Source organism: Streptomyces sp. NPDC048290 (genome assembly GCF_040652095.1).
Taxonomy (GTDB): domain Bacteria; phylum Actinomycetota; class Actinomycetes; order Streptomycetales; family Streptomycetaceae; genus Streptomyces.
Window position 1 is genome coordinate 576,250 of the sequence record NZ_JBEZLM010000001.1, and the last position, 43,378, is coordinate 619,627.

Annotated in this window: 32 protein-coding genes, 1 tRNA gene and 1 rRNA gene (1 of these 34 cut by a window edge); 14 read left to right on the plus strand and 20 right to left on the minus strand. The window is 71.2% G+C overall.

Annotated elements, in window-relative coordinates:
• The 8 genes from AB0D49_RS02065 to AB0D49_RS02100 form a co-directional block, all read left to right on the plus strand.
• Window positions 1–754, plus strand: the 3' portion of a protein-coding gene (locus AB0D49_RS02065) for an amino acid ABC transporter ATP-binding protein (protein ID WP_362749173.1). Its footprint begins 23 nt before the window's first position; 754 of the gene's 777 nt are visible here — the last part of the coding sequence; the start codon falls outside the window, past its left edge; the stop codon is at window positions 752–754.
• A 148-nt stretch (window positions 755–902) separates the two neighbouring features.
• On the plus strand, window positions 903–1,757 hold the full coding sequence (locus tag AB0D49_RS02070) for a glutamate ABC transporter substrate-binding protein (RefSeq protein ID WP_362749175.1): 855 nt from the start codon (window positions 903–905) through the stop codon (window positions 1,755–1,757).
• Between the two features lie 353 nt (window positions 1,758–2,110).
• Window positions 2,111–2,788, plus strand: a complete 678-nt coding sequence (locus AB0D49_RS02075) for an amino acid ABC transporter permease (RefSeq protein WP_362749176.1) — start codon at window positions 2,111–2,113, stop codon at window positions 2,786–2,788.
• Entirely contained in the window at window positions 2,785–3,696 is a 912-nt protein-coding gene (locus AB0D49_RS02080; RefSeq protein WP_362749178.1) for an amino acid ABC transporter permease, read from the plus strand. The genes AB0D49_RS02075 and AB0D49_RS02080 overlap by 4 nt, the downstream gene beginning before the upstream one ends.
• Before the next feature lie 284 nt (window positions 3,697–3,980).
• A complete protein-coding gene (locus tag AB0D49_RS02085; RefSeq protein WP_362749181.1) occupies window positions 3,981–6,209 on the plus strand; it encodes an FAD-dependent monooxygenase in 2,229 nt (742 codons plus the stop codon).
• Between the two features lie 262 nt (window positions 6,210–6,471).
• Window positions 6,472–6,543, plus strand: coding sequence for a putative leader peptide (locus AB0D49_RS02090; RefSeq protein WP_318653148.1), 72 nt, complete (start codon window positions 6,472–6,474; stop codon window positions 6,541–6,543).
• A 139-nt stretch (window positions 6,544–6,682) separates the two neighbouring features.
• Entirely contained in the window at window positions 6,683–7,180 is a 498-nt protein-coding gene (locus AB0D49_RS02095) for a cysteine dioxygenase (protein ID WP_362749184.1), read from the plus strand.
• Between the two features lie 31 nt (window positions 7,181–7,211).
• On the plus strand, window positions 7,212–7,625 hold the full coding sequence (locus AB0D49_RS02100) for a rhodanese-like domain-containing protein (protein ID WP_362749187.1): 414 nt from the start codon (window positions 7,212–7,214) through the stop codon (window positions 7,623–7,625).
• 437 nt (window positions 7,626–8,062) lie between these two features.
• On the opposite strand, the gene recX is transcribed toward AB0D49_RS02100, so the two are convergent.
• On the minus strand, window positions 8,063–8,986 hold the full coding sequence (gene recX, locus AB0D49_RS02105) for a recombination regulator RecX (RefSeq protein WP_362749190.1): 924 nt from the start codon (window positions 8,984–8,986) through the stop codon (window positions 8,063–8,065).
• Between the two features lie 4 nt (window positions 8,987–8,990).
• The gene (gene recA / locus AB0D49_RS02110; RefSeq protein ID WP_362749193.1) at window positions 8,991–10,118 is read right to left on the minus strand and encodes a recombinase RecA; all 1,128 of its coding nucleotides are present in this window, start codon (window positions 10,116–10,118) and stop codon (window positions 8,991–8,993) included.
• Window positions 10,119–10,394: 276 nt separating this feature from the next.
• Between recA and AB0D49_RS02115 the strand changes: the two genes are divergently transcribed.
• Window positions 10,395–11,153 carry a VOC family protein gene (locus AB0D49_RS02115; protein WP_362749196.1) on the plus strand — a complete coding sequence of 253 codons (759 nt, stop codon included), beginning with the start codon at window positions 10,395–10,397 and terminating at the stop codon, window positions 11,151–11,153.
• A 188-nt stretch (window positions 11,154–11,341) separates the two neighbouring features.
• Here AB0D49_RS02115 and AB0D49_RS02120 read toward each other — a convergent pair whose 3' ends face one another.
• Together AB0D49_RS02120 and AB0D49_RS02125 are read right to left on the minus strand one after the other, a co-directional pair.
• Window positions 11,342–12,673, minus strand: a complete 1,332-nt coding sequence (locus tag AB0D49_RS02120) for an AI-2E family transporter (protein ID WP_362749199.1) — start codon at window positions 12,671–12,673, stop codon at window positions 11,342–11,344.
• A 60-nt stretch (window positions 12,674–12,733) separates the two neighbouring features.
• Window positions 12,734–12,928: a DUF3046 domain-containing protein gene (locus tag AB0D49_RS02125; protein ID WP_362749202.1), complete on the minus strand. Its 195-nt coding sequence runs from the start codon at window positions 12,926–12,928 to the stop codon at window positions 12,734–12,736.
• A gap of 80 nt (window positions 12,929–13,008) precedes the next feature.
• Between AB0D49_RS02125 and AB0D49_RS02130 the strand changes: the two genes are divergently transcribed.
• Window positions 13,009–13,953: a hypothetical protein gene (locus AB0D49_RS02130; protein ID WP_362749205.1), complete on the plus strand. Its 945-nt coding sequence runs from the start codon at window positions 13,009–13,011 to the stop codon at window positions 13,951–13,953.
• A gap of 12 nt (window positions 13,954–13,965) precedes the next feature.
• On the opposite strand, the gene AB0D49_RS02135 is transcribed toward AB0D49_RS02130, so the two are convergent.
• The 3 genes from AB0D49_RS02135 to AB0D49_RS02145 are packed head-to-tail and all read right to left on the minus strand — an operon-like array spanning window position 13,966 to window position 16,039.
• The gene (locus AB0D49_RS02135) at window positions 13,966–14,274 is read right to left on the minus strand and encodes an AzlD domain-containing protein (RefSeq protein WP_362749208.1); all 309 of its coding nucleotides are present in this window, start codon (window positions 14,272–14,274) and stop codon (window positions 13,966–13,968) included.
• Window positions 14,271–15,137: an AzlC family ABC transporter permease gene (locus AB0D49_RS02140; protein WP_362749328.1), complete on the minus strand. Its 867-nt coding sequence runs from the start codon at window positions 15,135–15,137 to the stop codon at window positions 14,271–14,273. Before AB0D49_RS02140 ends, AB0D49_RS02135 begins: the two co-directional genes overlap by 4 nt.
• Complete coding sequence (locus tag AB0D49_RS02145; RefSeq protein ID WP_362749211.1) at window positions 15,065–16,039, minus strand: AraC family transcriptional regulator; 975 nt, start codon at window positions 16,037–16,039, stop codon at window positions 15,065–15,067. Before AB0D49_RS02145 ends, AB0D49_RS02140 begins: the two co-directional genes overlap by 73 nt.
• Before the next feature lie 322 nt (window positions 16,040–16,361).
• Between AB0D49_RS02145 and AB0D49_RS02150 the strand changes: the two genes are divergently transcribed.
• From AB0D49_RS02150 to AB0D49_RS02160, 3 genes are read left to right on the plus strand one after another with little or no spacing between them, the layout of a single operon-like run.
• Entirely contained in the window at window positions 16,362–21,338 is a 4,977-nt protein-coding gene (locus AB0D49_RS02150; RefSeq protein ID WP_362749214.1) for an ATP-dependent helicase, read from the plus strand.
• 46 nt (window positions 21,339–21,384) lie between these two features.
• Complete coding sequence (locus AB0D49_RS02155; protein ID WP_362749217.1) at window positions 21,385–22,251, plus strand: DNA-formamidopyrimidine glycosylase family protein; 867 nt, start codon at window positions 21,385–21,387, stop codon at window positions 22,249–22,251.
• A gap of 32 nt (window positions 22,252–22,283) precedes the next feature.
• Complete coding sequence (locus AB0D49_RS02160) at window positions 22,284–23,165, plus strand: SDR family NAD(P)-dependent oxidoreductase (protein ID WP_362749220.1); 882 nt, start codon at window positions 22,284–22,286, stop codon at window positions 23,163–23,165.
• Between the two features lie 93 nt (window positions 23,166–23,258).
• On the opposite strand, the gene AB0D49_RS02165 is transcribed toward AB0D49_RS02160, so the two are convergent.
• From AB0D49_RS02165 to AB0D49_RS02210, 10 genes are all read right to left on the minus strand, one after another.
• Complete coding sequence (locus AB0D49_RS02165) at window positions 23,259–23,504, minus strand: hypothetical protein (RefSeq protein ID WP_362749223.1); 246 nt, start codon at window positions 23,502–23,504, stop codon at window positions 23,259–23,261.
• Between the two features lie 206 nt (window positions 23,505–23,710).
• Entirely contained in the window at window positions 23,711–24,181 is a 471-nt protein-coding gene (locus tag AB0D49_RS02170) for a DNA starvation/stationary phase protection protein (RefSeq protein WP_362749226.1), read from the minus strand.
• A 472-nt stretch (window positions 24,182–24,653) separates the two neighbouring features.
• Window positions 24,654–25,028, minus strand: coding sequence for a helix-turn-helix transcriptional regulator (locus AB0D49_RS02175; protein WP_362749229.1), 375 nt, complete (start codon window positions 25,026–25,028; stop codon window positions 24,654–24,656).
• Between the two features lie 109 nt (window positions 25,029–25,137).
• Window positions 25,138–25,695 (minus strand): CinA family protein, encoded by a 558-nt coding sequence (locus AB0D49_RS02180; RefSeq protein WP_362749232.1) that lies wholly within the window; start codon window positions 25,693–25,695, stop codon window positions 25,138–25,140.
• Window positions 25,692–26,477 (minus strand): CDP-diacylglycerol--glycerol-3-phosphate 3-phosphatidyltransferase, encoded by a 786-nt coding sequence (gene pgsA, locus AB0D49_RS02185; RefSeq protein ID WP_362749235.1) that lies wholly within the window; start codon window positions 26,475–26,477, stop codon window positions 25,692–25,694. Before pgsA ends, AB0D49_RS02180 begins: the two co-directional genes overlap by 4 nt.
• A complete protein-coding gene (gene rimO, locus AB0D49_RS02190) occupies window positions 26,474–27,973 on the minus strand; it encodes a 30S ribosomal protein S12 methylthiotransferase RimO (protein ID WP_362749238.1) in 1,500 nt (499 codons plus the stop codon). The genes pgsA and rimO overlap by 4 nt, the downstream gene beginning before the upstream one ends.
• 208 nt (window positions 27,974–28,181) lie before the next feature.
• Entirely contained in the window at window positions 28,182–29,021 is an 840-nt protein-coding gene (locus AB0D49_RS02195) for a RodZ domain-containing protein (RefSeq protein WP_362749241.1), read from the minus strand.
• 336 nt (window positions 29,022–29,357) lie between these two features.
• The gene (locus tag AB0D49_RS02200) at window positions 29,358–32,096 is read right to left on the minus strand and encodes a DNA translocase FtsK (RefSeq protein ID WP_362749244.1); all 2,739 of its coding nucleotides are present in this window, start codon (window positions 32,094–32,096) and stop codon (window positions 29,358–29,360) included.
• Window positions 32,097–32,491: 395 nt separating this feature from the next.
• Window positions 32,492–33,172 carry a response regulator gene (locus AB0D49_RS02205; RefSeq protein WP_362749247.1) on the minus strand — a complete coding sequence of 227 codons (681 nt, stop codon included), beginning with the start codon at window positions 33,170–33,172 and terminating at the stop codon, window positions 32,492–32,494.
• Between the two features lie 317 nt (window positions 33,173–33,489).
• Window positions 33,490–38,952 carry a HAMP domain-containing protein gene (locus tag AB0D49_RS02210; RefSeq protein ID WP_362749249.1) on the minus strand — a complete coding sequence of 1,821 codons (5,463 nt, stop codon included), beginning with the start codon at window positions 38,950–38,952 and terminating at the stop codon, window positions 33,490–33,492.
• A 409-nt stretch (window positions 38,953–39,361) separates the two neighbouring features.
• Between AB0D49_RS02210 and AB0D49_RS02215 the strand changes: the two genes are divergently transcribed.
• Entirely contained in the window at window positions 39,362–42,109 is a 2,748-nt protein-coding gene (locus AB0D49_RS02215; protein ID WP_362749252.1) for a SpoIIE family protein phosphatase, read from the plus strand.
• 59 nt (window positions 42,110–42,168) lie between these two features.
• On the opposite strand, the gene AB0D49_RS02220 is transcribed toward AB0D49_RS02215, so the two are convergent.
• From AB0D49_RS02220 to rrf, 3 genes are all read right to left on the minus strand, one after another.
• Window positions 42,169–42,241 (minus strand) — tRNA-Thr (locus AB0D49_RS02220).
• A gap of 76 nt (window positions 42,242–42,317) precedes the next feature.
• Window positions 42,318–42,983, minus strand: a complete 666-nt coding sequence (locus tag AB0D49_RS02225; protein ID WP_362749331.1) for a DegT/DnrJ/EryC1/StrS family aminotransferase — start codon at window positions 42,981–42,983, stop codon at window positions 42,318–42,320.
• A 111-nt stretch (window positions 42,984–43,094) separates the two neighbouring features.
• Window positions 43,095–43,211: ribosomal RNA gene (gene rrf, locus AB0D49_RS02230) — 5S ribosomal RNA — on the minus strand.
• Between the last annotated feature and the right edge of the window lie 167 nt (window positions 43,212–43,378).

A 43,378-nucleotide genomic window follows, 5' to 3' on the forward strand; every position in this document is an offset into this window, starting at 1 on the left:
GAACGATGTGGCCGCGACCGGCGAGCTGGTCGTTCTGAGGAATGTGAACAAGCACTTCGGCGCGTTGCACGTGCTCCAGGACATCGAACTGACGATCGCCCGCGGTGAGGTCGTCGTGGTCATCGGGCCCTCCGGGTCCGGAAAGTCCACCCTGTGCCGCACGATCAACCGCCTGGAGACCATCGACTCGGGCGTCATCACGATCGACGGCAAGCCGCTGCCCCAGGAGGGCAGGGAGCTGGCCCGGTTGCGTGCCGACGTCGGCATGGTCTTCCAGTCGTTCAATCTCTTCGCGCACAAGACCGTGCTGGAGAACGTGATGCTCGGCCAGATCAAGGTGCGCAAGGCCGACAAGCGGGCGGCTGAGGAGAAGGCGCGGGCGCTGCTGGACCGGGTGGGCGTGGCCAGCCAGGCCGACAAGTACCCCGCCCAGCTCTCCGGCGGCCAGCAGCAGCGTGTCGCCATCGCGCGGGCGCTGGCCATGGGTCCCAAGGTGATGCTCTTCGACGAGCCCACCTCTGCGCTCGACCCGGAGATGATCAACGAGGTCCTGGAGGTCATGCAGCAGCTCGCCCGCGACGGCATGACCATGATCGTCGTCACCCATGAGATGGGCTTCGCCCGTTCGGCCGCCAACCGTGTGGTGTTCATGGCGGACGGCCGGATCGTGGAGGAGGCGACACCCGAGCAGTTCTTCAGCAATCCGCGCAGCGACCGCGCCAAGGACTTCCTGTCGAAGATCCTGCACCACTGAGCGGTACGGCCGTCCTCGGCCGCCCGCCGGTCGGCGCGACCGCCCCCGCGAGGGACGAACACCCCCGCGAGGGGAGCGACACCCGCGACGACGACGCCACCCCCCACCCCACGGATGCCATCTCCTCACCACACGAAGGATGTTCACCATGAAGCTCCGCAAGGTCACCGCAGCGGCAGCGACCGCGCTCGTCCTCGCCCTGACCGCGACGGCGTGTGGCGGCGACGACAGCAGCAGCGACGAAGGCGCCGGCTCGGGCTCCAGCGGGGGCGGCGACACGATCAAGATCGGCATCAAGTACGACCAGCCCGGTCTGGGCCTGAAGGAGCCGAACGGCGACTTCTCCGGTTTCGACGTGGCCGTGGCGACGTACGTGGCCGGTGAACTGGGCTACCAGCCCGACAAGATCGAGTGGGTCGAGACCAAGAGCGCCGACCGTGAGAACGCGCTCGCCCGCGGGGACGTCAAGTTCATCGCCGCGACATACTCGATCACCGACGAGCGCAAGCAGAAGGTCGACTTCGCCGGTCCGTACCTCCTCGCCCACCAGGATCTGCTGGTCAAGGCGGACTCGGACATCGCCGAGGGCACCGACCTGAACGGCAAGAAGCTGTGTTCGGTCACCGGTTCGACCTCCGCGCAGAACGTGAAGGACGAGATCGCGCCGGACGCCCAGCTCAAGCAGGTCGGCACGTACTCGGAGTGCCTCGCCGGTCTCCAGAGCGGTGCCGTCGACGCGCTGACCACCGACGACTCGATCCTGGCCGGTTTCGCCGCGCAGGACCAGTACCAGGGCAAGTTCAAGCTCACCGGTCTGAAGCTGAGCAACGAGAACTACGGGATCGGCGTCAAGAAGGGTGACACCGCGACCGTGGACAGCATCAATGACGCGCTGGAGAAGATGGTCAGCGACGGCGCCTGGGACAAGGCCGTCGAGGACAACTTCGGTCCGGCCGAGTACAAGAACGAGCCCGCCCCGAAGATCGGCGACATCGTCGCGTAGGGCCGGGCACCGCCCGGGATCCCGGGTCGCCCGCTCCACTCCGGTCCGCCCGGGTCCGCTCCGGTTCTCCTGGGCGGACCCGGCGACCCGGGACCGGCACGGGCCTCCCCGGTCTCCGCAGGCCCGCCTGGGACGCCGAGGTGGCCCCGGAAACCCGGGGAGTCTCCGGGCGGGTCCATGGCCTGACGAACCGACGGATCGGCGGGGCGCCGGGCACCACCCCCGCCCCTCCCGTCACTGAGCGGGAGCCCACGCCCCACACGCACCGGACCCGGTCGGCCACCGCTCCCACCAGGCGGCCGACCACCCCGCTCCGCCCCCGATAAAGTCACCCACCCGGATTGCGGGAGACCGTGTTTGACTTTCTTTCCCACTACGACGACCCCACCCTGCTGGGCGCCTTCTGGATGACGGTGCAGCTCACCTTCTTCTCGGCCATCGGCTCCCTGGTCTGGGGCACGCTGCTGGCCGGTATGCGGGTCAGCCCCGTACCGCTCATGCGCGGTTTCGGCACCGCCTATGTGAACATCGTCCGGAACATCCCCCTGACGGTGATCATCGTCTTCACCTCGCTCGGGCTCGCCGACATCTTCGGCGTGACGATGGGCGCCCCGGACGACTTCGCCCTCCAGGGCTTCCGGCTCGCGGTCCTCGGCCTCGCCGCCTACACCGCCGCCTTCGTCTGCGAGGCGCTGCGCTCCGGCATCAACACGGTGCCGGTGGGACAGGCCGAGTCGGCGCGCGCGCTCGGGCTGAGCTTCATCCAGGTGCTGACCCTCATCGTGCTGCCGCAGGCGTTCCGCGCGGTCATCGGCCCGCTGGCCAACGTACTGATCGCGCTCACCAAGAACACCACCGTGGCCGCCGCCATCGGGGTCGCCGAGGCCGCGCTGCTGATGAAGGAAATGATCGAGAACGAGGCACAGACCCTGCTGATCGGCGCGGTCTTCGCCTTCGGATTCGTGGTTCTGACCCTGCCCACCGGTCTTTTCCTGGGCTGGCTGAGCAAGCGACTGGCGGTGAAGCGATGACCTCCGTCCTCTACGACGCCCCCGGCCCCCGGGCCAAGCTGCGCAACATCATCCTCTCGGTGGTGTTCGTCGTCCTGATGGCGGTGACGGTGTGGTGGGTGTGGCGCACCATGGACGACAAGGGCCAGCTGGAGTGGGCGCTGTGGAAGCCGTTCACCCAGGGTGAGGCGTGGACCACGTATCTGCTGCCCGGCCTGGCGAACACGCTCAAGGCAGCGGCCCTGGCCATGGTCATCGCCCTGCCCCTGGGCGCGGTCTTCGGCATAGCACGCATGTCCGACCACAAGTGGGTACGGGTCCCGGCGGGCGCGGTCGTGGAGTTCTTCCGCGCGATCCCGGTGCTGCTGCTGATGCTGTTCGCCAACGAGGTCTATGTCGGCTTCTCGGGGATCAGCAGTGACGACCGGCCGCTGTACGCGGTCGTCACCGGCCTGGTCCTCTACAACGCCTCGGTCCTCGCCGAGGTCGTCCGGGCGGGCATCCTCGCGCTGCCCAAGGGGCAGACGGAGGCGGCGCAGGCGATCGGGCTGCGCAAGGGCCAGACGATGACGTTCATCCTGCTGCCCCAGGCCGTCACCGCGATGCTCCCGGCGATCGTCAGCCAGCTCGTCGTGATCGTGAAGGACACCGCGCTGGGCGGGGTGCTGCTGAACTTCACCGAGCTGCTGAACTCCCGCGGCACCCTCGCCGCGAACTACGCCAACGTCATCCCCAGCTTCATCGTCGTCGCCATCATCTTCATCGTCCTGAACTTCATCCTGACCAGCTTCGCGAGCTGGCTGGAGCAGCGGCTGCGGCGCAGCAAGCGCAGCACGGGGGCGGTGCTCGGGGCGGAGCAGATGGAGGAGCTGAACGCGGCGGAGGTCGGGGGCAGCTTCGGGACCGGCGCCGAGGGCAACCCCCACTGAGCGGGGTCCGCCCTCGCAAGGCCCCGACGAGGTGGGCGGGGCGGGGTCCTGGCCGGGAACGCGCTCCGCGCGGGGCCCGTTCCGCCGGATGGCCGGTGACGGACTGATGATCCGTCAATAGCCTGCTGTGACACCGGGGGCAGTGGCAAGATCGCCACTGCCCCCGGTCACTTGACGCAAGCACTGGCAATGGGTTGCATACGTTCTGTGATCGTGCACCCTGCTCCCACCTTCTGTTCACATATGTCCTTCCGGACACCTTCACGCGCAGGGGGCCCCGCGTCGTGGACCCGGTGATCATCGTCGGAGCGGGGCCCGTCGGGCTCACGCTCGCCCTGGCACTGGCCCGCCAGGAAGTCCCCTGTGTCGTCCTGGACGAGTCCCAGGGCGCCGACGAACCACGGCTCGCCCGCACGGCCGTGCTCCGCGAGGACACCGTCGCCCTGCTGACCCGCCTCACCGGCATGCCCCTCGACCGGGCCGGCGCCCACTGGGCCGGATGGCGGTCCCTGCGGCGCAGACAGGTGATGCGCGAGGTCGTGTTCGACGACGTGTACGGGGAGCCGGAGGACCACGCCGGTGACACATGGGACGCCGGTGACATGAGGGAGGACGGCCAGGGGGACGCCTGGCGGGGCGACCGGGACGGCGCGGACGGCTGGAGCGGCGGCCACGCGAGCGCGGGCGGCGGCCGGAACGGCAACCGCCCGACGGGCGGGGACGGCGAGACCGAGGGACCCGGCAGCGCGGGCCCGTCGCCGCTGCACATCGCCCAGCACATCCTGACCGGGGCCCTGCGCGCCGCCCTGGCCCGCGAACCGCTGGTGCGGATCGCCACCGACAGCCGTCTGGACACCATCGAGCAGGAACCGTCCGGCGTCACCGCCCACACCCGTGGCGCCCACCCCACCTGGTGGCGCGGCAGCTACCTGGTCGGCTGCGACGGCCCCCGCTCCACGGTCCGCAAACTCCAGGACATCCGCTTCCCCGGCCGTACGGCGGTGGAACGGCACGCCGTGGCCGCGCTGCGCACCGAACTCCCCTGGCCGGAGCAGGCGTTGCTGCACCGGATGCCGCCCTGGCGGACCTCGTGGCCCTCGGGCGGCGAGGTCACCGCGCGCCCCCTGCCGGACGGCGTCTGGCGGGTGGACTGGCTGCTGCCCCCCGGCAAGGACCTGGTCACCCCCGAACTGCTGGTGACCCTGGTCCGGGAGACCCTGGCGGGCTGGACGGACGGCGGCTCGACACCGCCGTACGACCTGCTGGACACCGGTGTGCACACGGTCCACCACCGGCTGGCCCGGCGCTGGCGGGTCGGGCGGGTCTTCCTCGCGGGCGACGCGGCGCATCTGCTCGGCGCCTTCGGCACGCAGGGGCTGGACGAGAACCTGCGGGACGCCGACAACCTCGCCTGGAAGCTCGCCCTGGCCTGGCACCACGGGCCGCACGAGGCGCTGCTCGACAGCTACCAGGCCGAGCGGCGCGCGGCCATCGCCGCCCGGCTGCGCGCCGCCGACCAGGCGCTGCCGCTGCTGCGCGGCAGCGGTGGCCTGCGCGCCTACGTCCCCGGCGCGACCCGTGGCAACGATCTCCTGCTCGCCGACGCCCACCTGGGCCGGGGCCCCCTCGGCGCGCCCGGGGTGTACACGGACTCGCCGCTCGCGCCCCGGCACATCCAGGCGGAGGTCCCGGTGGACACGCCTCCCGGCGCGCCCGTGGTCGATGTCCGGGTCACCGCCGAGGACGGCTCCTTCGTCCAGCTGCGCGACCGGCTGGGCCGCGGCACTCTGCTGGTCGTACTGATCGCCCCCGGTACGGGGGTCTGGGAGCGCCGCCACTGGGTCACCGCCGGGATCATGCCCCGTCTGGCGGCGGCCGTGACGGCCCTGCCTCACCCGGCCGAACTGCTCGTCGCCGAGAACTATCCGGGGGCCGGGGCCCACACCGTCCTGCTGATCCGCCCCGACGGACACCTCGTGACCGCCCTGGGCGGCGTCCGCCCGGCCGACCTGTACGCGGCGGCGGAGGCGACGGTGCGGGGGGCTCGGGCGGGGGATCCCGAGGGGGCTGGGGAAGCTGGGGGAGATGGGGCGTCCGAGGGGGCCGGGGGAGCTGGGGCCTCCGACGGGGCCGGGGGAGCTGAGACGGCGGGGAAGTCGGGGACGGCGGGGCAGGCTGGGAAGGCTGGGAAGACGGAGCGGGTCGGGAGATCCGGGAAGGCCGGAAGGGCTGGAGCGCCGGGGGACATCAGCCGGTCCGGGAAGTCCGGCGGGCGGTCCGGGAAGTCCGATGGGCCTGGGGAGTCCGGTGGACCCGGAAGGTCCGGTGGGCCGGGAGGCACCGGGCAGCCCGGAGAGTCCGAGGACTCCGGGAATCCCAAGAGGTCCGGTGACTCGGAGGGCGCCGGGGGCGCGAAGGCGCCCGAGGGGACGGCCGCCGGTTCCCGTTCCGCACCCGGCCCCGGTGCCAGCTCCACGGTGGACACGGAAGACGCCGAGGCGGGCGTGCGCTGAGGCGACGGCGGGCCGTGACCACCACGGCCCGCCCCCGACGCACCCCCAGTACACGGACCACACCCGCGACACCCACTCCACCACCCACCGCACAACCACACTCACGCTCCGCATCGAAGCCGCCCTCCCCCGTCCCACCTGCTCCTCAGACCTCCGAACGGCAACACCGGCACCCCCACCCCACCGCATCGTCCGCATACTGACTGCCAGTTGACCGGTGAGAAACCGGCGTGGTGTACTCCGGATCGTGATCGACACCTGTGTGCACCTCTGGCGGAGGGTCCATATGGACCTGGTCCGCTACGCGGGTTGCGTGTGTCGCACGTCCTGCTGAACTCGCTCCTCCTCCCTCTCGCGCCTGCCGCCCAAGGCCGCGGCGCGATCCCGCGAACGCTCATCAGGACGGTGCTCCCTTGTCTTTCTCGCCCACCCCCGCTGTCTCGTCACCAGGCGCCCCCACCGACGCCCCGAGCGTGTCCACTCCGACCCAGGCCGACCTCCTCGACTTCGTACGCCGCACCGCCGCCGACACCGACCTGATCGACTCCCTTCCGCTCGACCCGGAGGGCCGGACCTGGGTACGCCTGGAAGGTCCCGGCGGCAGCGAGGCATGGCTGATCGGCTGGCCCCCCGGCAGCGGCACCGGCTGGCACGACCACGCCGACTCGGTCGGCGCCTTCCTCACCGCGCGGGGCGAGCTGACGGAGAACTCACTCGCCGCCCGCCTCCCCACCGACGGCTGGCGGACCCTGGAGTTGTCCGAGGACGTCGACCGCGAGCGCCAGCTGCCCGCGGGCAAGGGCCGCGCCTTCGGTCACCACCACGTCCACGAGGTCCTCAACGAGTCCACCGAGGACCACGCCATCTCGGTCCACGCCTACTACCCCCCGCTCCCCCGCATCCGCCGCTACAGCCGTACCGGCCCGGTGCTGCGCCTGGAGCAGGTGGAACGCCCCGAGGACTGGCAGTGACCACCCGCACCGACCCGGCGGAGGCAGCCCGATGACCACCACCGACGACGGCACCGACCACCCCGTCGGCATCGACGAACTCCTCGCGCGCGTCCGCACCGGCTACCAGCGCATCGCCCCTCAGGAGGCGTTCGAGGCGGCCCGTACCGGCGCCCTCCTCGTGGACATCCGCTATGCCGCCCTGCGCGACCGGGACGGCCTGGTCCCCGGCGCCGTGATCGTCGAGCGCAACGAACTGGAGTGGCGCCTCGATCCCCACGGCAGTCACCGCCTCCCCGAGGCCACCGGCCATGACCTGCGTGTCGTGGTGTTCTGCAACGAGGGGTACGCCTCCAGCCTGGCCGCCGAGTCCCTCCACCGTCTGGGCCTCTACCGGGCCACCGACCTGATCGGCGGCTTCCAGGCGTGGAGATCGGCGGGGTTGCCGGTCACGACGACCGGCTGATCCGCAGCGATGGGGTCGGCGCGGGAAGGGTGCGCGTCGGCCTCACTCCCCGACGGACCCGCCCTCACCTTGACAGGCGCCCCACGGTCACGGGCGGGACTCTCCCCGTCTGCGACGAGCCGCCTTGGACTCGCCGGGCAAGGGCATCGGCCTCCGTTCCGGCTCGCGTGGAAGTCGCTGCTTCCGCTGAAGCCCTGCTCGCGCCGACAACCTCGCCCCATGACCTCCCACGACCGCCGAGCGGCTCTGCCCCCGCGTCGGCCCTGAACGCGATCGACGCCCCCGCGCGCCCACCGTGCTCAGGGCCTCGCAGGCCCCGTCACCCCCGTTGCCCCCGTCGCCCCGCCTCCGACAACCACCCGGGCCGCCAGGCCCAGGGGGACGCCGAAGACGGACCGCCCGCCCCCTCCTTCAGCAGCGCCCTCCCCGCCGCCCCCTCAGTACCCGTCCCCCTCAAGAAACTCTGTCTCCTCCCCCTCGTCCTCCAACGCCTGCCGGACCACCCTCAGGGCCAACCCCTCTGAGTAGCCCTTGCGCGCGAGCATCCCCGCCAGCCGACGCAGCCGCTTGTCCCGGTCGAGCCCTCTGGTCGCGCGGAGCTTGCGGGCGACCAGCTCCCGCGCGGTCTCCTCCTCCTGATCGGCGTCGAGCTGACCCACCGCCGCGTCGATCACCTCGGAGTCGACCCCCTTGGTCCGCAGTTCCCGGGCGAGCGCGCGGCGGGCCAGCCCCCGGCTGTGGTGCCGGGACTCCACCCAGGCGTCCGCGAACGCTCCGTCGTCGATCAGTCCGACCTCCTCGAACCGCGACAGCACCTCGTCCGCCGCCTCGTCCGGGATCTCCCGCTTGCGCAGGGCGTCGGCGAGTTGCTTGCGGGTGCGCGGGGTCCCGGTGAGCAGGCGCAGACAGATCGCCCGCGCCCGCTCGACCGGGTCCCCTGAAGGCTCCCCCTTCTCGGCCCTCGACGAGGAGGGCGAGCCTTCGTCCGTGCCGGACGGCTCCGCGGAGCCCCGCCGACGTCCACGCCCACCGCGTGTCCCGCCGTCGCCGCGCGCTCTCCGGCCGCCCCCGGGGCGACCGCCGCCCGTGTCACCACCGGCAGGGCCGTCGGCCCGCTCGGCACCGTCCGGCGAGGCGCCGCCTCCCGGACGGTGACCGCCGCGCTCCAGGTGGCCACCGCGCTCTCCGTACCCCGCGTCCGCCTGGTGGCCGTAGCCGCCCCAACCGCCGTCGTCCTCCGCTCCCGGCTCCCACGATCCCTCGTACGAGCCGGGGTGCGGCGGGCGCGACCGCTCTGAGCTGCCGGAGTGACCTGAGCGGGCGGGTTCGGCGTACTCGGCCCAGTCGGTTCGCCGTGTCACCGGATCAGCTCTTGGCGGCCGGGGCCTTGGTCTTGGCGGCCTTGCTCGCCGGCGCGGGCACCGTCTTGGCGTCGTCGCCCGGGGTGGCGGTGACCGCGGCGTCCGCGCTCGGCTCGGCGGCGGGCTCCGCGGCGGGACGTACGCCGACGCCCAGCTTCTCCTTGATCTTCCTCTCGATCTCGTTGGCCAGGTCGGGGTTGTCCTTCAGGAAGTTACGCGCGTTCTCCTTGCCCTGGCCGAGCTGGTCGCCCTCGTACGTGTACCAGGCACCGGCCTTGCGGACGAAGCCGTGCTCCACGCCCATGTCGATCAGACCGCCCTCACGGCTGATGCCCTGGCCGTAGAGGATGTCGAACTCGGCCTGCTTGAAGGGCGGCGCCACCTTGTTCTTGACGACCTTGCAGCGGGTGCGGTTGCCGACCGCCTCCGTGCCGTCCTTCAGGGTCTCGATACGACGGATGTCGATCCGCACCGAGGCGTAGAACTTCAGCGCCCGGCCACCGGTCGTGGTCTCCGGCGAGCCGAACATCACGCCGATCTTCTCGCGCAGCTGGTTGATGAAGATCGCGGTGGTCTTCGACTGGTTGAGCGCGCTGGTGATCTTCCGCAGGGCCTGGCTCATCAGCCGGGCCTGGAGACCGACGTGGCTGTCGCCCATCTCGCCCTCGATCTCCGCGCGCGGGACGAGCGCGGCGACGGAGTCGATGACGATCAGGTCGAGCGCGCCGGAGCGGACCAGCATGTCCACGATCTCCAGCGCCTGCTCGCCGTTGTCCGGCTGGGACAGGATCAGGTTGTCGATGTCGACGCCGAGCTTCTTCGCGTACTCGGGGTCGAGGGCGTGCTCCGCGTCCACGAACGCGACCTGGCCGCCCGCCTTCTGCGCGTTCGCCACCGCGTGCAGGGTCAGGGTCGTCTTACCGGAGGACTCCGGTCCATAGATCTCGACGACCCGGCCGCGCGGCAGTCCACCGACGCCCAGGGCCACGTCGAGCGCGGTCGATCCGGTCGGGATGACCTCGATGGGCTCCATCGACCGCTCGCCCATGCGCATGACCGCGCCCTTGCCGAATTGTCGTTCAATCTGTGCGAGTGCGGCATCCAAGGCCTTCTCGCGGTCGGTTCCTGCCATGGGTTCCACCCGATTTGCTTGAGTCGATCGCTTCACGTCAAAAACGCTATCGCCTGCCACTGACAATCCGCCGCGACGCGGGTCCGGCCTGTGGATAACTCGGGTCCTTCTCCACCCAAACCATGTCGAAACACCCACAGGAAGCCTCGCCCGGAGCCTCCATAAGAATGGATGTTCGATTTTCATGTCAAGCGCACCACGCCGCACGAGCACCCTCCGCCACCCCCTCAATAGTCAAGTTTGACTAGCTTGGCCGGGCTGTCTACCGTCAGCGCCATGCCCGAGAAGACGATCCCGATCCTCCCCTGCCCGTCCATCCCCGAACTGGTCGAGTTCTACGAGCACCTGGGCTTCACCGTGGATCTCCTACAGACCCGCCCCAACCCGTACGCGGCGCTCAGCTACGGCGACGGCATCGCGCTGCAGTTCTTCGGCCACAAGGCGGTCGAGCCGGCCGGGTCCTGGTCGACGTGCTACATCACCACGGACCGCGTCGACGCGTTGTACGCCGCCTTCCGCGCCGGGCTGAAGGCGGCCTACGGCCGGGTCCCGACCCGTGGCATCCCCCGCATCGGCCAGCTCAAGGACACCTCGTACGGCGTCCGCCAGTTCCTGGTGACCGATCCCGGCGGCAACTGTCTGCGCATCGGCCAGCCCACCGGAGCGCCCCAGGAGCACACCCCGGCGCCACAGGAGCCCTTCGCCCGAGCCCTGCACCAGGCGTGGCTGCTCGGCATCTCCAAGGAGGACCCCGCCCAGGGCGCCCGAGTCCTCGACCGCGCGCTGTCCCACGTGTCCCCGGCGAGTCCGAGCGAGTACTACCGCGCGCTGGTGCTCCGCGCCGACCTCGCGACCCAGCTCGACGACCCCGTCACCGTCCGTGCCCGCCTCTCCGAGGCGGCGGCCCTGCCGCTCACGGACCAGGAACGCGCGGCTCTGACGGACGAACGGACCCGGGCGACGGACCTGGCCGCGGAGGGGGAGGCGGAGTCGCGCGACGACCTCGACGCAGAGGCGGAGGCCGAGGCGGGGTAGCGCGACGACCTCGACGCAGAGGCGGAGGCCGAGGCGGGGTAGCGCGACGACTTCGCCGCGGAGACGGAAGCCGAGGCGGTTGCGCGACGACTTCGGCGGGAGCGGTGACCGGAGCGCCGCCCTCGCGCCCGCTCACACCGACCCCCTTGGGACCGGCTCACCCCCGCGACACGACGGACCGCTACCGCTCAGGCGCCGGGGACCTTGCTGCCTTCCGGCTCCCCGAGCCCGCCCCGCTCATCGGGCCCGTCCTGTGCAGCCTGCCCGCGCGGGGCGCCGACCGCGTCCGGAGCCCCGGACGCCCGCCGCTCCCACCACTCACGCGTCCGTCTGTAGAGACCCGCCTGCGGCACCCGGTTGCGGTGGCCCTGCACGCGCGCGTCGTCCGCGACGTCGTACCGCTTCACATACGCCCCGAGGAACGCCTGGAGCGTGGCCACCGCGGGGATGGCGATGAGGGCGCCGACCGCGCCCAGCAGGGCCGTCCCGGCGATCACCGAACCGAAGGCGACGGCGGGGTGGATGTCGACGGTCCTGGCGGTCAGCTTGGGCTGGAGGACGTAGTTCTCGAACTGCTGGTAGATCACGACGAAGATCAGCACCCAGAGCGCGTACCAGGGGTCCACGGTGAAGGCGATCAGCATGGGCAGGGCGCCCGCGAGATAGGTGCCGATGGTGGGGATGAACTGCGAGACCAGGCCCACCCACACGGCCAGCACGGGCGCGTACGGCACGCCCAGCGCCTCCAGCAGGATGTAGTGGGCGATGCCGGAGATCAGGGCCATGAGGCCGCGGGAGTAGAGATAGCCGCCGGTCTTGTCGACGGCGATCTCCCAGGCGCGCAGCACCTCGGCCTGGCGGGACGGCGGCAGGACGGAGCAGATGGCGCGCCGCAGCCGGGGGCCGTCGGCGGCGAAGTAGAAGGCGAACAAGGTGACCGTCAGCAGTTGGAACAGCCCGCCGAGCACCTGTGTGGACACGTCCAGCACGCCCGTGGCGCTGTTCTGCACATAGTCGCGCAGCCAGTCGGAGCGGAGCAGGCCCTCCTGGACGTCGACCCGCTTCAGGTCGGTGTTGAAGTGGGTGTTGATCCAGTTGATGACGGAGTCGAGGTACTCGGGGAAGCCCTCGACCATCTTGACGATCTGCCCGGCGAGCAGGGAGCCGAGCATCGTGACGAAACCGGCGACGGCGATCATCACGCCGAAGAAGACGGTCGCCGTGGCCGCCCCGCGCCGCATTCCGCGGGCCGCCATCCAGCTCACCGCGGGCTCGATGGCGAGCGCCAGAAAGAACGCGATGAGGATGTTGATCAGCAGCCCGGTGAGCTGGTGGAAGGCCCAGCTGCCGAACTGGAACACGGCGATCAGCGCGAGTGCGAGCACCATGGCGCGGGGCAGCCAGCGCGGCATGCGCGCGCCCGGCCCGGCGGCACGTCCGGCCGGGGGCCGTACGGGCGGGGTCGGGTCGGGCGTGGAGGTGTCCGGGGCTGCCTGCCCGGCGTCGTCAGTGGGTGCCACGGAGCAAGTCTCACCCACGCCGCTGACAATCGGATACGGTCCGGAGATCTTCGTGACCGGTCAGCGCTTCTCCTGTGGCACGTTCATGACCAAGCAGACCACGCGCCACACATCCTTCGCCTGCCAGCCGGAGTCCAGCGCCTCATGTACGGTCCGCCCGCCCAGTTCGGACATGACGTGATCGTGCGCGAAGGTCTCGGCGTATCCCGTGCCGAAGTGCTCCGCCATCCGTTCCCAGAAGACCGTCAACCGCATGAACCCAGTATCCCGCCCCTGAGAGTGGGCCCCGGGCCGGGACGGCTCGCGGTGCCGACGCGCGCCCTACGGTCGGACGCATGGCCGCAGCCGGAGCCGCCGCGCTCCCTTCCACGCCCCCGGCGCACACCCCGCTCGCACGCGCGGGTCAGTTCATCTGGCTCACCGCGCGGGTGCTGGAGCAGCGCCTGTTCGCGTATCACTTCCTGGGCGGTGAGGCGGGCCCCGTCGAGACCGCCCTGGACGCCTACCGCAATACCGACGGCGGGTACGGCCACGCCCTGGAGCCCGATCTGCGGGGCCCGGTCAGTGAGCCGTCGCACACCGTGCACGCGCTGCGGGTGCTGGACGCCGTCGGACGGTGCGGTGGGCAGCGGGTGGAGCGGCTGTGCCGCTATCTGACGGGTGTCTCCACGCCGGACGGCGCGCTGCCCGCCGTCCGCCCCGGCCTGCGGGGCTTTCCGGCGGCCCCGTTCGTCCCGGTCGCGGCCGACCCGCCGAGCACGCTCCTGGCGACCGGCCCGGTGGTCGGCGTACTGCACCGCAACGAGGTGTGGCACGCGTGGCTGTTCCGCGCGACGGACTTCTGCTGGTCGGCGGTCGACGCCCTGGAGACGCCGCATCCGTACGAGGTCCAGGCGGCCGTGGCCTTCCTGGAGTCCGTGCCGGACCGTCCCCGCGCGGAGGCCGCCGCCGACCGGCTCGGCCGTCTGGTGCGCGGGCAGCGGCTGGCGGTCCTCGACCCGGAGCGCCCCGAGGCGTTCCCGTCGGCGGTGGGCGACACGCCCGGGGAGCGCCACTGCCCGCACGACTACGCGCGGACGTCCCGCTCGCTCGCGCGCGGCTGGTTCACGGACGACGAGATGGCCCGTTCCCTGGACTTCCTCGCGGCCCGGCAGCGGGCGGACGGCGGCTGGCCGGTGAACCGGCGCCAATGGGCCGCCGTACCGGCCGCGGAGGCCCGTCCCCTGGTGACGATCGAGGCGCTGCGCACCCTCAAGGCGTACGGCCGTCCCCTCGGCTGACCGCGCGGCGCCTCACCCGCCCAGGGCGCGCACGCCGGCCGTGACGAGGACGGCCGCCGCGACGACCACCAGGAAGGGCGCCCGCAGGACCAGCGCCACAGCGGCGGCGGCGAGCCCCGCCGCCCGCGCGTCGAAGATCAGCGTGTGTCCGTCGGCGAAGGTCTGCTGGGCCGTGAGGGCGGCGAGCAGGGCCACCGGCAGCAGCGCCGCGAGCCGCTTCACCAGGGGCCGTTCCAGGACGCCCGCAGGGACGAGCAGTCCGATGAGCTTGACCGCGTAGCAGCCGACGGCGGTGAGTCCGACCGCGATCCAGATGCTCACCGGTTCTCCTCCTGTCCGCGCGGCTTGTCGCCGAGGTGCTGTCTGGGCGCCTTGTCCGTGGTGTTCCGTCCAGGCGCTTCGTCGGTGGTGTTCTGTCGGCCTGTCTCGTCGGCGGTGTTCCGTCGGCCCGGCTCGCCGGTGGCGTTCGTGGAGCGCCGTCCGCGCGGTGTACCGTCGCGCCCCGAGCGCCGCCCTTCGGCCCACAGGACGGCCGGCGCCGCGAGCGCCGCCACGAGGACGGGCACCCCCGCGGGCAGGACCGGCAGCAGGGCCAGTCCGAGGACGACGGCGAGCCCGGCGACGGTCCGTTCCGTGGGGGTCCGCAGCATCGGCGCGAGCAGCGCCAGGAAGACCGCCGGTCCGGCCGCGTCCAGGCCCCACGCGTCGGTGTCGCCGATGGCCTCGGCACCGAGAGCGCCCAGCAGGGTGGTGAGGTTCCACAGCAGATACAGGCTCAGCCCGGTGACGGTGAACCCGACCCGCGCGGCACGCCGGGTGGGCTGGGCGAGGGCGACGGCCGTGGTCTCGTCGATGACCCACTGGGCGGCGAACGGCCGCACCGCGCGGGGCAGGGCCAGCACCTGCGACAGCCGCAGTCCGTAGAACGCGTTCCGTGTGCCGAGGAAGAACGCCCCCGCGGCGGCCGTGAAGGGGTTCCCGCCCGCCGCGAGCGCACCCACCAGGGCGAACTGGGACGCGCCGGTGAACACCAGCAGGCTGAGCACACATGTCTGGGCGAGGGTGAGCCCGCTCCCCGCCGAGGTGACCCCGAAGGCGAAGCCGGACAGTCCTACGGCGACCCCGACTCCGAGGGCGTCGCGGACGACGGCCCGGTCGGATTTCGCCGGGACGTCGGCCCGTATGTCGGGGAGGGCGGTGTGTTGAGCGGTCTGTTCTGCCACACGCCGGACGGTAGGAGCAGCCCCGGCTCCGCGTCTTGTACGTTCTTGCGCTCCCGCTGGTAGGCGCCAGGGGGCACACCGACGATCCGGGCGAAGTGCCGGTTCAGATGCGGCTGGTCCGTGAAACCGACCGCAAGGGCGGCCTCGGCCGGTGCCGTGCCGTCGTCCAGGAGCCGCCGGGCCCGGCGGACCCGGATGTCGGTCAGCCAGGTGTGCGGCGGCATGCCGTACGTGTCACGGAAGGCCCGCAGCAGGGCGAAGGGGCTGGTCCCCAGGTCGGCGGCGAGCTGTTCCAGGGTGGGCGGGTCGGTCATCCGCTCCTCCAGCACGGCCCGCGCGCGGGCCGCGTTGCGGGCACCGGCGGTGCGGACCTCACGCCGCGGCAGCGGTCCGCCGTTCAGCCGCAGCAGCCGGGTCACCGCGACCCGCAGCAGCGTGTCGGCGGCCAGGGCGTTCCCCTCGTCGGCGGCGCGCAGCACCCGGTGCACCAGCGCGACGGAGTAGGGGTCGTCGAGGACCGGCCGGGCGAAGCCGGGCGTGCCGCGCAGGGTGGTGGTCTCGGCCGCTATCTCGGCCATGAGGTCGGGCGACGGGTACACGGCCCCGTACCGCCAGCCCTCGGGGACGCCCGCCCGTCCGGTGTGCGGGGTGTCGGGATTGACCAGTGCCAGGGACCCGGCACCGGCGTACTGGTCTGCCCCGCCGTGGTGGAAGACCTCCACCCCGTCGGTGACGGCGGCTATCACGAAGTGCTCGTGGGTGTGGCGGACGAACGTCTTGCGGATGTACCGGGCCCGCAGCAGATCGACACCGGGCAGCTCCGCGTACCGCCAGTGCCGCGCTCGCTCGTCCCGACCGGCCATGTCCCCCATTCTCCGCCACCTGGCCGAAATCCTCGCCGCCCCGACCCACCGACGCACCCCTGGGCACCCCGCGCACCCCGCGCACCCCGCGCACCCCGGGCAGCGCGGGCACCTCACCCACCACGTACCGCACACATCCCAGGCGCCCCACTCATCCCGCTCACCCCAGGCGCTCCGCACACCCCGACAGCCGACCGCCCGCCTCCGCCCCGCCACCACCCCAGACCGCCAGCCCACCCCACCCCGCCGCACTCAACCTCACATCTCCGCAGGTCAGAGCAGCCGCGGTCCGATTGTCAGTGGCGGGGTGCAGGATGGACGCATGGTCAGCGCACGCCGAGCCCTCGACGGCTTCTCCCCCGCCACCCGCGGCTGGTTCACGGGTGCGTTCTCCGCGCCCACCGCCGCTCAGGCGGGCGCGTGGCAGGCCATCGGCGAGGGTTCGGACGTGCTGGTGGTCGCCCCGACGGGCTCCGGCAAGACGCTGGCCGCGTTCCTCGCCGCCCTCGACCAGTTGGCTTCCGCCCCGCCCCCGGCGGACGCGAAGAAGCGCTGCCGGGTGCTGTACGTGTCGCCGCTGAAGGCGCTGGCCGTCGATGTCGAGCGCAATCTGCGCAGCCCGCTGACCGGCATCCGTCAGGAGTCCGTCCGCCTGGGCCTGCCCGAGCCGGACGTGAAGGTCGGCATCCGCTCCGGCGACACCCCGGCCGCCGAGCGCCGCGCGCTGTCCACTCGCCCGCCGGACATCCTGATCACCACCCCCGAGTCCCTGTTCCTGATGCTGACGTCGGCCACGCGGGACGCGCTGACCGGCGTCGAGACGGTGATCCTGGACGAGGTGCACGCGGTGGCGGGCACCAAGCGGGGCGCGCATCTGGCGCTGTCCCTGGAGCGCCTCGACGAGCTGCTGCCGAGGCCGGCCCGTCGAATCGGCCTGTCGGCGACCGTCCGCCCGGTCGACGAGGTGGCCCGCTTCCTGTCCCCGCAGCGCAAGGTGGAGATCGTCCAGCCACGCTCCGGCAAGGAGTTCGACCTGTCGGTCGTCGTCCCGGTCGAGGATCTGGGGGAGCTGGGCGGCTCCCCGGTCGCCGACGGTTCCGAGGGCGCCGAGCGGCCGTCGATCTGGCCGCATGTGGAGGAGCGGATCGCCGACCTCGTCCAGTCCCACCGGTCCACGATCGTCTTCGCCAACTCCCGCCGCCTGGCCGAGCGCTTGTGCAACCGGCTCAACGAGATCGCCTACGAGCGGGCCACCGGCGAGCCCCTGGACGAGCACCACTCCCCGGCCGAGCTGATGGGCGGCTCCGGCGCCGCCCAGGGCGCCCCGCCGGTCATCGCCCGCGCCCACCACGGCTCGGTGTCCAAGGAGCAGCGCGCGCTGGTGGAGGAGGACCTCAAGGCGGGCCGTCTGCCCGCGGTGGTCGCCACGTCCAGTCTGGAGCTGGGCATCGACATGGGCGCGGTGGATCTCGTCGTCCAGGTCGAGTCCCCGCCGTCGGTGGCGTCCGGGCTCCAGCGGGTGGGCCGCGCGGGGCACCAGGTGGGCGCGGTCTCCACAGGCGTGGTGTTCCCGAAGTACCGGGGCGATCTGGTGCAGGCGGCCGTGGTCACCGAGCGGATGCGCACGGGCTCCATCGAGTCCCTGAGGGTCCCCGCCAACCCGCTGGACGTCCTGGCGCAGCAGCTCGTCGCCATGACGTCCCTGGACACCTGGCAGGTGGACGACCTGCTCGCCCTGGTCCGGCGGGCGGCCCCCTTCGCCTCCCTCCCGGAGTCGGCGTTCACCGGCGTCCTCGACATGCTCGCGGGCCGCTATCCCTCCGACGCGTTCGCCGAGTTGCGCCCGCGCGTGGTGTGGGACCGGGTCCTGGGCACGGTCACCGGCCGCCCCGGGGCCCAGCGACTCGCCGTGACCTCCGGGGGCACGATCCCGGACCGCGGTCTGTTCGGTGTGTTCCTGGCCGGGTCCGACCCCAAGAAGGGCGGCGGCCGGGTCGGCGAGCTGGACGAGGAGATGGTCTACGAGTCCCGCGTGGGGGACGTCTTCACGCTGGGCACCAGTTCCTGGCGGATCGAGGACATCACGCGCGACCGCGTGCTGGTCTCCCCCGCGCCCGGCGTGCCGGGACGGCTGCCGTTCTGGAAGGGCGACCAGTTGGGCCGCCCGCTGGAGCTGGGCCGCGCGGTGGGGGCGTTCCTGCGCGAGGTCGGCTCGCTGAGCCGCGAGGACGCCCGGCTGCGCCTGGTCGCCGCCGGGCTGGACGCGTGGGCGGCGGACAACGTGCTGTCGTACCTGGCCGAGCAGCGCGAGGCGTGCGGACACGTCCCGGACGACCGGACGATCGTCGTGGAGCGCTTCCGCGACGAACTGGGCGACTGGCGGGTCGTGGTGCATTCCCCGTTCGGCGCCCAGGTCCACGCCCCCTGGGCACTCGCCCTCGGCGCCCGGCTCAGCGAGCGGTACGGCATGGACGCGCAGGTCATGCACGCCGACGACGGCATCGTGCTGCGCCTGCCGGACGCCGATCTGCTCGGCCTGGACCTCCTCGACCAGGAGCCCCGCACAGCGGGCACGGAGTACGACGCCGAGCAGGCCCCCGTCGGCGCGGCGGACGTCGTCTTCGACAAGGGCGAGGTCGACCAGGTCGTCACCGACCAGGTCGGCGGCTCGGCCCTGTTCGCGTCCCGTTTCCGCGAGTGCGCCGCCCGCGCGCTGCTGCTGCCCCGCCGCAACCCCGGTCGGCGCACGCCACTGTGGCAGCAGCGCCAGCGCGCCTCCCAGCTCCTGGAGGTCGCGGGCGAGTACGGCTCCTTCCCGATCGTCCTGGAAGCGGTCCGCGAGTGCCTCCAGGACGTCTTCGACGTCCCCGGCCTGACCGAGCTGATGGGCGACCTGGAGTCCCGCAAGGTCCGCCTGGTCGAGGTCACCACCCCCGAACCGTCCCCCTTCGCCCGCTCCCTCCTCTTCGGCTATGTCGCCCAGTTCCTGTACGAGGGGGACTCCCCGCTCGCCGAGCGCCGCGCGGCGGCCCTGTCGCTGGACTCCCGGCTGCTGGCGGAGCTGCTGGGCCAGGCGGAGCTGCGTGAGCTGCTCGACGCCGAGGTGCTGGCCGAGCTGGAACGCGAGCTGCAATGGCGTACCGAGGACCGCCGGGCCAAGGACGCCGAGGGCGTCGCCGACCTGCTGCGGATGCTCGGGCCGCTCACCGACGCGGAGCTGGCCGAGCGGGGCGCGGAGCCCTCATGGGCGCCGGAGCTGGCCCGCTCCCGCCGTGCCATCAGGGTGCGCGTCGCGGGCGCCGACCACTGGGCGGCGATCGAGGACGCGGGCCGGCTGCGCGACGCGCTGGGCACCGCCCTCCCGGTGGGCGTCCCCGAGGCGTTCACCGAGCCCGTGAAGGACCCGCTCGGCGACCTCCTCGCCCGGTACGCCCGCACCCACGGCCCGTTCACCTCGGCCACGGCGGCGGCCCGGTTCGGTCTGGGCGTGGCCGTCACCGAGGGCGCCCTCCAGCGGCTCGCGGCGGGGGGCAGGGTCGTCCAGGGCGAGTTCCACCCGGCGGGCATCGGCCAGGAGTGGTGCGATGCGACCGTACTGCGCAGGCTGCGCCGCCGCTCCCTGGCCGCGCTGCGCCAAGAGCTGGAACCGGTGCCACCGGCCGCCCTGGCCGAGTTCCTCCCGCAGTGGCAGCACATCGGCAAGGGCCACGCCCTGCGCGGCGCCGACGGCCTGATCCGCGCGGTGGAGCAGCTCCAGGGCGCCTCCGTACCGGCGTCGGCCCTGGAGAAGCTGATCCTGCCGTCCCGTGTCACGCACTACGCCCCCGCCCTGCTGGACGAACTGACGGCGGCCGGGGAGATCGTCTGGGCAGGTGCCGGTTCCCTGCCCGGCAAGGACGGCTGGGTCTCCCTCTACCTCGCGGACACGGCCCCCCTGCTGCTGCCGGACCCGCACCCCCTGGAGCTGACAGCGCTGCACGCATCGGTCCTGACCGCCCTGGCAGGCGGCTACGGCCTGTTCTTCCGCCAGATCGCCGACCATGTCCGCGCGACCACCCACCCCGACGCCACCGACCCCCAGCTCGCCGACGCCCTGTGGGACCTGGCCTGGTCCGGTCGGCTCACCAACGACACACTGACCCCCCTGCGCGCCCTCCTCGGCTCGGGCCGTACGGCGGGCTCCACGGCCCACCGCGCCAAGCGTGCCGTCCCGCGCGGACGGTACGGCTCCTTGACGGCCGCCGCGCGCCCGGCCTCCCGCAGCGGCCCCCCGACCGTCGCGGGCCGCTGGTCCCTGCTCCCGGCCGGTGAGCCCGACCCCACGGTCCGGGCCCACGCCCGCGCCCGCGCCCTCCTGGACCGGCACGGCGTGGTGACCCGGGGCGCGGTCGCTGCCGAGGGCGTCGAAGGCGGCTTCTCGGCGACCTACCGCATCCTGTCCGCGTTCGAGGACAGCGGCCAGGCCCGCCGCGGCTATGTGGTCGAGGGCCTCGGTGCCGCGCAGTTCGCCATGGACGGCGCGGTGGACCGCCTCCGCGCGGTGGCCAACGCCCGCGAACGAGGCGAGACCTTCACGGCATCGGGCGGCGGCCACGACACCGACGCCCCCACCGCCGCGAGGCCCGACATCGACCCGGGCCTCGACTGGACAGCAGCCTTCGACCCCGACACGGCCTTCGACTCAGGCACAACGTCCGGCACCGACCCGGCGCCCTCCAGCCCGACAGGCCCCCGCGGCCCCGCGGACTTCCAGGACTTCCCCAACTTCCCGGCGTACCGCCCCACACCCGGCGACTACATCTCCCCCCGAGACCACACCCCGCAGGACCCCGCCCCCTGGCTGACCGCCTCCGCCTCGCCCTACCCGACCCACCCCTCCGGTACCCGGGGTTCACGAAGAACGCCCGCCTCCCGAGCCGTCGTCCTGGCCGCCGCCGACCCGGCGAACGCCTACGGCGCGGCCCTGCCATGGCCGGAGCCCCCCACCGGAGCCGGACACAAGCCGGGCCGCAAGGCGGGATCCCTCGTCGTCCTGGTCGACGGCGAGCTGACCCTGTACATGGAGCGCGGCGGCAAGACCCTGCTGGCCTGGCCCACAGACCCCCAGACCCATCCCACCGACGACCCCCGTCTGCGCGAAGCCACCGAAGCGCTGGCCGCATCCGCCCGAGCGGGCTCCCTGGGCACGGTCACGGTCGAACGCGTCAACGGCACCACAGCCCTCACCTCCCCCTTCGGCACCCTCCTGGAGACCGCGGGCTTCATCGCCACCCCACGCGGCCTCCGCCTCCGCGCCTGACCCCCGGTCCCCGACCCCACCCCACACCTCATGCGACCCTGGCCCCATGCCCGAAGGTGACACGGTCTGGCAGACGGCCCGGCGACTGCACACCGCACTCGCCGGCCACGTCCTGACCCGTTCCGACCTCCGCGTCCCGAAGTACGCCACCACCGACCTCACCGGCCGCCAGGTCCTCGACGTCACCCCGCGCGGCAAGCACCTCCTGACCCGCATCGAAGGCGGAGTCACCCTCCACTCGCACCTCAAGATGGACGGCTCGTGGAAGGTCTTCGCCCACGACGAGCGCTGGACCGGCGGCCCCGCACACCAGATCCGCGCGATCCTCGGCACCACGGACCGCACAGCCGTCGGCTACCGCCTCCCCGTCCTGGACCTCCTGCGCACCACCGACGAGGACCGCGTGGTCGGCCACCTCGGCCCCGACCTCCTGGGCCCTGACTGGAACCCGGACCGCGCCCTCGCCAACCTCCTCACCGACCCGGCCCGTCCCCTCGGCGAAGCCCTGCTGGACCAGCGCAACCTCGCCGGTATCGGCAACGTCTACAAGAGCGAGCTGTGCTTCCTGCTCGGCGCCACCCCCTGGCTCCCCGTCGGAGCCCTGCCCCCCGACCGCGCGGCCAAGCTCCCGCCCCTCGCGCAGCGGCTCCTCGAAGCCAACCGCGACCGCCCGGTCCGCACCACCACCGGCCGCCGCGGCCAGGACCTGTTCGTGTACGGCCGCGCGGCCCGCCCCTGTCTGCGCTGCCGCACCCCCATCCGAGTGGCCGACCAGGGCGACGGCTCACGCGAACGCCCCACCTACTGGTGCCCGACCTGCCAGATCGGCCCCGCCCCACCCCCGGGCTCCCCCACACCCCACCGGCGCTCCCACCCCAACCCCGGCACCCGCCCGCCCCGCCACACCAATTGACGCCCCGTCAGAAACCCTCGTACCGTCCCTTCATGGCCGTGAACGCGTACGACCTCACCGGACGCACCGCCTTCGTCACCGGCGCCGCGAGCGGCATCGGCCGCGCCTCGGCCGTACTGCTCGCCCGCGCGGGCGCCACCGTGCACTGCGCGGACCTCGACGCACCGGGCCTGCGCGAGACGGCGGCCACGATCACGGCGGAGGGCGGCACCGCGCACACTCACCACCTCGACGTCACCGACCGGGCCCGCCTCCGGGAGGCCGTCGCCTCCTGCGAGACCCTGCACGTCATGGCGGCCATCGCCGGGATCATGCACAGCAGCCCGGTCCTGGAGACCCGCGACGAGGACCTCGACCGGGTGCTGAACATCAACTTCAAGGGCGTGCTCTACGCCTGTCAGGAGGCCGCGCACCGGATGATCGCCCGTGGCACACCCGGGTCCATCGTCACGATGGCCTCAGGCGCGGTGGACACCGGCAGCCCCGGCCTGCTCTGCTACGGGGCGGCCAAGGCGGCGGTGGTCCAACTGACCAAGACCCTGGCCACCGAGGTCGGCCGCCACGGCATCCGCGTCAACGCGGTCGCCCCGGGCTGGATACGCACCCCCATGACCGACCACCACACCACGGAGACCGAGGGCCCTCGATCTCCCACGGAGTCCCGATCCCCCACCGAGCCTCGATCCCCCGCGGAGCCACTATCCCGCCCGGAGGCTCAAACCCCCACAGAGCCACGGCCCCGCACCGAGCCCCAGTCCCGCACAGAGGCCCTCATGTCCCGGATGTCTCCCCTAGGCCGCGTGGGCACCCCGGAAGACGTCGCCCACGCCGTCCTCCATCTGGCGTCCGACGCGGCATCCTTCACCACCGGCCAGATCCTCCGCCCGAACGGCGGGGTCGCCATGCCCTGGTGACAAACCCCAGTCCACCGCAACCCACCCCCACGCCCCGCACACCCAGCCACCCACCCCCACACACTCCCCCTACACCCGCCGCACCCGCCGCCCTCACTCCCGCCCAGCCGAAGGCCCAACCCCCCGCCAAGCCGCCCTCCACCGCCCAGCCCCCAACGCCCCTGCGGCCCGCCCCTTCGGCACGCAGTGCACGGGAAGCAGACTCAACCCCCACCCCCCGGCGGCGACGGCGCCCTCCACCGCCCCGGCGTCCGGAGCGACGGCGAGCCGCACCACGGCCCACCACCACACCGCCCCGAACGTCAGCCCGGCCCCCCAGCGCACTATTCGCCCCGCCATGGCCACCTCCTCCGGTCCGACGCTAGAACGCCGCCCACGGGGACAGACAGGGCGCACCAGCGGCACACGGGCGCAAACCCCCGCAACACCGGCCCCAGCCGCTCACACGCCCCCACCGGGAATCCGCATCCGCCACCGCCGAGGCCCAGCCCCCACACCCCGCCGGACCCCACCCCCTCCGCGCCCACACCCATCGACCCGCGGCATCAGTCACTCGCGGCCTGGAACATCCAGTGATGCTTCTCAAGATCCGCCGTGATCCCGATGAACACGTCCTGCGACACCGGATCGGGCTTCTCCGTCGCCGCCACCCGCTCCCGCATCCGGGTGATCGCCGCCCCCAGCGCGTCGGTCAGCACCCGCACGGCGTCACTGTCCTTCACCCAGCCGTTCGGCACCGCCCCGATCCCACTGTCGGCGGCCACCGTCCCGGCCCGCCCGTCCGGTGACACACCCAGCGCGGAGGCCCGTTCCGCGACGGTGTCGGAGTGCACCCGCGCGGAGGCGACCACATCGTCCAGTTGAAGGTGTACGGACCGGAAGCGGGGTCCGACGATGTTCCAGTGGACCTGCTTCGCGATGAGCGACAGATCCACGAGATCCACCAGCGCGGACTGCAACGCCTCGGCCACGACCTTGAGGTCCGCTTCGGGCAGCGGACTCTTGACGACGTACATCGCACCTCCGTAGAAGGCCCCGAGAACTGTCCCTCCACGATGACCGCAACCCCGAAGCCGGGCAAACGGAGCAATTACCCCACCGGGCCCACCGCAGCCACCCAGAAGCCCGCCGAAACCCTACGAGGCACGCACCAAGCCAGCCGAACCCTCGGCGCCCTTACAGCCCCCACCAACCCGGCCGAACCCTCGGGGCCCCCGCACAGCCCCCACCAACCCGGCCAAACGCTCGGCGCCCCTGCACAGCCCCCACCCCAAGCCAGCCAAGCACTCGCGCCCCCATACGAAGCCCCCAAGCCCAGCCGAACCCCGGCCGCCCACACATGCACAGGCCCGCCCCGCCAAGCCCCACACCACGAAAAAACCCCGGCCCCCCTCCAGAAAGCCAACGCTTCCCGAAGCGGCGGACCGGGGCTTCACCCACTCACACCCACGCACACACGCCGTCACCGACGGCGCACGCGCATGCGTCTCACGCGGCGACCACCTCGGTGGCAGGCGCCTTGATCGTCACCCGTTCCGGAGGCACGCCGGCCACCGAGACGGAACCCAGCATCGGTCGGACCGGCGTGGGTACAGGTTCGCTGGGAGTGGCCGCAGCGGACTGGGCCAGCTCGGCGAGGGCGAGCTCATCGCTCACCTCGCGCATGAGCTCGGACATCCGTACGTCCAGCGCGTCGCAGATCGCGGCGAGCAGCTCGGAGGAAGCCTCCTTCTGCCCCCGCTCCACCTCGGAGAGATAGCCGAGCGAGACTCGGGCGGAGGAGGAGACTTCGCGCAGAGTACGGCCCTGGCGCTGGCGCTGCCGACGCAGCACGTCACCCAGCAGGCGACGGAGCAGAATCATCGGTGGCTCCCTCCTCGGACCGCGTAACCGCATCCTTCACGCCCCACCGTACCGCCTAGCGCCGCGGCCGTGCGGGGAGCGATGTCGTGTTCACTCAGGGCTGCAAACATCAAAACCCCCCGTTCTGTTCCGTATCCTGTGCCCGCTCATTCCCGGTCTGTTCGCCCGCGAGCTGCTCCAGGAGCAGTGCGAGTACGCTCCGTACACTCTCCATACGGATTTCCTCGCGTCCGCCGTTCAACCGCAGGGCCAGCACTTTTCCGCCACCGGCAGAATCGGAAACCGATCCGAACGCGTCGACCGTGGCCCGGTCCACGGCCACGAACACCGTCCCGACCGGATGTCCGTCCTGGGGGTCAGGCCCGGCGACCCCGGTGGTGGCGAGGCCCCAGTCGGCGCCGAGCACCCTCCGCGCACCGGCCGCCATCTGCCCCGCGACCTGCGCGTCCACCGCTCCCCGCGTCTCCAGGAGATCGGCGTCGACCCCCAGCAGGCGCTGCTTCAGCTCGGTCGCGTAGGCCGTGACCGACCCTCGGAACGCCTTGGACGCCCCGGGCACCGCCGTCAGCTCCGCCGCGACCAGACCGCCGGTCAGCGACTCGGCGACGGCGACCGTCTCGCCCCTCACCGTCAGTAGTCGCAGCACGTCGGCGGCCGTGGAATTCACGCGTCCGTCTCCTCCGCCGCCGCCCTTCGCTCGGCGATTCCCTGTCTGCGCAGCACAATGGCCTGTCGTACATAGTCGAGCCCGGTGACCACGGTCAGCAGGACCGCGGCGGCCATCACCCACCACCGCAGGGTGGCCAGCCAGCCCGTCAGTGCCAGGACGTACATGCCGACCGCCACGCCCTGGGTGAGGGTCTTGAGCTTGCCGCCACGGCTCGCGGGGATGACGCCGTACCGGATGACAAGAAAACGCAGCAGCGTGACCCCGAGTTCCCGGCCGAGGATGACGACCGTCACCCACCACGGCAGATCCCCCAGCGCCGACAGACAGATCAGCGCCGCACCCATGATGGCCTTGTCGGCGATGGGATCGGCGATCTTCCCGAAGTCGGTGACGAGATCGTACGTACGGGCGAGGTGACCGTCGAACAGGTCGGTGATCATGGCGATGGCGAAGGCGGCCCAGGCCAGCGACCGCCAGGCCGGGTCGTAGCCGCCGTCGGCGAGCATCAGCGCGACGAACGCCGGGACCAGCACGAGCCGGAGCATGGTCAGCAGGTTGGCGATGTTCCAGACGCTGGCCTGATTGACCGCCGCGGCGGCCAGCTTCCCGCCCCGCAGGTGCCGCCCGTCGGCCTCCCCGCCGTCGCCCCCGGAAACCGCGGAGACCCCGGCCCCGCCCACGGGACCCGACGCCCCCGAAGAGGCCGAGCCGCCATTCGTGCCCCCCACACCGTTCACCCCGGCGGAGCCCCCCGCGGCCGACGCCGGGACTCCCGTCATCTGCCCGCCTCCTCACGGCCCGCGTGCGAGCCCGCCGGCCCGGCCGCCGACCCGGCGGTCGTGAGCGGCTCGGCCACCAGGTCGACACCCTCCGTACCGACCACCTTCGCCTCGACCATACGACCGACCGTCAGCCCCTCGCCGCTCGTGAGCAGCACCTGGCCGTCCGTCTCGGGCGCCTGGTGCTCCCCGCGGCCGTACACCCCCTCCTCGGAGTCGACCGACTCGACGAGCACGCGCAGCGATTCCCCGAGCCGCTCCTCGGCCCGCTGCGACACGAGTTCCTCGGCCAGACGGGAGACATGTGCGAGGCGTTCGGCGACCACGTCCTCAGGGAGCTTGTTCTCGTAGGTCGCGGCCTCCGTGCCCTCCTCGTCCGAGTAGCCGAACACACCGATGGCGTCGAGCCGCGCGTGGTTGAGGAACCGCTCCAGCTCGGCGAGGTCGGCCTCGCTCTCGCCGGGGAAGCCCACGATGAAGTTGGAGCGCACACCGGCCTGGGGAGCCTTGCTCCGGATGGTGTCGAGCAGCTCCAGGAACCGGTCGGTGTCCCCGAAGCGCCGCATCGCCCGCAGCACGTCGGGCGCGGAGTGCTGGAAGGAGAGGTCGAAGTAGGGGGCGACCTTGGGCGTGCCGGTCAGGACGTCGATCAGGCCGGGCCGCATCTCGGCCGGCTGGAGGTAGCTGACCCGGACGCGCTCGATGCCGTCGACACCCGCCAGCTCGGGCAGCAGGGACTCCAGCAGCCGGATGTCGCCGAGGTCCTTGCCGTAGGACGTGTTGTTCTCGGAGACCAGCATGATCTCCTTGACGCCCTGCTCGGCGAGCCAGCGCGTCTCGTTCAGCACATCGCTGGGGCGGCGGGAGATGAAGGAGCCACGGAAGGACGGGATGGCGCAGAAGGTGCAGCGCCGGTCGCATCCGGAGGCCAGCTTGACCGAGGCGACCGGGGAGCCGTCGAGTCTGCGGCGCAGGGGCGCGCGGGGGCCGGAGGCGGGCGCGAGGCCGTCGGGCAGATCGACCGGGCCATGGCCGGGCAGGGCGACGGCCGCGGCGGACTCCTGGCGCTCCGCGGGGCTGATCGGCAGCAGCTTGCGCCGGTCGCGCGGGGTGTGGGAGGCGTGGACCCCGCCGGAGAGGATGGTCTGGAGCCGGTCGGAGATGTCCGCGTAGTCGTCGAACCCGAGCACGCCGTCGGCCTCGGGGAGCGCCTCAGCGAGTTCCTTGCCGTACCGCTCGGCCATGCAGCCCACGGCGACCACGGCCTGGGTGCGGCCGTGCCCCTTGAGATCGTTGGCCTCCAGCAGGGCGTCGACGGAGTCCTTCTTGGCGGCTTCGACGAATCCGCAGGTGTTCACGACGGCGACATCGGCGTCCTCGGCGTCCCCGACGAGCTGCCAGCCGTCCGCCTCCAGACGGCCCGCGAGCTCCTCGGAGTCCACCTCGTTTCGGGCGCAGCCAAGCGTGACGAGTGCGACGGTACGGCGTTCAGGCATGGGCTCAAGACTACTTCGTCCCACTGACACCCCACGCCGACGGGGCCACGGCGATCATGCCCGCCCCGGCCCCGAACATCCGCTCACGGCCCCGCGCGGGAGCCGCGCGAAAAGCCCTCGCACAGGTGCCGCACAGCGAACAGCCGGACGGCCCCACGGGAAACACCTCCCATGGAGCCGCCGAAGTCACACCCGGGAACCGCCGGGCTCATCCCGCCTGCGGATCACCCTTCGTATAGGTCAGCCGCTCCACGGCCCCCGGCTGCCAGTCCTCGTCGATCTTCTTGCCATTGACGTAGAGCTGAATGGCCCCGGCGTCGCCGAGCACCAGGTTGATCTTGGAGCTGTCCTGGAAGGTCTTGGAGTCGCCCTGCTTGAGCAGGCCGTCGAAGAGCAGGCGTCCGTTGTGGTCCTTGGCGGAGATCCAGCTGCGTCCGTCGGTGGCGCTGACCTGGACGGTCACCTTGTCCTGGGGCGCCGCGGCGATGGCGCTCTCGGTCGGGTCGGGCTCGGGGTCGGCGGGCCTGCTGGTCGCGGCGGACGGCGAGGACGACTTCCCGGTCGACGGTGTGGCACCACCGGCGACCTGGTCCTTGGCGCCACCGTCGGCCTCGCCCTTGAACATGGTGAACCCGACGAAGCCGATCACCGCGACGATCGCGGCGACCATGGCGGCCGTCCAGTTCGGTCCCCGGCGCTCGGGCCGGATGCGCTCCGCCTCGAACATGGGGGCCGCGGGGGTAGGGGCGGGTCGTCCGCCGTGGTCGGCGTCGTACTGGGCGAGCAGCGGACCAGGATCGAGCCGTACGGCCTTCGCCAGGGTCCGGATGTGGCCGCGGGCGTAGACGTCACCGCCGCAGGGCGCGAAGTTGTCGGCCTCGATCGCGTGCACGATGGCGATCCGGACCCGGGTGGCGGTACTGACGTCGTCGACGGTCAGCCCGGCCGCGATCCGCGCCTGCCGCAGCGCACGACCGATGGAGAGGTGGGCTTCCTCGGATACGTCTTCGAACGGACGCTCGTCTTCAGGGAAGTTGCCGATGGACACGGGGGCGCCTTTCGAGCGTGTAGCCACCTGTGCTGGAAGTTCAGTCTGAGGGGGTACGAAAGGGTGGGGCAACCGGGCGAGAGCACTTTGTACGCCATCGGTATGGCCCGTCATGCCGATGGTGGGACACAAGGTTTCCGCTTCCCTCAACTTGACGTGCGCCGAAGGGAAACGGTTGCTCAATGATCCCTTACGGGTGAGTCGTGGGACGCCGAACGGAGTACACCCAGGATCACGATTTGGGCGAGAGTCCGCATCAGGTTCAAGCACGCGCCAGGAGGCCCGTTCGCAAGGCCGCCCGTATGTGCCCGGTACGCGGTCCCCCATCCCTGACGCCTACCCCGCCGCCTCACCGCGAATCACCGCGAGGACCCCGTCCAGCTCATCCGGCTTGACCAGCACGTCACGCGCCTTGGAGCCCTCGCTCGGCCCGACGATGTTCCGCGACTCCATCAGGTCCATCAGCCGCCCGGCCTTGGCGAAGCCCACCCGCAGCTTGCGCTGGAGCATGGACGTCGACCCGAACTGGGTGGACACCACCAGCTCGGCCGCCTGGCAGAGCAGATCGAGGTCGTCGCCAATGTCCTCGTCGATCTCCTTCTTCTGCTTGCCGCCGACGGTCACGTCGTCCCGGAAGACCGGGGCCATCTGGTCCTTGCAGTGCTGGACGATGGCGGCCACCTCGTCCTCGGTGACGAAGGCGCCCTGCATACGGGTCGGCTTGTTGGCCCCCATGGGCAGGAACAGGCCGTCGCCCTTGCCGATCAGCTTCTCGGCACCGGGCTGGTCGAGGATGACCCGGGAGTCGGCGAGCGAGGACGTGGCGAAGGCCAGCCGGGAGGGCACGTTCGCCTTGATCAGCCCGGTGACGACATCCACCGACGGCCGCTGGGTGGCGAGCACCAGATGGATTCCGGCCGCCCGAGCGAGCTGGGTGATCCGCACAATGGCGTCCTCGACGTCCCGGGGCGCCACCATCATCAGATCGGCCAGCTCGTCCACGATCACCAGCAGATACGGGTACGGCTGAAGCTCCCGCTCGCTTCCCTCGGGCAGCTTCACCTTGCCTTCGCGAACGGCCTCGTTGAAGTCGTCGATGTGCCGGTACCCGTATGCGGCGAGATCGTCGTAGCGAAGATCCATCTCCCGCACCACCCACTGGAGCGCCTCGGCGGCACGCTTGGGGTTGGTGATGATCGGGGTGATCAGGTGCGGGATGCCCTCGTAGGCGGTCAGCTCGACCCGCTTGGGGTCGACGAGGACCATACGGACGTCCTCCGGGGTGGCCCGCATCATGATCGAGGTGATCAGACAGTTGATGCAGGACGACTTTCCGGAACCGGTGGCGCCGGCCACCAGCAGGTGGGGCATCTTTGCCAGCGAGTGCATGACATAGCCGCCCTCGACGTCCTTGCCGAAGGCGACCAGCATCGGATCGTCGTCCTCCGCCGACTCCGCGAGCCGCAGTACGTCCCCGAGGTTGACCATCTCCCGGTCGGTGTTCGGGATCTCGATGCCGACCGCCGACTTCCCGGGGATCGGGCTGATGATCCGCACGTCCGGGCTGGCGACGGCGTACGCGATGTTCTTGGTCAGCGCGGTGATCCGCTCCACCTTGACGGCGGGGCCCAGCTCGACCTCGTAGCGGGTCACCGTCGGGCCCCGGGTGAAGCCGGTGACGGCCGCGTCCACCTTGAACTCGGTGAAGACGGTGGTGAGCGAGGCGACGACCGCGTCATTGGCCGCGCTGCGCGCCTTGCCGGGCCCACCGCGCTCCAGCAGGTCCAGGGGCGGCAGCGAGTAGGTGATGTCGCCGGACAGCTGGAGCTGCTCCGCGCGGGGCGGCAGATCGCGCAGCTCTCCGGGCGGCGCCTTGGTGAGGTCGGGGACCTCCCCCTTGAGCCGCTCCTGGCGGGGCTTGTCCTTCTGGGGCCGGGCCCCAGGGACCGGCGTCGGGGTGGTGTCCTCCCGGTCCCCCCGGTCGCCCACCCGGACCCCCTGGGTGAGGTCGGCGACGAGCGGCGACGGCGGCATGCCGTGCAGCACGGCCCCGTCCAGATCGGCCGCAGCCGCCGCCGCGAAGTCCACGGCGTCCATCTGCCGGTCCATCACGGGCTGGGGCACCGCGGAACGCCTCGGCCGCCCGCGACGCCGCGAGAGGGCCTCTTCCTCGGCTCCCTCGGGGTCGTACGGCTCGTCGGCCGCCCCCGCGCGTTTGCGGCTTCGCGCGGGCAGCGACTCCCGCCACTGGTCGTCGTAGCGCTCGTCGTCCCCGGTGAGGGTGTCCGCGTCCAGGTCGTGGACGACCCCGAGCCGCACGCCGAGCTGCCGCAGCCGCTGCGGGATCGCCTTCACCGGCGTGGCCGTGACGACCAGCAGCCCGAACACCGTGAGCAGCGCCAGCAGCGGCACGGCCAGCACATCGGTCATGGTGTACGACAGCGGGGTGGCCGCGCCCCAGCCGATGAGCCCTCCGGCGTCCCTTATCGGCTGCATGCCGTCGCTGCGCGCGGGTGAGCCGCACGCGATGTGCACCTGTCCGAGCACGCCGATCACCAGCGCGGACAGCCCGATGACGATCCGTCCGTTGGCGTCGGGCTGTTCCGGATGACGGATGAAGCGGAAGGCGACGACCGCGAGCAGGATCGGGACGAGCAGATCGAGCCGCCCGAAGGCACCCGTCACCAGTATCTCGACGAGATCGCCGACCGGGCCGCGCAGATTGGACCAGGTCCCGGCGGCGACGATCAGCGCGAGCGCCAGCAGCAGCAGGGCGATGCCGTCCTTGCGGTGCGCCGGGTCCAGGTTCTTGGCGCCCTGCCCTATGCCACGGAACACCGCGCCCACGGCGTGCGCCACCCCCAGCCAGAGGGCGCGCACCAGCTTGTACACACCGCCGGTCGGATTGGGCGCCGGCTTCGGAGGCGCCGCGGCCTTCTTCGCCGCGGCCTTCTTGGCGGGTGCCTTTCTGGCGGGCGCCTTCTTCGCCGGAGCCTTTTTGGCAGCGCCCTTCTTCGCCGGAGCCGCCGCCTTCTTGGCGGGCTGCTTCTTGGCTGCGGAGGGACGTGAGGCCATGGAGGCGAGACTACCGCCGCGCCGGGGTGTCGACCCACGTGCCGGCCCCTTCACCCATTCGTGTCGCCCCTGGGCACTCCGGAACTGACGGGATGTAAGGGGCGCGGGAGGTGGGAGCGGTCGAAGGGGGACCGGGAGTGGCGGGGACGGAGGGGGCCGCCGTACGGCCGTCCTATGGAGCCCGTTTCGCAGCGGACCGCCGCGCTATGGAGCCTGCTACACAGCCGACCCCACGCTATAGAGCCTGCTACACAGCCGACCGCCGCCCTATGGGGCCCCCTACAGATCGGACCGCCGCCCTAGGGAACTCGCCACTCAGCGGACCGCCGCCCCAGAGAGCCCGCTCCACCAACGGAGGCAGAATCTCCACGGCCACCCTTCAGCCCGTCAACCCGTCAGCTCTGGGAAGGAACCACCGGGGCGCCCCCGGCACCCGGCTCCAGTGCGTCCAACGCCCGCCGCAGTCCGGTCAGCTTCCGCTCCAGATGCGCGGCCGTGGCCACCGCCGCCGCGTCCGCGGACTCGTCGTCCAGCTGCTTGGACAGCGCCTCGGCCTGCTCCTCGACGGCGGCCAGCCGCGCGGACAGCTCGGCGAGCAGTCCGGCCGGTTCCTTCCCGGGCCCGACGCCGGTCCTGCCGCCACCCTCCAACTGGAGCCGCAGCAGCGCCGCCTGCTCCCTCAGCTGGCAGTTCTTCATGTACAGCTCGACGAACACGGAGACCTTCGCCCGGAGCACCCACGGGTCGAACGGCTTGGAGATGTAGTCAACCGCGCCCGCCGCGTATCCACGGAACGTGTGGTGCGGACCGTGGTTGATCGCGGTGAGGAAGATGATCGGGATGTCCCGCGTGCGCTCCCGGCGCTTGATGTGCGCGGCGGTCTCGAAACCATCCATCCCCGGCATCTGGACATCCAGCAGAATGACCGCGAAATCGTCCGTGAGCAGCGCTTTGAGCGCTTCCTCCCCGGACGATGCCCGGACCAGCGTCTGATCGAGCGCCGAGAGGATCGCCTCCAGCGCCAGCAGATTCTCCGGCCGGTCATCGACCAGGAGGATCTTGGCCTTCTGCACCATGGCCCGCCCTCCTCGCCCCGGCATGGGGCCTCCCCTGTCCACAGGACTTGGGGAAGCGCCGTCGGGAGCCACCCCTGGGGACGACTCCGTCTCGCCGCCCGTCCTCGTGCCGGTCATCGTAGCCGCACCCCGCCCGTCGCCACACCCTGTCACCGTGATGTCACTGTGCACATAGCAGAAACGCTACGGGAGACCAGAAGGTTCCCGGAATCGCGTACGTCCACACGGCGCCGAACACACCGCGTCAGCAACTCCGGGTGAACACTCACCGATCCGGTGCCTGTCGCCTCCCGCGCGGGAGCGTCCTTCGGCCGAGGTCACTCCACCCGCATCCACTGCCGCATGACGGCCAGCAGGTGATCCGGGTCGACGGGCTTGGTCACATAGTCCGACGCGCCGGACTCGATGGCCTTCTCCCGGTCGCCCTTCATCGCCTTCGCGGTCAGCGCGATGATCGGCAGCCCGGCGAACTGCGGCATCCGCCGGATCGCGGTGGTCGTCGCGTACCCGTCCATCTCCGGCATCATGATGTCCATCAGGACGACCGCCACGTCGTCGTGCTGCTCCAGGACCTCGATGCCCTCGCGGCCGTTCTCGGCGTACAGCACCGAGAGGCCGTGCTGTTCCAGGACGCTGGTCAGGGCGAAGACATTGCGGATGTCGTCGTCGACGATCAGCACCTTCTCGCCGCCGAACCGCAGCCCCGTGACCGGCTCGCGGTCGCCGTCCTGCCCCACGACCGCCGTCCAGCTCTCCGGGTGCTGCATGGACGGCCGGGAGAACGCCTCCGTGCCCCGGCGCCGCCGCCGGAACAGCGCCGCCGCCCCGTTCTGCGTCTCCTGGTACGACTTGACCTCCGCCGGTGTCTCGATCTCGGGCACCTGGGGGCGCGCCTCGATCGCCGTCGGACCGGGCACCTGGGGAGCCGTCTGGAAGCCCTGCGCGGGCAGTTCGCTCGGGTGCAGCGGCAGATACAGGGTGAACGTCGAGCCGCGGCCCGGCTCGCTCTGCGCGTGGATCTCCCCGCCGAGCAGCTGCGCGATCTCCCGCGAGATGGACAGCCCCAGGCCCGTACCGCCGTACTTGCGGCTCGTCGTGCCGTCGGCCTGCTTGAACGCCTCGAAGATGACCCGCATCTTGCTCGCCGCGATCCCGATCCCGGTGTCGGTCACCGAGAACGCGATCAGCGCGGCCCCCGGATCGGTCACCGAACCGGCCTCCAGGAGCTGTTCCCGGATGGACTGCGGTACGTCCGCCCCGGCGGGTCGGATCACCAGCTCGACCGATCCGGAGTCGGTGAACTTCACCGCGTTGGACAGCAGATTGCGCAGCACCTGGAGGAGCCGCTGCTCGTCGGTGTGCAGGGTGGCGGGCAGCTCCGGCGACACCCGCACCGACAGATCCAGGCCCTTCTCCGCGGTCAGCGGCCGGAAGGTGGCCTCCACGTAGTCCACGAGCTGGACGAGGGCGATGCGGGTCGGCGACACGTCCATCTTGCCCGCCTCGACCTTGGACAGGTCCAGGATGTCGTTGATCAGCTGGAGCAGATCGGAACCGGCACCATGGATCGTCTCCGCGAACTCCACCTGCTTGGGCGTGAGGTTGCCGTCCGCGTTGTCGGCGAGCAGCTTGGCCAGGATCAGCAGCGAGTTCAGCGGCGTACGCAGCTCATGGGACATGTTCGCGAGGAACTCGCTCTTGTAGCGCATGGAGACGGCGAGTTGCTCGGCGCGCTCCTCCAGGACCTGGCGGGCCTCCTCGATCTCGGTGTTCTTCACCTCGATGTCCCGGTTCTGCCGGGCCAGCAGTTCGGCCTTCTCCTCCAGTTCGGCGTTGGACGCCTGGAGGGCCTTCTGCCGGTTCTCCAGCTCCTGGGAGCGGTCGCGCAGCTGCTCGGTCAGTTCCTGCGACTGCTTCAGCAGCACCTCGGTCTTGGTGTTGACGGAGATGGTGTTGACGCTGGTCGCGATCATCTCCGCGATCTGGTTGAGGAAGTCCTTCTGGATGTGCGTGAACGGGGTGAAGGAGGCCAGCTCGATCACTCCGAGCACCTTGCCCTCGAACAGCACCGGCAACACGATGACCTGCGCGGGCGGCGCCTCGCCGAGCCCGGAGGAGATCTTGAGGTAGCCGCTGGGCGCGTTCTCCACCAGGATCGTGCGCTTCTCGTTGGCGGCGGTCCCCACGAGCGCCTCCCCCGGCCGGAACGAGGTCGGCATGGACCCCATGGAGTAGCCGTACGAGCCCAGCATGCGCAGCTCGTAGGCGTCGTCCGACCCCGCCGCCACGTCCTTGCCGTCCAGCTGGGGCATGGCGAGGAAGAAGGCGCCATGGTGCGCGGCGACCACCGGTGTCAGCTCGCTCATGATCAGCGAGGCCACGTCCTCCAGGTCCCGGCGGCCCTGCATGAGGGCGGAGATCCGGGCGAGGTTGCCCTTGAGCCAGTCCTGCTCCTTGTTGGCGATGGTGGTGTCGCGCAGGTTGGCGATCATCTTGTTGATGTAGTCCTGAAGCTCCTGGATCTCACCGGAGGCGTCGACGTCGATCTTCAGGTTCAGGTCGCCCCGGGTCACCGCGGTCGCCACCCGTGCGATGGCCCGGACCTGCCGAGTAAGGTTTCCTGCCATTTCGTTCACGGACTCGGTGAGGTCCCGCCAGGTGCCGTCCACGTCCCTGACCCGGGCCTGGCCGCCGAGCTGCCCTTCCGTGCCCACCTCGCGGGCGACGCGGGTGACTTCCTCCGCGAACGACGAGAGCTGGTCAACCATGGTGTTGATGGTCGTCTTGAGTTCGAGGATCTCGCCGCGGGCGTCGATGTCGATCTTCTTGGTCAGATCGCCCTTGGCGATGGCGGTGGTCACCATCGCGATGTTGCGGACCTGACCGGTCAGGTTGGACGCCATCTGGTTCACCGACTCGGTGAGGTCCTTCCAGGTTCCCGCAACGCCCGGCACATGGGCCTGGCCCCCCAGGATGCCGTCCGTGCCCACTTCGCGGGCCACCTTGGTGACCTGCTCGGCGAACGAACTGAGCGTCTTGACCATGGTGTTGAACGTGTCGGCGAGCTGCGCCACCTCACCGCGCGCCTCGATCGTCACGGTCCGGGTCAGGTCGCCGTTGGCGACGGCCGCCGCGACCTGCGAGATGTTGCGCACCTGCATGGTCAGGTTCTTGGCCATCAGGTTGACGTTGTCGCTGAGGTCCTTCCAGATGCCGACGATCCCCGGCACATGTGCCTGGCCTCCGAGGATGCCCTCGGTGCCCACCTCGCGCGCCACCCGGGTCACCTGGTCGGCGAACGACGACAGCTGGTCGACCATCGTGTTCACGGTGGTGACGAGTTCGAGGATCTCGCCCTTGGCGTCGACGGTGATCTTCTTGGACAGATCGCCCTTGGCGACCGCGGTGGTGACGAACGCGATGGACCGCACCTGGACGGTGAGGTTGTTCGCCATGAAGTTCACCGACTGAGTGAGGTCCTTCCAGGTGCCGGAGACGCCCTGCACCTCCGCCTGGCCGCCCAGCTTGCCCTCGGTGCCGACCTCGCGGGCGACCCTGGTGACCTCCTCGGCGAACGACGACAGCTGGTCCACCATCGTGTTGAGGGTGTTCTTCAGCTCCAGGATCTCGCCCCGCGCGTCGACCGTGATCTTCTGCGAGAGGTCACCGCGGGCGACCGCCGTGGCGACCTGGGCGATCTGCCGCACCTGAGCAGTAAGGTTTCCTGCCATTCCGTTCACGGAGTCGGTCAGGTCCCGCCAGACACCAGCGACGCCCGGCACCTGCGCCTGACCGCCGAGCCGCCCCTCGGTGCCCACCTCGCGGGCCACCCGGGTCACCTGGTCGGCGAACGCGGAGAGCTGGTCGACCATCGTGTTGACGGTGTTCTTCAGCTCCAGGATCTCGCCGCGCGCGTCCACGGTGATCTTCTGTGACAGATCACCGCGTGCCACGGCGGTGGTGACCTGCGCGATCTGCCGGACCTGCGCGGTCAGATTGCCGGTGATGGAGTTGACCGAGTCGGTCAGCTCCTTCCATGTCCCAGACACGCCCGGCACCTGCGCCTGACCGCCGAGCCGCCCCTCCGTACCGACCTCACGGGCCATCCGCACGACCTGTTCGGCGAACGACGACAGCTGGTCCACCATGGTGTTCACGGTGTTCTTCAACTGGAGCATCTCGCCGGAGACATCGACGGTGACCTTCTGCGACAGATCGCCGTTGGCGACCGCCGTGGTCACCTGGGCGATGTTGCGCACCTGCCCGGTCAGGTTGCGGAAGGCCGTGTTGACCGAATCCGTCAGGTCCTTCCACGTCCCGGCCGCGCCCATGACCTGCGCCTGCCCGCCCAGTTCACCCTCGACCCCGATCTCCCGGGCGACCCGGGTGACCTCGGACGAGAACGCGGAGAGCTGGTCCACCATCGTGTTCACGGTGTTCTTCAGCTCAAGCATCTCGCCGGCCACGTTCACGGTGACCTTCTGCGTCAGATCACCGCTGGCCACGGCGGTCGTGACGGCCGCGATGTCCCGTACCTGAGTGGTCAGGTTCCGGAAGACCGTGTTGACCGAATCCGTCAGGTCCTTCCACGTCCCCGCCGCGCCCGGCACATTCGCCTGACCGCCGAGCCGCCCCTCGCCGCCCGTCTCGTTGGCCACCCGGGTGACCTCGTCCGCGAAGATCCGCAGCGTCTCGGTCATCTGGTTGATCGTCTCTGCAAGCTGCGCGACCTCGCCGCGCGCCTGCACGGTCACCTTCTGCGAAAGATCGCCGTTGGCGACCGCAGTGGTCACCTGTGAGATTCCCCGCACCTGGGCAGTGAGGTTCCCTGCCATGGTGTTCACCGAGTCGGTGAGTTCCTTCCACACCCCGGCGACACCCGGCACCCGGGCCTGTCCGCCCAGCTCGCCCTCCGTACCGACCTCCCGCGCGACACGGGTCACCTCGGAGGAGAACGCCGAGAGCTGGTCGACCATCGTATTGACGGTGACCTTCAGCTCCAGCATCTCGCCAGCCACGTCGACGGTGACCTTGCGCGACAGATCGCCCTTGGCGACCGCCGTGGTCACCAGCGCGATGTCCCGCACCTGCGCGGTCAGCCGGTACGCCATGGTGTTGACGGACTCCGTCAGGTCCTTCCACGAACCCGACATCCCGCGCACCCGCGCCTGACCACCGAGCTTGCCCTCGGTACCGACCTCACTGGCGACCCGCGTGACCTCGTCGGTGAATGTCGACAACTGATCGACAAGGTTGTTTACAGTCCGCCCGACCTTCAGGAACTCGCCCCGCAGCGGATTCCCCGGCCCCTCCGCCGTCTGCTGCCGCAGCTCCATCCGCGGCGAAAGATCGCCCTCCGCCACCGCCGACAGCACCCGGCTGACCTCGGAGACCGGCCGCACCAGATCGTCGACCAGGGCGTTGGACGCGTCGATCGCGGCGCCCCAGGAGCCCTCCAGGGCCCCCGCCTCCAGTCGCTCGGTCAGCTTGCCGTCCCGCCCCACCACCCGCCGGACCCGCGACAGCTCACCGGTCAGATGGAGATTGCGCTCCGCGACCTCGTTGTAGACGGCGGCGATCTCCGCCATCACACCGTCGCCGGACACCGTCAGCCGCCTGCGGAAGTTCCCGTCCCGCATCGCCACCAGAGCCGTCAGCAGCCGGTCCAGGGACGCCGTGTCCACCGCCGTCGTCCCGCCGCGTGGCGTACGCCGGTTTCCCAGGGACTGTCCGCCCTTCGCGCGCGTCTTAGTGCCCCGCGTCGCTGCGCCAGACTCCACTGTGTCCCTCCCGCAGGGGTCGACCATTTCTGCCGTGCTCAGGTGGTTCCCGTCGTGCACTCCGGTGTTTCGGACAGCCGCCGTACGGCACAGCCGCACCGCGCCACCCCGCTCCGGACGGCGTACGGGACCGCACCTAGGGCTGCTGCCCACCACATGCGCGTCCCACGCGACCCGCCCGGACCTTCACCGGAAGCCTGCCCAGTGTTTCACTCCGGCGGAACCCGGCCATAACAGTTCGGCAGCTTCGCACACCGTCCGCACACCCTCCGGACGGAAACACCGGCGACCGGCATCCGCATGGACGGGGAAGGTAAGTAACCTTGCATGCGGCTGTCCAGCCGCGCCGGTCCGACCGGCCTGGGCGGTGGTACGAGAACGAGCGGGCATCGGAGGGGCGGCCGTCACCATGACCACCGGACTGATCCCCGGGGGACACCCCCCGGACCCCCGGCCGACGGATGGCCTACCGTCGCAGTCGCGGCGCGAACCGGTCGGCCCCGCAGCCCTGCACATGGACGACCGGTCGAGGAGTTCAGTGATCACCGCGCGAGCGTCCGCCAGCTACGAGCCCCTCGGGCGTTCGGTCGCCTCCGCCCGCTCCTTCGTCCGCGACACGCTCCAGGGCTGGGGCTTCGCCGACATCGTCGACGACGCCGTGGTCCTGACCAGCGAACTGGTCACCAACGCCGTGGTGCACGCGGGCACCGCCGCGGACGTCCTGTGCCTGCGCAGCGACGACGGCGTACGCATCGAGGTCGCCGACCGCTACCCCGAACGCGAGATCCCGCTCCAGGGCGCCGCCACCGCCATGGGCAACCTCGACCGCGAAGGCGGCCGGGGCCTCCAGCTCTGCGCCGCCCTGGCCGCCCGCTGGGGTGTCGACTACACGCCCACCCACAAACAGGTCTGGTTCCAGCTCGACCTCCCCGAGCGCGCCGTGGGCACCCGCGCGGCGGGCCCCTGCCTCCCCGCCGACCTGCTCCCGCTCGCCGACGGCCGGGTCCGCGTCGCCGTCATCCAGATCGACCGCACCGGCGCGATCTCCGCATGGAACGAGGACGCCGAAGACGTCTTCGGCTACCCGCCCGAACAGGTGACCGGAAAGCCTCTTACCGATTTCGCCGCCTGGCCGCACACCCCCGGCACCAGCACCGGTATCGCCGAAGCCCTCCAGCTCTCCCGCTGGGAAGGCAGCTACGGCATCCGCGACGCCGCCGGCCGGGTCGTCCCGGTCTACGCCTCCCACCTCCGCGTCCGCGACACCGACGGCGAGCCCTCCACCGTCTGCCTCCTGGTCCGCGACCACGAACGGGCGGTCCTCCAGACCCCCGTACGCGTCTCCGCGCCCGACACCACCACCAGCGCCGAAGGCAAGAGCAGCGACCCGTTCGAGGTCTTCATCGGCTCCCCCGCCCCCGACGACCTCGACGGCCTGCTCCAGCGCACGGTGGAACGCGCCCGCGACATGCTTGACGCCGACTCCGCCTTCCTCCTGCTCGCCACCGACGACGAGACGGAACTCGAAGTCCGCGCCTCCACGGGCCTGCCCTCCGCCCGCCAGCGGTTCGCCCGCGTCCCCGTCGAAGCGGGCCCCGGCCGCTACGGATCGGCCCGTATGCCCGCCGTCCACGACGACCTCTCCTCCGTCCCCGGCGCGGTCCCCCTCCTCAACGGCACCGGCATGCGCTCGGTCGTCACCGTCCCGCTCAAGGTCGAGGGCCGCCTCACCGGCTCCCTGGGCGTCGCCGCCGAAGCACCCGGCCGCTACTCCAACGAAGAGGCCCTGCGCCTCCAGTTCGCCGCCGACCGCATCGCCCTGGCCGTCGAATCCGCCCGCCTCGGCGAACTGGAACGGCTGCGCAGAGGCTCCCTCAGCTTCCTCGTCGAAGCCTCCGACCTGCTCGCCGGAACCCTGGACCGCGACCAGACCCTCGCCCTCATGGCCCAGATGACCGTCCCCACTCTGGCCACCTGGTGCGCCGTCTACACTCTCGCCGACCAGGCGGCGGACCCCTACCTCTCCTACGTCCTGCACGAGGACGAGGAACTCATCGACGGCATCAAGTCGCTGCTCTCCAAGATCCCCCCGCCCGACCCGGTACCCACCCCGGGCGCCCACGTATGGACGGCCCCCGCGGAAGCCGCCCATCAGGCCGCCCTACGCACCTCCATGCGCAGCCTCGGCCTCAGCGAACCCGCCTCCATCAGCGCCGGTATCAACACCACCCTCGCCACCGCCTCCGCCGTCGGCGGCGAAACGGTCGTCCTGCCCCTGGTCGCCCGCAACCGCGTGATCGGCATGCTCACCCTCGGCAAGCCCACCGACGAACACTTCCGCCAAGAGATCCTGGAACTCGGCGAGGACCTCTCCCGCCGCGCGGCCCTGGCCCTGGACAACGCCCGCCTCTACTCCGAGCGCACCGCCATCAGCCAGTCCCTCCAGCGCAGCCTCCTGCCACCCGGCCTCCCCCAGATCGATGGCGTCGAGGTCGACGTCATCTACCGCGCGGCAGGCGAGGGCAACGAAGTCGGCGGCGACTTCTACGACGTCTTCCCCATCGGCGAGAACACCTACGGCTTCGCCATCGGAGACGTCTGCGGTACGGGCCCCAACGCGGCGGCCGTCACGGGCCTCGCCCGGCACGCCCTGCGCCTCCTCGCCCGCGAGGGCCTCAGCGGCCCCGCCGTCCTCCAGCGCCTCAACTCCGCCATCCTCGACGAGGGCGCCCGCAGCCGCTTCCTGACCCTCCTCTACGGCGAGCTACGCCCCCGCGACGACGGCAGCGCGGAACTCAAGGTCGTCTGCGCGGGCCACCCCCTTCCGCTCCGCCTGCGCCAGGACGGCACGGTCGAACCGGCCGCCGAGCCCCAGCCCCTCCTGGGCGTCCTGGAAGACCTGGAGCTGTACGAGCAGACGATCAGCCTCGACCCGGGCGACGTCCTGCTCTGCGTCACGGACGGTGTCACCGAACGCCGTGAGGGCACCCGCATGCTGGGCGACGACGGCCTCACCGAGGTACTCACCACCTGCACGGGCCTCACGGCCGGGGCGGTGGCCGCGCGTGTCATGCGCGCGGTGGAACGCTTCGCCTCGGACGCCCCTTCGGACGACATGGCCATCCTGGCGATGCGCGTCCCGGGCCTTCCCAGCTGACAAGACGGGAACAAGAAGAAACCCCCTGCCCAACAGGGCGGGGGGTTTCTTTCTTCCAGAGCCCCCAAACGGAATCGAACCGTTGACCTTCTCCTTACCATGGAGACGCTCTACCGACTGAGCTATAGGGGCCTGTTGCCTTTTCGAGGTTTCCCTCGGAGCAACGAAATAGATCATACCCTGAACGAACCTGTGCTCCCAACCACCGTCAAAGGGCAGGCTGAAGCAGTCCACCGAGCCTGTTGCAGGCCGACACGATCCGCTGCATGTCCCGCTTGGTCAGCCCGGCATCCACCGGCAGCGCCAAAGTCTCCTCGGCGGCCCGCTCGGTCTCCGGCAGCGAGACACACCGCCGGAACTCCGGCATCCGATGCACGGGAGTCTTCACCGGCACCCAGCAGTCAACTCCCCTGGCCCGCAAGGCCCGTGCGAACGCGTCCCGGTCCGGCCGCCCATTCCCCAGCACCCGCACCACATACTGCTGATAGGTGTGCCCCACACCGCCTTCGGGTGTGCACACCCCCCGCAGCTTCGCGTCCAGATAGGCGGCCCGCTGTCGCCGCCGAGCAACCTCGTCGTACGCGGGCGTCCCGGACTCCGCGGACTCCAACACCAGCAGCCCATGCCGCTGCCCGACCGCGTGCAGCCCACCGATGTCCGCCGGCCGCCCGAACCGATGCACCACAACCACCGCCGCGCTCCGCGGAGTCACAGCCGCCTCGACAGCCCCTACATCCAGGCAGTACGACGCCGGATCAATGTCGGCGAACACCGGGGCGGCCCCCACCAGGGTCACGGCCTCAGCGATCTCAATACTCCCGAACGCAGGCACGATGACCTCGTCACCGACGCCGACACCAGCGGCCCTGAGCAGTGCACCCGTACCCATACTTCGGATGCTGATTGCACAACGTGAACTGCAAGTGACACCCAATAAAAAAGGGCTGGGCCCCGAACCGAAGTTCGGGACCCAGCCTCAAAGTTTGTTCGGCGGCGTCCTACTCTCCCACCGGGTCCCCCCAGCAGTACCATCGGCGCTGTAAGGCTTAGCTTCCGGGTTCGGAATGTAACCGGGCGTTTCCCTCACGCTATAACCACCGAAACACTACGAAACACACAACCATTAATGGCTGTTCGTGGTTTCAGAACCAACACAGTGGACGCGAGCAACTGAGGACAAGCCCTCGGCCTATTAGTACCGGTCACCTCCACCAGTTACCTGGCTTCCAGATCCGGCCTATCAACCCAGTCGTCTACTGGGAGCCTTAC

Coding starts and splice junctions, on each gene's coding strand:
- AB0D49_RS02165 (WP_362749223.1), bottom strand. CDS start 23,504: ATGGCGGGGCGAATAGTGCGCTGGGGGGCCGGGCTGACGTTCGGGGCG.
- AB0D49_RS02200 (WP_362749244.1), bottom strand. CDS start 32,096: ATGGCCTCACGTCCCTCCGCAGCCAAGAAGCAGCCCGCCAAGAAGGCG.
- AB0D49_RS02125 (WP_362749202.1), bottom strand. CDS start 12,928: ATGCGGTTGACGGTCTTCTGGGAACGGATGGCGGAGCACTTCGGCACG.
- AB0D49_RS02170 (WP_362749226.1), bottom strand. CDS start 24,181: ATGTACGTCGTCAAGAGTCCGCTGCCCGAAGCGGACCTCAAGGTCGTG.
- AB0D49_RS02115 (WP_362749196.1), top strand. CDS start 10,395: ATGCCCGAGAAGACGATCCCGATCCTCCCCTGCCCGTCCATCCCCGAA.
- AB0D49_RS02145 (WP_362749211.1), bottom strand. CDS start 16,039: ATGGCCGGTCGGGACGAGCGAGCGCGGCACTGGCGGTACGCGGAGCTG.
- AB0D49_RS02080 (WP_362749178.1), top strand. CDS start 2,785: ATGACCTCCGTCCTCTACGACGCCCCCGGCCCCCGGGCCAAGCTGCGC.
- AB0D49_RS02175 (WP_362749229.1), bottom strand. CDS start 25,028: ATGATTCTGCTCCGTCGCCTGCTGGGTGACGTGCTGCGTCGGCAGCGC.
- pgsA (WP_362749235.1), bottom strand. CDS start 26,477: ATGACGGGAGTCCCGGCGTCGGCCGCGGGGGGCTCCGCCGGGGTGAAC.
- AB0D49_RS02215 (WP_362749252.1), top strand. CDS start 39,362: ATGACCACCGGACTGATCCCCGGGGGACACCCCCCGGACCCCCGGCCG.
- AB0D49_RS02100 (WP_362749187.1), top strand. CDS start 7,212: ATGACCACCACCGACGACGGCACCGACCACCCCGTCGGCATCGACGAA.
- AB0D49_RS02155 (WP_362749217.1), top strand. CDS start 21,385: ATGCCCGAAGGTGACACGGTCTGGCAGACGGCCCGGCGACTGCACACC.
- rimO (WP_362749238.1), bottom strand. CDS start 27,973: ATGCCTGAACGCCGTACCGTCGCACTCGTCACGCTTGGCTGCGCCCGA.
- AB0D49_RS02130 (WP_362749205.1), top strand. CDS start 13,009: ATGGCCGCAGCCGGAGCCGCCGCGCTCCCTTCCACGCCCCCGGCGCAC.
- AB0D49_RS02205 (WP_362749247.1), bottom strand. CDS start 33,172: ATGGTGCAGAAGGCCAAGATCCTCCTGGTCGATGACCGGCCGGAGAAT.
- AB0D49_RS02160 (WP_362749220.1), top strand. CDS start 22,284: ATGGCCGTGAACGCGTACGACCTCACCGGACGCACCGCCTTCGTCACC.
- recA (WP_362749193.1), bottom strand. CDS start 10,118: ATGGCAGGAACCGACCGCGAGAAGGCCTTGGATGCCGCACTCGCACAG.
- AB0D49_RS02070 (WP_362749175.1), top strand. CDS start 903: ATGAAGCTCCGCAAGGTCACCGCAGCGGCAGCGACCGCGCTCGTCCTC.
- AB0D49_RS02150 (WP_362749214.1), top strand. CDS start 16,362: ATGGTCAGCGCACGCCGAGCCCTCGACGGCTTCTCCCCCGCCACCCGC.